The sequence below is a fragment of the Arcicella aurantiaca genome (genome assembly GCF_003148625.1).
Taxonomy (GTDB): domain Bacteria; phylum Bacteroidota; class Bacteroidia; order Cytophagales; family Spirosomataceae; genus Arcicella; species Arcicella aurantiaca.
Genome location: NZ_QGGO01000005.1, coordinates 106,043 through 155,480, shown reverse-complemented (window position 1 = coordinate 155,480; position 49,438 = coordinate 106,043). Strand labels below are relative to the sequence as shown.

The 49,438-nt window shown below is 35.7% G+C and carries 41 protein-coding genes; 19 read left to right on the top strand and 22 right to left on the bottom strand.

Features of this window, described 5'->3' with window-relative positions; genetic code table 11:
* The 3 genes from LV89_RS25550 to ruvX all read right to left on the bottom strand — a co-directional run.
* On the bottom strand, positions 1-211 hold a 211-nt coding region (locus LV89_RS25550; RefSeq protein ID WP_211321161.1), incomplete at its 3' end, for a hypothetical protein.
* A 9-nt stretch (positions 212-220) separates the two neighbouring features.
* Positions 221-967: a shikimate dehydrogenase family protein gene (locus LV89_RS06475; protein WP_109742054.1), complete on the bottom strand. Its 747-nt coding sequence runs from the start codon at positions 965-967 to the stop codon at positions 221-223.
* Positions 968-1,082: 115 nt separating this feature from the next.
* A complete protein-coding gene (ruvX, locus tag LV89_RS06470) occupies positions 1,083-1,499 on the bottom strand; it encodes a Holliday junction resolvase RuvX (protein WP_109742053.1) in 417 nt (138 codons plus the stop codon).
* A gap of 206 nt (positions 1,500-1,705) precedes the next feature.
* Between ruvX and LV89_RS06465 the strand changes: the two genes are divergently transcribed.
* A complete protein-coding gene (locus tag LV89_RS06465; RefSeq protein ID WP_109742052.1) occupies positions 1,706-3,403 on the top strand; it encodes a S41 family peptidase in 1,698 nt (565 codons plus the stop codon).
* A 247-nt stretch (positions 3,404-3,650) separates the two neighbouring features.
* Here LV89_RS06465 and LV89_RS06460 read toward each other — a convergent pair whose 3' ends face one another.
* Positions 3,651-4,211 (bottom strand): YcxB family protein, encoded by a 561-nt coding sequence (locus tag LV89_RS06460; protein ID WP_310588767.1) that lies wholly within the window; start codon positions 4,209-4,211, stop codon positions 3,651-3,653.
* A gap of 250 nt (positions 4,212-4,461) precedes the next feature.
* Between LV89_RS06460 and LV89_RS06455 the strand changes: the two genes are divergently transcribed.
* Positions 4,462-4,974 carry a phosphoribosyltransferase family protein gene (locus LV89_RS06455; protein WP_109742051.1) on the top strand — a complete coding sequence of 171 codons (513 nt, stop codon included), beginning with the start codon at positions 4,462-4,464 and terminating at the stop codon, positions 4,972-4,974.
* 170 nt (positions 4,975-5,144) lie between these two features.
* On the opposite strand, the gene LV89_RS06450 is transcribed toward LV89_RS06455, so the two are convergent.
* On the bottom strand, positions 5,145-6,641 hold the full coding sequence (locus LV89_RS06450) for an NADH-quinone oxidoreductase subunit N (protein WP_109742050.1): 1,497 nt from the start codon (positions 6,639-6,641) through the stop codon (positions 5,145-5,147).
* A 73-nt stretch (positions 6,642-6,714) separates the two neighbouring features.
* Between LV89_RS06450 and LV89_RS06445 the strand changes: the two genes are divergently transcribed.
* On the top strand, positions 6,715-7,731 hold the full coding sequence (locus LV89_RS06445; RefSeq protein WP_109742049.1) for a sensor histidine kinase: 1,017 nt from the start codon (positions 6,715-6,717) through the stop codon (positions 7,729-7,731).
* 2 nt (positions 7,732-7,733) lie between these two features.
* On the opposite strand, the gene LV89_RS06440 is transcribed toward LV89_RS06445, so the two are convergent.
* The 6 genes from LV89_RS06440 to rhaM all read right to left on the bottom strand — a co-directional run bounded on the left by LV89_RS06440 (position 7,734) and on the right by rhaM (position 15,346).
* Positions 7,734-9,389, bottom strand: a complete 1,656-nt coding sequence (locus tag LV89_RS06440; RefSeq protein ID WP_109742048.1) for a complex I subunit 4 family protein — start codon at positions 9,387-9,389, stop codon at positions 7,734-7,736.
* A gap of 69 nt (positions 9,390-9,458) precedes the next feature.
* Complete coding sequence (gene nuoL / locus LV89_RS06435; RefSeq protein WP_109742047.1) at positions 9,459-11,327, bottom strand: NADH-quinone oxidoreductase subunit L; 1,869 nt, start codon at positions 11,325-11,327, stop codon at positions 9,459-9,461.
* A gap of 216 nt (positions 11,328-11,543) precedes the next feature.
* Positions 11,544-12,083 (bottom strand): RBBP9/YdeN family alpha/beta hydrolase, encoded by a 540-nt coding sequence (locus tag LV89_RS06430; RefSeq protein ID WP_109742046.1) that lies wholly within the window; start codon positions 12,081-12,083, stop codon positions 11,544-11,546.
* Positions 12,084-12,321: 238 nt separating this feature from the next.
* Complete coding sequence (locus LV89_RS06425) at positions 12,322-13,692, bottom strand: FGGY-family carbohydrate kinase (protein ID WP_211321160.1); 1,371 nt, start codon at positions 13,690-13,692, stop codon at positions 12,322-12,324.
* A gap of 17 nt (positions 13,693-13,709) precedes the next feature.
* Positions 13,710-14,984: a sugar isomerase gene (locus LV89_RS06420; protein WP_109742045.1), complete on the bottom strand. Its 1,275-nt coding sequence runs from the start codon at positions 14,982-14,984 to the stop codon at positions 13,710-13,712.
* A 47-nt stretch (positions 14,985-15,031) separates the two neighbouring features.
* A complete protein-coding gene (gene rhaM, locus LV89_RS06415) occupies positions 15,032-15,346 on the bottom strand; it encodes an L-rhamnose mutarotase (protein ID WP_109742044.1) in 315 nt (104 codons plus the stop codon).
* On the opposite strand from rhaM, the gene LV89_RS06410 reads away from it, so the two are divergent.
* Positions 15,345-15,836: a DUF6934 family protein gene (locus LV89_RS06410; RefSeq protein ID WP_109742043.1), complete on the top strand. Its 492-nt coding sequence runs from the start codon at positions 15,345-15,347 to the stop codon at positions 15,834-15,836. The genes rhaM and LV89_RS06410 overlap by 2 nt on opposite strands.
* A complete protein-coding gene (locus LV89_RS25075; protein WP_158279528.1) occupies positions 15,826-15,990 on the top strand; it encodes a hypothetical protein in 165 nt (54 codons plus the stop codon). Before LV89_RS06410 ends, LV89_RS25075 begins: the two co-directional genes overlap by 11 nt.
* Positions 15,991-16,012: 22 nt before the next feature.
* On the opposite strand, the gene LV89_RS06405 is transcribed toward LV89_RS25075, so the two are convergent.
* Positions 16,013-18,103, bottom strand: a complete 2,091-nt coding sequence (locus LV89_RS06405; protein ID WP_109742042.1) for a bifunctional aldolase/short-chain dehydrogenase — start codon at positions 18,101-18,103, stop codon at positions 16,013-16,015.
* Positions 18,104-18,312: 209 nt separating this feature from the next.
* On the opposite strand from LV89_RS06405, the gene LV89_RS06400 reads away from it, so the two are divergent.
* Positions 18,313-18,666 (top strand): hypothetical protein, encoded by a 354-nt coding sequence (locus tag LV89_RS06400; protein WP_146199094.1) that lies wholly within the window; start codon positions 18,313-18,315, stop codon positions 18,664-18,666.
* A 433-nt stretch (positions 18,667-19,099) separates the two neighbouring features.
* On the opposite strand, the gene LV89_RS06395 is transcribed toward LV89_RS06400, so the two are convergent.
* Entirely contained in the window at positions 19,100-20,611 is a 1,512-nt protein-coding gene (locus LV89_RS06395) for a serine hydrolase (RefSeq protein ID WP_109742040.1), read from the bottom strand.
* 214 nt (positions 20,612-20,825) lie between these two features.
* Here LV89_RS06395 and LV89_RS06390 point away from each other — a divergent pair, with 214 nt between their 5' ends.
* The 7 genes from LV89_RS06390 to LV89_RS06360 all read left to right on the top strand — a co-directional run bounded on the left by LV89_RS06390 (position 20,826) and on the right by LV89_RS06360 (position 29,965).
* The gene (locus LV89_RS06390) at positions 20,826-21,356 is read left to right on the top strand and encodes a gluconate 2-dehydrogenase subunit 3 family protein (protein ID WP_109742039.1); all 531 of its coding nucleotides are present in this window, start codon (positions 20,826-20,828) and stop codon (positions 21,354-21,356) included.
* 121 nt (positions 21,357-21,477) lie between these two features.
* Entirely contained in the window at positions 21,478-23,190 is a 1,713-nt protein-coding gene (locus LV89_RS06385; protein ID WP_109742038.1) for a GMC oxidoreductase, read from the top strand.
* 128 nt (positions 23,191-23,318) lie between these two features.
* Positions 23,319-23,846 (top strand): hypothetical protein, encoded by a 528-nt coding sequence (locus tag LV89_RS06380; protein WP_109742037.1) that lies wholly within the window; start codon positions 23,319-23,321, stop codon positions 23,844-23,846.
* A gap of 519 nt (positions 23,847-24,365) precedes the next feature.
* Positions 24,366-25,043, top strand: coding sequence for a hypothetical protein (locus tag LV89_RS06375; RefSeq protein ID WP_109742036.1), 678 nt, complete (start codon positions 24,366-24,368; stop codon positions 25,041-25,043).
* 82 nt (positions 25,044-25,125) lie between these two features.
* Positions 25,126-27,474 carry a hypothetical protein gene (locus LV89_RS06370; protein ID WP_109742035.1) on the top strand — a complete coding sequence of 783 codons (2,349 nt, stop codon included), beginning with the start codon at positions 25,126-25,128 and terminating at the stop codon, positions 27,472-27,474.
* 214 nt (positions 27,475-27,688) lie between these two features.
* Positions 27,689-29,017, top strand: a complete 1,329-nt coding sequence (locus LV89_RS06365; protein WP_109742034.1) for a rhamnogalacturonidase — start codon at positions 27,689-27,691, stop codon at positions 29,015-29,017.
* 147 nt (positions 29,018-29,164) lie between these two features.
* Complete coding sequence (locus LV89_RS06360) at positions 29,165-29,965, top strand: alpha/beta fold hydrolase (protein WP_109742033.1); 801 nt, start codon at positions 29,165-29,167, stop codon at positions 29,963-29,965.
* An 83-nt stretch (positions 29,966-30,048) separates the two neighbouring features.
* Here LV89_RS06360 and LV89_RS06355 read toward each other — a convergent pair whose 3' ends face one another.
* The 4 genes from LV89_RS06355 to LV89_RS06340 are packed head-to-tail and all read right to left on the bottom strand — an operon-like array spanning position 30,049 to position 33,006.
* Positions 30,049-30,384, bottom strand: a complete 336-nt coding sequence (locus LV89_RS06355; RefSeq protein WP_109742032.1) for a LytR/AlgR family response regulator transcription factor — start codon at positions 30,382-30,384, stop codon at positions 30,049-30,051.
* Between the two features lie 7 nt (positions 30,385-30,391).
* On the bottom strand, positions 30,392-31,990 hold the full coding sequence (locus tag LV89_RS06350) for a phage tail-like protein (protein ID WP_109742031.1): 1,599 nt from the start codon (positions 31,988-31,990) through the stop codon (positions 30,392-30,394).
* A complete protein-coding gene (locus tag LV89_RS06345) occupies positions 31,987-32,523 on the bottom strand; it encodes a hypothetical protein (protein WP_109742030.1) in 537 nt (178 codons plus the stop codon). Before LV89_RS06345 ends, LV89_RS06350 begins: the two co-directional genes overlap by 4 nt.
* Before the next feature lie 12 nt (positions 32,524-32,535).
* Positions 32,536-33,006, bottom strand: coding sequence for a hypothetical protein (locus tag LV89_RS06340; RefSeq protein ID WP_109742029.1), 471 nt, complete (start codon positions 33,004-33,006; stop codon positions 32,536-32,538).
* 66 nt (positions 33,007-33,072) lie between these two features.
* Between LV89_RS06340 and LV89_RS25545 the strand changes: the two genes are divergently transcribed.
* Positions 33,073-33,255, top strand: coding sequence for a hypothetical protein (locus tag LV89_RS25545; RefSeq protein ID WP_211321159.1), 183 nt, complete (start codon positions 33,073-33,075; stop codon positions 33,253-33,255).
* 54 nt (positions 33,256-33,309) lie between these two features.
* Here the strand turns inward: LV89_RS25545 and LV89_RS25490 are convergent, their stop codons facing one another.
* From LV89_RS25490 to LV89_RS06320, 4 genes are all read right to left on the bottom strand, one after another.
* Positions 33,310-33,462 carry a hypothetical protein gene (locus LV89_RS25490; RefSeq protein WP_170117752.1) on the bottom strand — a complete coding sequence of 51 codons (153 nt, stop codon included), beginning with the start codon at positions 33,460-33,462 and terminating at the stop codon, positions 33,310-33,312.
* Positions 33,463-33,476: 14 nt separating this feature from the next.
* Complete coding sequence (locus LV89_RS06330) at positions 33,477-34,100, bottom strand: response regulator (protein ID WP_109742028.1); 624 nt, start codon at positions 34,098-34,100, stop codon at positions 33,477-33,479.
* A 200-nt stretch (positions 34,101-34,300) separates the two neighbouring features.
* Positions 34,301-37,234 carry a sensor histidine kinase gene (locus LV89_RS06325; protein ID WP_109742027.1) on the bottom strand — a complete coding sequence of 978 codons (2,934 nt, stop codon included), beginning with the start codon at positions 37,232-37,234 and terminating at the stop codon, positions 34,301-34,303.
* A 389-nt stretch (positions 37,235-37,623) separates the two neighbouring features.
* Entirely contained in the window at positions 37,624-38,946 is a 1,323-nt protein-coding gene (locus LV89_RS06320; protein ID WP_109742026.1) for a DEAD/DEAH box helicase, read from the bottom strand.
* Positions 38,947-39,327: 381 nt separating this feature from the next.
* Here LV89_RS06320 and murD point away from each other — a divergent pair, with 381 nt between their 5' ends.
* The gene (gene murD, locus LV89_RS06315) at positions 39,328-40,671 is read left to right on the top strand and encodes a UDP-N-acetylmuramoyl-L-alanine--D-glutamate ligase (RefSeq protein WP_109742025.1); all 1,344 of its coding nucleotides are present in this window, start codon (positions 39,328-39,330) and stop codon (positions 40,669-40,671) included.
* Between the two features lie 29 nt (positions 40,672-40,700).
* Positions 40,701-41,522, top strand: a complete 822-nt coding sequence (locus tag LV89_RS06310) for an SGNH/GDSL hydrolase family protein (RefSeq protein WP_109742024.1) — start codon at positions 40,701-40,703, stop codon at positions 41,520-41,522.
* Between the two features lie 242 nt (positions 41,523-41,764).
* Here LV89_RS06310 and LV89_RS06305 read toward each other — a convergent pair whose 3' ends face one another.
* Entirely contained in the window at positions 41,765-43,006 is a 1,242-nt protein-coding gene (locus LV89_RS06305) for an acyl-CoA dehydrogenase family protein (RefSeq protein ID WP_109742023.1), read from the bottom strand.
* A gap of 439 nt (positions 43,007-43,445) precedes the next feature.
* On the opposite strand from LV89_RS06305, the gene LV89_RS06300 reads away from it, so the two are divergent.
* From LV89_RS06300 to LV89_RS06290, 3 genes are all read left to right on the top strand, one after another.
* Positions 43,446-44,015: an adenylate kinase gene (locus LV89_RS06300; RefSeq protein ID WP_109742022.1), complete on the top strand. Its 570-nt coding sequence runs from the start codon at positions 43,446-43,448 to the stop codon at positions 44,013-44,015.
* A gap of 90 nt (positions 44,016-44,105) precedes the next feature.
* Entirely contained in the window at positions 44,106-45,143 is a 1,038-nt protein-coding gene (gene obgE, locus LV89_RS06295; RefSeq protein WP_109742021.1) for a GTPase ObgE, read from the top strand.
* Between the two features lie 290 nt (positions 45,144-45,433).
* Positions 45,434-49,330 (top strand): Ig-like domain-containing protein, encoded by a 3,897-nt coding sequence (locus LV89_RS06290; RefSeq protein ID WP_109742020.1) that lies wholly within the window; start codon positions 45,434-45,436, stop codon positions 49,328-49,330.
* Positions 49,331-49,438 lie beyond the last annotated feature (108 nt).

Below are 49,438 nucleotides of genomic sequence, written 5' to 3'. Positions count from 1 at the left end.
TGGTAATCGGGGATTGGTTATTGGTAATCGGGGATTGGTTATTGGTAATCCAGTTAGTGAATACTCTTATACTACCAATTTTCAATAACCAATAACGAGTAACCAATTCCCAATAACCAATTCCCAATAACCAATAACAAGTAACCAATAACGAGTAACCAATTCCCAATAACCAATTCCCAATAACCAATAACAAGTAACCAATCCCCAATAACCAAACTCAACTTTGCCAAATTTCCCAAGCTTTTTCAGCTTGTCCGTGTAGCATTTCCAAACCAAAATGTACACCTTTTGCTCCGTGTTCTAAGCCTTTTTTCAAGAAAACAGTTTCTAATGGGTTATACACAATGTCGTACAATAAATGTTTATCGGTCAGTAATTGATAAGGAATTTCTGGAAAAGTATCCACTTTCGGGAACATTCCCAAAGGCGTGGTATTTACGATAAAAAGATGTTCTTGCATGACAGTTTCCGTCAATTCGTCGTAAGTAATAGTATCTTCTTCTTTTCTACGAGAAACGTATTGTGTTTCTAATCCTAAGTCTTGCAAGGCTTGAATAATAGCTTTTGCCGCTCCACCTTTTCCTAAAATCAGAGCTTTTTTAGGTTTGATTTCTTGAAAATCACTCCATTTTTCTAAAGTCCAACGAAAACCCCAATAATCAGTATTAAAACCCTTTGTCGAACCATCAGGCATAATTTTGATAGTATTGACAGCCCCGATTTTCAAAGCAGCTTCATCAACAGCATCTAAAAAAGGAAATACATTTTGTTTGTGTGGAATGGTAACGTTCAATCCTTTCAAGTCAGGATTTTGTAGTAAAGCAGGTAAGTCGTTGATATTTTCTATCTCAAATTTCTCATACACGTTGGCATCTGAGATACCCATATTTGAAAACTTCTCTGTAAAATATCCTTTTGAAAAGGAATGCCCAAGCGGATAACCAATTAAACCGTAAATATTCATTTGTTTGATTTCGGATTTTCGATTGAAGATTTCGGATTTTGGGTCGCAAATTTATCTTAAAATTTCATGAATTTTAGGATAAAATCCGCAATCGTAAATCCAAAATCTCAAACAATTAAATTCCCTCTTTTTCCATGAAGGATTGTAAAATTATTACTGCTGAAATTTTGTCAATATTTCCTTTTTCACGACGGTCTTTTTTTGAGAAACCTCCCGTAATCATAGCTTGAAGAGCCATTGATGACGTAAACCGTTCGTCGTGCAAATGTACAGGAATGTCAGGGAATGTTTTTTTCAAAGTCTTCACAAAACCTTTTACATGAGGCGTGTTGTTGGTATCTTCTCCGTCCAAATTTACGGGCATACCCACTACAAAAGCCTCAACTTCTTCTTTTTCAACGTACTCTTTCAAATAATTAAGTACATCTTTGCTATGAATGGTATCCAGAGCTGATGCTATAATTTTTAAAGGGTCGGTAACGGCTAAACCTACTCGCTTCGTCCCGTAATCTATGGCTAATATTCTGGACATTTTATTAGGGTTTGGGGGTTGGGAATTAGGATTTAGGGCTTTAAAAAACGAGAAGTGTTTGACTCTTTCTAAAGTGTTTTTTGACTTAATTCCTAAATCCTAACCCCTAATACCTAATAAAAAAACAAAGTTACACCAAAAACATTGGCAAGATTTCAGTTTTTCGTAACTTTAATATCAGTTTCTAAAAATTAGGATTAAGCAATATGCAAAAAGGACAAGAACCCATCAAGAATAATTCAACCATCGTGAAAATACCCATTTGGATAGCCATCGCATTAGTGGGAGGGATTTTGTTGGGTGCAAATTTCTTTGGTGGACAAACCCGAATGAATAACGTTTTAAAGGGTTTTAATAAATATCGTGAGGTATTGTCATTGATTGAAAATAGTTACGTCGATTCTGTCAATACAGATTCATTGGTAGAATTTTCAATCAGAAAAACGTTGGAAAAACTTGACCCTCATACTTCGTATTTTTCAACCGATGAAGTGGCTTCGGCTCGTTCTCAATTAGAATCTGGTTTTGATGGGATTGGAGTTGAATTTAATATTTTCAGTGATACCGTTTATGTGGTAAATGCTATGGCGGGTGGTCCTTCTGAGTCAGTAGGTATTAAAAGTGGCGACCGTTTGATTAAAGCGGACGGCATTTCATTAACAGGTCCAAAAGTTACACAAAGCCTTATTTTTAGTAAACTTCGTGGTACAAGAGGAACAGAAGTTCAGTTGGAGATTTTACGTAATGGTGAAAAAGGAATTAAGAAGTTTACTGTTATTCGTGACAGAATACCATCTTATTCGGTGACGGCTGGTTATATGGTTGACCCACAAACAGGATATATCAAAGTGGATAGATTTACAGAATCTACCTTCGATGAATTTAGAAATATTTTGACGACCCTAAAAGGACAAGGCTTAAAGCGTTTGATGCTTGATTTGCGTGGAAACCCAGGAGGATATAAAGACCGTGCGGAAAAAATGGTTGATGAACTTTTGGCAGGTGAACGTATGATTGTTTACACGGACGGAAAAGGCTCAAAATACGATACTCAAACTTTTACCAAAAAAGATGGTATTTTTGAGAAGGGAGCAGTGATGGTAATTGTGGACGAAAATAGTGCCTCTGCTGCTGAAATTGTAGCGGGTGCTTTACAAGATAATGACCGTGCATTAATCGTGGGAAGACGCTCATTTGGAAAAGGGTTAGTACAAATGCCTGTAAGTTTGCAAGATGGTTCAGAATTGCGATTGACCATTTCAAGATATTATACGCCAAGTGGACGTAGTATTCAAAAACCTTATGTTTTGGGGCGTGAAGAAGATTACGAAAAAGACTATGAAAAACGCTTGAAAAGTGGTGAGTTCTTTAATGCAGATAGTATCAAATTTAATGATAAATTGAAATATAAAACACTTGGTGGCAGAACAGTTTATGGTGGTGGTGGTATCACGCCAGATGTTTTTGTGGCACGTGACACTACTTATTTTACCAAATATCTAAGTGATTTATGGGGGAAAAATATCATTCGTGAATTTGCCTTAAACTATGCCAATGACAACATGAAATCTTTAGAGAAACTTACTTTTAAAGATTTTAATAAGTTTTTTGTAGTCAATGATGCCATGTTGATAGATATGCAAAGATTGGCTAAACAAGCCAATGTAAAAATGCGTGCGAGAGATTACGAGCGTTCAATGCCATATATTAAGGCTCAAATTAAAGCGTACATTGCTCGTAGCGTTTGGCAACGTAAAGTTAACGATGGATTAAACAATGAGTATTTTCAGATAATGTCACCGTTTGACGATACTTTCCAAAAATCATTAAAACATTTTGACAAAGCAGAAAGAATGGCTCGTGGAGAATTGGTAGAAACAATTTCTCACTCGATTAAGAAGTAACTTCTTACATAATACTTAGTTCTACTTTGGCACTTTAAAAATAAGAATGGAAATTTGGATGTTTGGGGTTTAACTTCCCGAAAGTTCAAAACTTTCGGGAAGTTCCTCCAAAGAGTAATACTAATTTAAAAAGGAATTCCGTAAAGTACGCATCAAATCTTTAAAATTGGTATAAGGTTAGTACTTGAAACTAACATAAAAAAGCCTCTCAATCAAATTGAGAGGCTTTTTTTATAAGTTCTGAAAATTATTCAGCAGCAATAAATCCTTTATCTTTCAAGATTCTGTCCATCAATTTCTTATCATTATCATTATTGAAAACCGTAAATGGTAGATAAATAAATTGATACGAACCCATGTCTAAAATATAAGCTTCTTTGTCTTTACGAGCAGTTTTAATCATGTCCCACTTGATAACGCCACCTTCTGTATCTGAAATTTTCATCAAAATCTGACGGCTATCAATTTCGTAACGATATTTTTGGAATAATTGCTTGTATTGCTCTAATTGCGTAACTCCCGTAAATTGAACTGCCCAAAAAGCGATATATAAAATGGCTCCCAAGACTGTAATTACATAAATCCAATAGTTAGGATATACTTTTGAAATATTTAAACCTGCGTTAATTAAAATCAAAGCCAAAGGTACAAAACCCCAATACCATTGATTTCTAATTAATTGCATCATATTTAAGCCAATAAATTTATTTTTTTCTAATGCAAATTTCTTGGTTTTAATCGCCAACGGATTGCTTGGTACTGCTTGTTGTACTCGTCTCTGTTGTCCTTGTGAGAATCCTTTTGCCATTTTTTAATGATATTTTTTGATAAATTGGACTGCAAAGGTAAAGAATTGTTCATAATTAATAGTTAAGAGATAATAATTTATAGTTTTGGAGGTCATTTTTTACATTCTTAATCTATAAATCACTGCAATTTGGAACTCATTTTTTAGAATTTATTTCATAAATCGCCACAGAATCATTTTTTTTGATTCTGAATACTTAATTTTACAGAAAGTACAACAAGCAAAATATCTTGTAATAAAATCAATTTCCATGACTCAATTGACCGATAACCAAATACTCAACCATCATCAAGTTTTACAGAAAATCAGAAGAATTGCTTTCGAGATTTATGAAAATAACTTTGAAGAAACAGAAATTGTTATTGCTGGAATAAAAGGGCAAGGACATTCCTTGGCTAAAAAATTGGCGATTACATTAAATGAAATTTCCAGTATCGAAGCAACCGCTGTTTTAATTGACGTGGACAAAGACGTAACTTATGAAAGTCCAGTAGAATTTGATTGTGACGAACGTTTTCTGGAACGTAAAACCATCGTTGTTGTAGATGACGTACTAAACACAGGAAGAACTTTTGCTTATAGCCTTTCTCCGTTTTTGAGTATTCCTGTAAAAAGAATTCAAGTAGCAGTTATGGTAGATAGAAATTTTCGCAGATTTCCGATTTTAGCGGATTATGTAGGGTACCAACTCTCAACAACGCTTAACGACTATGTTTCTGTGGTACTTGACGATGAAGAAACAATGGGCGTTTATTTGAGGTAAATTGGAGGTATTAATGGTTAGGTTTTAGGTTTTAGAATATCTTTCATAATTATTTGTATTTATAATTACGATTAAAAGTCACAATTGTAATGAGTACACTTCTTGTCTAAGTCAATAATCTTTGTGTACAAATAACTAACCCCTAAAGCCTAACCCCTAAAACCTATTTCCTATAAAAAACTCACAATTTCCATTAACCAATCTGCTTTGAAGAATAAAATCAGAATGGGTAAAATCAATATAATTGCCAAAAAATATTGTTTAGGATTTAACTCAAATGTTTGGTTTTCAGTCGATTCTTTAAAAAACATAAAGAATGGAATCTTCAAATAGAAGAAAAGAGCAATAGCCGTATTCATTAATCCGAAAATGAATAACCAAAGCAAAATCGGTTTATTGGTTGACTGATATGTTTCCCAAAGTGCCGAGAATATATTTAACTTCGCAAAGAAACCAGCCATAGGAGGCAACCCTGCCAAAGAAATCATCACAATCAACATCATGATGCCATAAAAAGGATTGACTCTCCCAAGTCCTTTCAAGTTTTCTATATTGACCGATTGATGTTTACTTTCATAAAAATCAATCAAAAGAAATGCCGCCAAATTGGTAAAAAGTACCGTTACCAAATAAAAAACAAGACTTGTTAATCCTAATTGAGACATTGTTACCAAGCCAATCAACATAAAACCAGCATGGGCAATGGTTGAATACGCCAATAATCTTTTAGCATTATTTTGCCAAAGTGCAGAGAAATTTCCGAAAGTAATACTTGCTATCGACAACACTGCCGTAATTGTTTGGAGGTTGTTTGGAATGGCTGAATAAAAACGAATTGCTACTAAAAAACCTGCAATTTTAGGAGCAACCGAGAAGAAAGCCACAATCGGTGTCGGGGCTGATTCATAAATATCGGGCGTCCAAATATGGAATGGTGTTGCAGAAATTTTAAAAAGAAATCCACTGATTGTCAATACAATAGCAACCGTTGAAGCAACTTCGTCAATTTGTGAGATTCCTCTTGAAAAATCAGGTGAAGCAATGTCAAGCGTTCCTGTCATACCATATAATAATGACATTCCATAAAGCATAATTGCCGAAGACGTTGCCCCAAAAAGTACATATTTTAAACTTCCTTCAATCCCTTTTCGGTTTTTATCAATAGCCGTGAGCATATAAGAAGCAATAGAAACCATTTCGATGGAAAGGTAAATCATTAATAGATTTACGGACATGGTCATTAGGCAAAGTCCGACCACCATACTGATTAAAATAGGGTAAAATTCGCCGATAAAATCTTTTTTTGTGACAATGACATGAAAAAGCACGAAAATTGCTGATAGAATAATTAAGAATTTGAATAAGATTGCTTTTGAGTCTAAAATTAGCGTCTTCCCAAATAAGAATGAATCATTTGTGGTGTAAAATTGCTCTACAATTTGATTCAAGACAATGAGTAGAGTAATTACAGAAATACCAAGCAATACATGATTTGCCTGCTGTGTATTTGACACTAATTGTTGCTTATTTTTTAAATCTTGATGCAAGAATAAATCAATCAAAATCATTATTAAAAATGATAATGACAGAAATACTTCGGGTGAAAGTGCTTGAAGACTATCGAGTATTTGAGCGAGTTGGTCGGGTAGTGATAAAAAATTAGTCATTATTTTTCTGCATAAACTTACTGCATTCTACTTTTATTAGTATTTTTGAACTATCCTTTTACAAAACAACACGATGCTTAAAAAGAATATACTGTTTTGGTTGGCACAACTTTGCTGCTGGACTTTAATAGCCTACACTGCTTTATCTTATTGTCCACTCCATGAAAATGACGTTACTGGACGTTTAATTTTCTTCTTGTCATACCTTTTTGTCGGTTTTTTAGTTGGCTATATTTATTCTTATATTTTAGAAGATATTAAGCCTGACGATTTTAAAACGGTTCAATTCCTTATATATCCATTACTTGGTAGTTGTTCTATTGGGTTAATGTTTACTGGCATTGACTACTTTTTGGGTGGTATTGGTTTCCCTGAAACATTATTTAATATTTTATCACTTTACATTCAAAATGTTTGGTTGGTTGTACCTTGTTTCTTCTTCTATCATCTTTATCATTTTTCGATTATTTATCAGGATAAACAACAACAGACCCTTAAAGCGGAAAATCTCCTGCAAATATCTGAATTAGAAAACCTCAAAAAACAATTAAACCCTCATTTTCTTTTTAATGCCTTAAATAGTATCAAAGCATTAACCATTTCTGATGGAAAATTGGCTCGTGAGTCAATCATTCAGCTATCTGATTTATTGCGACTTTCGCTTAATTTAGGCGAGCAACAGCGTGCAACACTCAGAGAAGAAATTAGATTAGCACAGAATTATTTATCTCTTGAAAAATTACGCTTTGACCACCGTCTCAATTATACTTTTAATATTCAGAAAGACTTAGAAAATGTGTTAATTATGCCAATGTCGTTAAATACATTGCTTGAAAATGCGGTTAAACACGGAATCGGTCAATTAAAATCAGGTGGTGAAATTATTATATCGGCTCATGCTGAAAAAAATATAATTTCTTTGTCGGTTGAAAATTCTGGTACTTATGACCCCAAGCCAAAGAGCGATGAAGGAGGAATTGGCTTAGATAATCTTCAAAAAAGACTTGAGTTACAATACGGTGACAGAGCTTCATTTTTTATTACCAATGAAAATAAAAAGGTAATAGCCGTTGTAAAAATGCCTTATTAATCCTAAAATAATTTCAGTAATTCGGATAATGATTGATGTGTAACATCAAAAATCAGATTTGGGAAGATTCCGAAAATCAATGCCATAAGTGCCAACGGATAAAGCATAATTTTTTCACGGAATGATAAATCTGATAGAGATTCTTCCGTGTATCTTACCCAAAAATTACCAAAGAACATTCTTTGCAAAGTCCATAAAAAGTAGGCTGCTCCAAGCACCAAACCAAAGGCAGCTAAAGCGGCTAACCATCTCGGAATCAATGTACTATTGAATCCGCCCATCAATGTGAAAATCTCACCAATAAATCCTGAAAATGCAGGCAGACCCAATGAGGCAAAGAATGCAATTGCCGTCATGGCTGTGAATAAGGGTAATTTACTGGCTAAACCTTGATAAGAATCTATTCGGCGGTCGTGTGTTCTTGAGTACAAAACACCGACCAATAAAAACAACATTGCCGATAAAATTCCATGAGAGAACATTTGATAAACTGCTCCGTTAAATCCTTCGCTGGTTAATGAGCCAATTCCTACTAAAATAAAGCCCATGTGCGAAACCGAAGAATAGGCAATCATTTTCTTTAAGTCGTTCATCGCCAAAGCATTGAATGCTCCATAAATGATTGATAATACACCAAAGCCAACTATCCAAACGGCATATTCATGAGCAATCTCTGGGAAAATTGGATAAGCAATCCTCAAAAATCCATAACCTCCAATTTTCAATAAAATCCCTGCTAAAACCACAGAAACAGGCGTTGGAGCTTCTACGTGTGCATCTGGCAACCATGTATGTACAGGCACGGCTGGTAATTTTATCCCAAAACCTATCATTAAGAAAATGAAAGACAAAGCTCGGAAAGAAAGACCTCCAATATGATTTTCAGAGAAAACATTTAACCATGAACCCGAAACATAATTGCCTTGGTCGGGCATAAAACGGAGGTCAAAAGTATGAACAATTTGCTGAGCAGGTAATTCTCCTTCCGCTAATAAACTCTGAATTTGGGTAATAATTTGTGGCGTAACGTCTGAAGCTGAATTAATTAATCCCATTTGTACTGCCGTTTCCACAGGGTCAATTACTGAAAGGTAAAGTCCAATCATTACAATTAAGATAAAAATCGAACCAACCAATGTATAAATAAAGAACTTAATTGAAGCATATTCTCTACGTGGACCTCCCCAAAGCCCAATCAGGAAGTACATCGGTAAAAGCATAAATTCAAAGAATAGATAAAATAAAAACATATCTAAAGCAATGAAACACCCGATGATAGACCCCGTTAAAAGTAAATAAAGTGAATAATAACCACGTTCTTTGGTACCAATTTCGAAAGAAGAAATCGCTCCAATAAACATCACGATACCTGTTAATAAAACCATGGGCATACTGATACCGTCCACACCCAAAAGATAATCTATTGAGCCAACGCCTAAGTTGCCAAGTGGCAAGGTAATCCAATCGTATTGTTCAAGGAATTGATAATCAGCTACTTGTTTGTCGAATTGTAAATATACAAAAGTACATAGACCTAATTCTACACCCGTAACAATTAGTGTGACCCATTTGAAATAAGGAACAAAACGCTCAGGCGTGAAAGCCAAAACAAGCGATGCAACGATGGGTAAAAATATGAGTAATGATAAAATTGACATTTTTGAAATATGCGTAACACAGACTTCAGTCTGTTCGTCATATAGACAGACTGAAGTCTGTGTTACGGATTAAAGAACAATAAAAAGAACTAAACCAATTAAGCCTAAAAAGGCGATGCCAATGTACAGTTGCACTTTTCCGCCTTGTGCTGAACGAGTAATTCGCCCAACAATTCCAGAAGAATAAGCCAAACCATTTGGAACTCCGTCAATAATTTTAGCATCAAACCAACCGATAAGTTTGGCGATATGTACCTGTAAATTAGCCAAGAAATTCACAATAGCATCTACAAACTGTTGGTCGAAAATTTGTAAATAACTTGATAATTTAACCGTAGGATTCACAAATAGTTTTTGGTAAAAAGCATCAAAAGTTGGTAAACCTGAGAATGTTTTATTTCGAGTTAAATATCCCGTCGTAACTCCGATTAAGGCAAATATGGTTGAAACAATAGCTACTAAATGATTTTCTTCGATTTTGTCACTATTCATAAAACTGATAAACCAACCATGTTCGGCACTTAGAGGATTGAGACTAAATACAAAACCTGTGGAAAAAATAGTTAAAATACCAATTGGCATTTTTATTTTCCAAGAGCCTTCATGAATGTTGTCAGGATTTACATTTTCATTTCTAAATTCTCCAAAGAAAACCATCCAAACTTGACGAGTCATGTAAAAGGCGGTTAGAATTATGCCTAAAAGAATTGCTCCCAAAAATAACTGTCTGAAAATAATAGGATTGTGTTCATCAAACCAAAGGCTCAGAATACCGTCTTTGGATAGAAAACCCGAAAACAAAGGTAAACCCATCAATGCCATCGAACATACCAAATAACAGATAAAAGTAAAGGGTATTCGCTTTCTCAATCCACCCATTAAACGCATATCTTGGGCATCAAAATCGTGTCCTGCATGGTGTAAGGCATGAATAATTGCTCCTGCGGATAGAAAAAGTCCCGCTTTGAAAAATGCGTGGGTTAATAAGTGAAAAGTTGAAAAATCGGTTCCAAGTCCTAAAACCATTAACCCCAATTGCGAAACCGTAGAATAAGCCAAAGTCTTTTTAATATCTGTTTGGAAAATGGCATAAACAGAGCCTAAAAGCATAGTTATTGCCCCAATACCAGCAATGATAGTTAGAGCATCAACGCTAAACATGGGCTGAACACGAATGAACAAATAAATCCCTGCAACCACCATCGTAGCGGCGTGAATGAGAGCCGAAACTGGTGTTGGTCCTTCCATCGCATCGGGTAGCCACGTATGCAAAGGAAACTGTGCTGACTTACCAATACAACCACAAAAAAGTAAAATACAATAAATCGTTGGTAATTGACTTTGTGATAAAGTTGTTAAATCAAGTGATTGATTATTATAAAAATACACCGCAAAAATCCCAATCAAAAAGCCTGCATCGCCAATTCTGTTCATCAAAAAGGCTTTTTTAGAGGCTTGGACGGCTTCTGGTTTTTTATACCAAAATCCAATCAGTAAATAAGAACTCAAACCCACCAATTCCCAAAAGGCATACATCACAAATAAATTATCCGTCAAAACAATGCCTAACATCGAAAATACAAAAAGACTCAAAAAACCAAAATAGCGGTATTGGTCGGGTTCGTCGTGCATATATTCAAGCGAGAAAATTTCCACTAAAAGAGCAATGAAGTTCACTAAAACCAACATCATTAAAGTTAGTGAATCAAACAAGAAACCAAATTTGTAGGCTTTATCGTTGATAGAAAACCAATCAAAAACAAGATGATTTTGAGGATTATGAAGGTTTTGAAGAAGGAAGTAGGCTGAAAAAGCAAGATTCAAGCCCGTCAGTCCGACAGTTATCCAACCTGCTAATGTATTATTTTTTTTACCCAAAATCATTGGCAAAATAAAGCCAAGAAGCGGAGTAAATAATATAAACCAAATGATGGGCATTTTTTAGAGAATAGTTGAAATGTTATTTTAAACTTTCTATAAAAAATCCTTAAATACGAAGAGATTTCTTATAAAAGTTCAATTTTGGTGTAAAGATACGACTGAAAATGCAATTCGTACTCATGGATAATTGATAAAGTCTATTAAAATTATGGAGTAATATTTTACAAGTAGTTCGGAGCTATTATGCTGAAAACAAAAACTGAGGTCTATATTTTAATCCAATTCTTTCAAAAGCGACAAACCAAAATCCCAATTACCCAAATTAGAATCGCCGTTGATATGTCCTAAATTATTGAGAACAACCAATTTACTATTCCATTTTTCAGCGAAGAATTCTGCTCGTTCAAGTGAAACATAAAAATCGTCGTCAGACGTTACTGTAATGGTTTTGAAGGGTAGGGGAGCAGTTGGCATTGGCGAAAAACCTGTTGTGCCACTTGGGTAAGAATCAGCTTCAGTATCGCTTGGTGCTACTAATAAAGCACCTTTAATAGATGTTTTATATTTTGCAAACCAGTATCCAATTGTTGAACAAGCTAAGCTATGACCCACTAAAATAACATTCTCTGCACCAATTTTTTGAATTTTTTTTTCAATATTCTTTATCCAATCTTCACAAATAGGCGTTTCCCAATCGACTTGATTTACTCGAATAAATGACGGAAAAAGCTGTTCCCAAGCCGTTTGCCAATGTTTTTCACCTGAATCGCCAAGTCCGGGAAGGATAAGAATTTGAGAGTTGAAAGTGTACATAATTTTTTAAGTAAATTTACTTAGTTTGTTTTGTAAGTATTTATTACTATATTTGTAAACGATTTCACAAATTTAGTGATTGAATTGTGAATTTAACAGAGCAAAGTGATTAAACGCCCCCAACTTCGTTTAATCACTTTTTTATTTTAATCGCTACAAAAGAGAAAAAACCCTCCTCATAGAATTTCTATAAGGAGGGTTTTCTTTTGAAAATGGATGTCTTCGTTAAAGTAAACTCCTACACCACAAAATGTTTCAATTCAATAAGATTTTGCGGTAAAGCCTTTGTGTTCCAATCTTGATGAATTGATAGAGCCGCTCCCAAAGAAGTTGCCTGAGCGACAGAAGCCGCATAAACTTCCATTTCTGGGAATGCTTTTGCCAACAAATTCATGAAAATTTCATTCTTTCCAAAACCACCATCAACAAATAATTTATTGACTGGAGCATTATGCAAAACCAATTCTGTTGAAAGCAATTGTTGAGAAACAATGTCTAAAATTAATTGGTGATAAGCTTCTTCGTAAGTCTCAAAAACACTCAAATCACGTTGTCCAAACAAAGATTCTTGCATTGGAGGTCTTCTTGCACCTCTGAGCGATTCTCCCGTATTAAGATTCTCATGTTGTAATTTTTCAATTAATTCAACTTGATATTTTACCGTTTTGAAATAATCGTTCGGTTTCTCAAAATGCGGAGCTAATCGCTTTGTTTGTTGCTCATGTTCATTTCCTGCAAATAAACGTGAAGCCTTCACGGGTTTTCCTGTGTATTGCATATAAGCGAGACAATCGTACTGTAATTCCTCTGTGGTGAGTGGAATATGATTGAATGGATTTAAGCTAATACACCAAGTTCCCGTCGAAATCAAAACGAAAGGTTCTTTGAAAGTTTCCAAATATGGAATCAGGGCAGATGAACTATCATGTAAACCTGTTCCTACTTGCAAAGCATGATTTGAAGTAATGGTTTGTGTTTTAGAATCAATCGGGGCTAATTTTTCTAAGATTTCTTCTTTTTCAAGCCATTCGTGATATTGATTTTTTTCAAAATCCCACAAATTGGTATGACAGCCAATACTGGTAATATCGCTAAAATATTTACCTGTAAAAAGGAAATGCAAAAACTGTGGTAAATGCAAAGAATGGTGAATTTGAGCGTATAAAGCTGGTTTTTCGTATTTCAAACGATATAAAACCATACCCGAATTAAGATTTCCTAAAACTGGAGATGCCGTTTGTTGTGCAAAGCGTAATTCTCCACCATAAGTATCATAAAACTGCTTTTGGAGCGTCTCTGAATATGGTTTTAGGTAATTATAAAGTGGGGCAATAACTTCTCCTTCTGAATTAAGATGCACAAAACTTGCTCCATAAGTAGAGAAGTTGAGTGCTTTTATTTCATATTGCTCAAGTTCTGCAACTTCCTTGAATGAAGATGTAACCCAAGATTTTAACAAATCGACATCTTCGCAAGGGTCGCCGTCTTCATCTTGGGTTTCAGTAAATTGCATTGATTTCTCGAAAACTATCTCGTAATTTTCGTTGAAAAAGAATAATTTTTTATTGGTTTTGCCAATGTCAAAAATGGCACATACGGGAATTTTCATTTTATAAACAAAGGATTTTACAATCCCGTAGCAATCGTTTTGAAACCTCTTTCTTTGATTAGATTTTCTCTAACTTTCAGATTTCTAAATAATCCGATTGGGTTTAATGCACCACCCGCACGTAAGCTTGCTTCTGCCACCAATGCTCTAACATCTGTACGGAAAGCATTTTGTAAAATCTCTTGACAACGAACTGTATCGTTTTCATTCTGAGCAATTTCCAAAGCTTGTCTGTCCACAGAAAGAGCTTGTGCATACGCCATCATGATAGCCTCAACAGATTGTAAAAGGTCTTCTAATGGGTCTTTCACATTGTGCGATGCGTCAATCATCCAACCTAAATCTTTGGCATGATTCATATTTCTTGCGTTCATTCCTTCCACTAATTCATTGAAAATCAAGAATAATTGGTAAGGTTTTAATGCACCTGCCGTTAAATCGTCATCACCATATTTAGAGTCGTTGAAGTGGAAACCTCCTAATTTACCTTCCATCAACAATAAAGAAACGATTTGTTCAATATTGGCATTTGGTAAATGGTGTCCTAAATCAACTAATGTATAAGCTTTCTCGCCTAATTTGCTTGCGTATAAAAGTGATTGTCCCCAGTCTCCAACTGTTGTTGAGTAGAAGTTTGGTTCTGCACATTTATATTCAACAAACATTTTCCAATTTGAAGGTAAAGCTGCATAAATTTCTTGCAAACCTTCTAATGTATTTTGGAATGCTTTTCTGAAATTTAATTGACCTGGAAAACAAGAACCGTCTGACAACCAAACTGTTAATGAGTCTGAGCCTAATTCGATACCATGTTTGATAACTTCAATGTTGTGGTCAACCGCTTGTTTGCGGATAGCTTTATTAACATTTTGTAAAGAACCAAATTTATAGCTTAACGCTTGGTCGGCTTGGTCTTGGAAAGTATTTGAGTTTACAGCGTCAAATTTCAAACCGTGTTGAGCTGCCAAATTTCTGATAGCATTTGCGTCAGTTGGTATATCCCAAGGAATGTGTAAAGAAATTGCTCCTGATGCTTGGTTTAAAGCGTGTAATAAACCAACATCTTCAATTTTTTCTTCCAATGAACGAGGTTCTCCGCCACCAGGGAAGCGACCAAAACGAGTTCCGCCCGTACCCAAAGCCCATGAAGGAATGGCAATTTGGAAATCAACTAATTGTTTGATAATTGCCTCACTATTTTCAATTTCAGAAGTGCTGAAATCTAATTTACGTTGGTGAGCTTTTAGATTATCGTCGTTATATTGTTCTATGAAAGATTTTGAGATTTGCATTTTTTTGTTAGTTTTTAGCCGAAAGCTGATAGCTGACAGCCAACGTTTTAAGCTAAATAAAATACCTCTTTTAATGGAATACTGACAGGGGAATTGTCAGGATTTGAGTCCATGATGTCGCCCATGTATGCCCACCAACGTTGCATCACTGGATGCTTGGGAAGTTCGTCCAAAGCAGCAGGATTTTCGATGGTGAGTACACCAAATAAAGCGTAAGTTTCTTCATCTAAAAAGATAGAATAATCTTGAACGCCAGTGGTTTTTAACAATTCCGTGAGTTCGGGCCACAATTCATCATGCCGACGTTTATATTCGTCTGCCTGACCTCGATGGAGTTGCATTTTAAAGGATACTTTGGGCATGATTGAAATTTTATTATTTTTGTTTATGGAAAAACCAGTATATCCAATTTATTTTGCACCAGATGAATATTGGTACGAATTTGATAGTGTAAGCGAAAATAAAATAATTAGGAAAGTTGTATTTTATACTTTGTTCGATGAAATGCCAGATGTTTTGCCTGACACTTATCAATTAGTTTTTGGAAATCTTTTACCTGACAATAGAATTGATACAGTTGATAAAAGTAATAATAAGGATATGAAAGTAGTCTTAGCAACTGTAATTCAAACCTTAATGTATTTCCTTGAACTAAATCCACAATTTTCTGTTATTTTTACAGGAAGTACACAATCACGTACCAGACTTTACAGGGCTACAATTTCAAAGCTCTTTGCCAGCCTTGATGATTCATATATTATTGAAGGACTAACATTCGATTTAGAAAAAGAGTTATTTAGTCCAAATAAGCACTATTTTGCATATTTAATTTCAAAAAAACATGGAAACTAAAATCAAATCTTTATTCCAGTTAGACCGTTCAAATTTCACGCTTGACCCATCATTAAGCGGTAAATATGAAAAAGCCTTAAACTCTCCCGACGTAATTAGAATGAGAGAAGAGCTTCGTGTTATCACAAGTAAAGTAAAAGGTTTTCCGAAATGATATTTGGAAAACCTTTTTATTTTTATCTCACAAAAGCCATCGCCACACCACCGTCAACGTTCAATACGTTTCCTGTTGATTTTCCTAAAAGTCCACCTACAAAGGCAAAACAAGCATTAGCAATATCGTCTGGTAAAATCGCTTCGTTCAATAACGTTCTTTTTGCGTAATATGCTGGCAATTCTTCAACGGTTATTCCGTAAGCTTTTGCACGTCCTTCAGCCCAACCGCCTGCCCAAATATTTGAGTCAGCAATTACAGCATCTGGGTTTACAGTATTTACTCTGATTTTATCACCACCCAATTCAGCAGCATTCAGTCTTGAAAGGTGCAATTGAGCCGCTTTTGCTGAACCATAACCTGCGTTATTTGGACCAGAAACCAAAGCATTTTTACTTACAATATTCACAACGTCTCCGCCAATTCCTTGCTTACGCATTACTGCTACGGCAGCTTGTGTTACGAAGAATTGTCCTTTTACCAAGATGTCGTACAATTTATCCCAATCTTCAAGTGTATGGCTTTCAATTGGTTTTGAGGTACTAATTCCTGCATTGTTTACAATAATATCTACTCCTCCGAATGCCAAAGAAGCGGCATCCATAGCAGAAGCAATACTTGCATTATCAGTTACGTTCAACAAAGTTGTAGCAACTGAATCTTTACCAAATTTCTTGATAAATTCTTCTTTTGCACCTGCTAAACGTTCTTCATTAATGTCATTTAAAATTACACAAGCACCTTCTTCTGCGAATTTCTTGGCAATTGCTTTTCCAATTCCACCCGCTGAACCTGTTACCATTGCAATTCTTCCTGAAAGAGCTTTTGGTTTAGGCATACGTTGTAATTTTGCTTCTTCCAACAACCAATATTCAATATCGAATGCCTCTTGGTGAGGTAAAGATGTGTATTCAGAAATGGCTTCAGCTCCTTTCATTACATTGATGGCATTAATGTAATATTCAGAAGCCAAACGTGCCATTGTCTTATCTTTTGCAAACGTGAACATACCAACGCCTGGGTATAAAATTACCACTGGGTTAGGGTCACGCATGGCAGGAGAATTTGATTTTTTACAAGCTTCATAATAAGCCTTATAACCTTCTCTGTATTCAGCAAAAACGCTATCCAAATATGCTGAATCTCCAACTTGTGCTGGGTCTAAAACCAAAGGAGCGATTTTAGTACGCAAGAAGTGGTCAGGACAAGATGTTCCGAGTGGAGCAAGTTTTGCTAAGTCGTTAGAATTGATGAATTCTAAAACACGTGCATCATCTGTAAAGTGACCAATCATTTTACGTTCTGATGAACAATATCCTCTCAACGTTGGAGCAATGCTTGCTGCTTTTTGTGTTCTATCTTCCACAGAAAGAGAGTCAATTTTTTGTCCTCCAAAAACATTTTTGTAATTAGATTCTAAATATTCAGCACATTTTTCAATTACATCAAGCGTGTTGATATAACTGTCGTAAGCAGTATCTCCCCAAGTGAAAAGTCCGTGAGAACCCAACATGATACCTTTTAATTTGATACCTTTTGCAGCCGCTTCGTTAAGGCAAGAACGTAATTGTAAGCCTAAGTCGAAACCTGGACGTTGCCAGCCTACCCAACCGATTTCTCCGTTAAATAATTCTTCCGTGATTTTTGCACCGTCTTTTGCTGCTGCAATAGCAATAGCTGCATCAGGGTGAAGGTGGTCAATGTGTTGGAATGGAAGAAATCCGTGCAAAGGCGTGTCAATAGAAGGAGCTTTTGACGCCAAATCAAAGATACAGTGGTTGAATAATTCCACCATTTTATCTTCTTTTTCGATGCCTTCATAAACATTCTCTAAAGCCAAAAGCCTTTCCATGTACAAAGCAGCACAGCCCGATTTGGTTAAAGTACCAATATCGCCACCAGAGCCTTTAATCCACATCACATCAACGTTGTTTCCCGTGAGTGGGTCTTTGTCTATAATTTTCACGGAAGTGTTGCCTCCGCCGTAATTTGTCAATCTTAAATCTGCCCCTAATAAGTTAGAGCGATAGATAAATAATGCCACTTCGTCGCCCGCTAATTCGGCCGCTTTGGCTTCGTCCCAAAGGTAAGAGACGTGTTTGTAGGTTTTCATGATTTTCTATAATTGAATTGATACAAAACTATAATTATGCCCAATTTTAACCGTCCTGTACTATCATGTGGGAATATTATGGGAATCTTTCCTATGAAAAAAACGCACTGTTTACGATAAGTTTTCTTGTGGTACAGGCTCCGAAATTTGGAACTGTCTTTGCGAAAGACTTGATAAAACCTTACCTTGTATGCAAACTCAATCAAACCATGAAAAAAGGACTTATTATACTATTATTGGTAATTTGCTACCAAACAAAAGCACAACAAATTTTTGTGAATGGACAAAGTTTGGCAACGCTCAAAAATGTTAATTATATCACGGTAAAAGCTCAAAAAACTTGGATGGCAACTCGCCTTTCGGCTTTCTTAGATTATGGACAAGGAACGTCGGAACGAGAACAGGAAATTACCGATGCTAATAAAAAATCTATGTTTTTTAAAAGTAAGGTAGAAGTTTTTAACCTACTCGACCGCAACGGTTGGGAATTGGTTGATAATTACGAAGAAACCAAAGATGGGAAAACGTATATTTTACATATTTTTCGGAGGAAGAAAATTTAATAGATGTGATGGAACACGGATTGAACGGATTAGACACGGATTTCTTTCTGGTTCAAGTGTCCTTCTTTCTGGTTCAAGCGTCCACGCTTGAACCACTCGTGCGTATGCAATGGAAAGGGGCAAGGATTAGTTAATTACAAGGGTTCAAACTCTGTCTGGTTCAAGTGTCCTCGCTTGAACCACTCGTGCGTATGCAATGGAAAGGGGCAAGGATTAGTTCATTACAGGGGTTCAAGCGAGGACGCTTGAACCAGAAAGGTAAATACAAGGGTTCAAGCGAGGACGCTTGAACCAGAGAGGTAATTACAAGGGTTCAAGCGAGGACGCTTGAACCAGACAGAGAGAGAGGAATCGTTAATTACAAGGGTTCAAGCGAGGACGCTTGAACCAGACAGAGAGATCATCTGTTCTCTAACCTCTATCATCTAACAATTTATTTTCGCTTAAATTCCACATCTCCCGCATTTGGGAAGGTGGCTATAATTTTATCAATATCTCCTTTGGGGTTAGTCTGGAAACTAAACGTAATACCATCTAAGAAATCTGTTCCTTCAAAATAATCATAGTGAAAATGAGTCAGTTCAACTTGTTTGTTGTGATAAAATGCTCGTAAACCTTTATCCGTCTTGAAAATTTGTAATGTTCCATACGCAGGATGCTCGTAAACGCCCGCATAATAATCAATTGGGTGCGACATCATTGCCCCCATTTTTCTACTGGCATTATATTCTTTCTTCTTCTTTTCTTCCTCAAATTTGGCATCATCACGGTCTTTTTTCAAACGAGAATTCCAGTCTATGGTATTCAGATTCAATAAATTATCCGAAATATAATTGGTGATGATATTAACAAAATTATAATCTACCGCACCTGTATTAGTAGTGATGAAAATACCTAAATTATTGTTCGGAAAAACGGTCATTTGCGAGCGAAAACCTTCAATTGAACCATTGTGTTGGCGACGTTGATTTCCACGATAAACATTCATATTCCAACCCATCCCGTAAGAAGAAAAACCTAATTCGGGGTACTTCGCTTCGGCTGGATATACTACTTGGATTGGCGTATGATTTTCACGAAGATTCTTTTCGGATACAATCTGTTTATCGTTAAATTTCCCGTTTTTCAATTGCATCAAAAGCCAATTTGTCATGTCGGTAGCCGTTGATTTTATTGAACCCGCCGAGCCAATGGCATCCACATTACTCCCAAAACCTGCTTCAATTAATTGGTCATTTTCTAATTTATACGACATCGCATAATCTGGACTTCTAAACATTTCTGGATAAGTCAAAACGGTATTTTTCATTTCTAAAGGAATTAAGATTTTTTCCTTAATAAACGACTCCCAAGTTTTCCCAGAAATGCGTTCAACCAACACGCCCGCCACCATGTACATGAGGTTATTGTATTGATATTGAGCGTATAAAGGCTTTGAAGGTTTTAGATATTTTAGATTTTTGAAGATGGTTTCTCTGTCATTATTCGCAAAAAGCCAAACAAAATCATGGCGTGGTAAGCCTGTTCTATGCGAAAGTATGTCCCGTGCCGTTATGTTTTTGGTTGCTTCGTCATCGTACAACTGAAAATCGGGCATATATTCTTTGATAGGTTTGTTCCAATCCAATTTTCCTTCATCCGCTAAAATTGCCAATGCTGTTGCCGTAAAAGACTTAGTACACGAAGCAATTGGGAATAAAGTATTGACGGTATTGGGTTGATTTTTCTGCGTGTTTTTCAAACCAAAAGCAAAAGTATAATAAGGTTTTCCGTCTTTTACGATGGTAATTGAAGTGGCTGGAATTTTCCATTCCGTCATCATTTGTAACACAAAATTGTTAATATTATTGAGTGTATCCGCTTGGGTTGGAGTCCCTTTTCTTTGGGCAAAATTGGAATTGAATGTAAGTAAGAAAATAGCAAAAAGTAGTAGTTTTAATTTCATAAAAACTTATTGTTATGATATGGGTTTAATAATAGCATTAGGTGAAAATTTATTAAGATAACAGCTTTTAACCATTCTATTAATATCACAAAGTTAGTTTAAGAAGCATGATTTAGTAAAATTCTTTCTTGAAAACCTACAAAACATACGGAATATTTAACAAATATAATTTACTTTTGAACCAAGGAATTTTAACATCTTTTCAAGACAAAACATGAATCGTAGAGAAGCCGTACAAAGAGTTGCCCTCATGATGGGAGGGGTACTCGCAGCCCCACTAATGGCGGGCGTAATGGGGCAGGTAACAAATACTGGTACAAGTGTAGCCGTTACAGCCGAACAAGAAGCACTTTTGGCAGAAGTTGCCGATATTATCATTCCAACTACTGATACTCCAGGAGCAAAAGCAGCTGGCGTTGAAAAATTTATCGTGCGTGTAATGCGTGATTGTTACAAAAAAGAAGACCAAGATAAGTTTTATGCAGGTTTGGCAAAATTAGACGCTGATAGCCAAACAAAATTTGGGAAAGGTTTTATCGCTTTAGATACTGCTCAGAAAAATGAAATGGTAAAACTTTCAACAACGGAAGACAAACCTTTCTTCTTGAGAATGAAAGAATTAACAGTTACAGGATATTTTACTTCTGAAATTGGAGCAACAAAAGCTTTAGCATATTTACCAATTCCAGGAAAATTTGAAGGTTGTATTCCTTTGAAACCAAAACAAAAAGCGTGGGCTCTTTAAATAATGATGAATTATGAGTTATAAATTATGAATTACTGTTCGCCTTGTTACTTGGCTATATTCATATATAATTTAAACTCACAACTCATAATTCATATCTCATAATTTATAACTTAAGAAAATGAACTTAAATATAGATGCCGTAAAGGCAATGACTTATGATGCCATCGTGATTGGCTCGGGTATATCAGGTGGTTTTGCTGCCAAAGAATTAACTGAAAAGGGTTTACGTGTTTTAATGCTCGAAAAAGGAAAGCAACTCGAACACGTAACAGGCTATGAAAACGCCATGAAAGACCCTTGGGAAATGAAATACAATGGTCGTTTGACGATTGAACAAAAAGAAACTCACCCAAAATTGGCTCGTGATTATCCGTACAACGAAATGACGGAAAAATATTGGATGAAAGATACTGACTCTTTGTATAAAGAAGATAAACGTTTCGACTGGTATCGTCCAAACATCGTGGGAGGGAAATCTATCATGTGGGGTCGTCAGTCGTATCGTTTGAGTGATATTGACTTTGAAGCAAACCTTAAAGATGGTATCGCTATCGACTGGCCAATTCGTTATAAAGATATTTCTCCGTGGTATTCTTACGTAGAGAAAATTGTCGGTATTTCTGGTGAAAAATTAGGATTGCCACAATTACCAGACGGCGAGTTTTTACCAGCAATGGAAATGTATTGTGTTGAGAAAGAAGTTAAACAACGTATGGAGAAAAATTTCCCTGGACGTAATTTAACAATGGGACGTGTTGCTAACCTTTCTGCTGCTCAAAAAGCACAAACAGACGTTGGTCGTGGAGCTTGTCAATACCGTAATAAATGTTCATTGGGTTGTCCTTATGGAGCATATTTCAGTACCCAATCTTGTACATTACCTTACGCAGCTAAAACAGGAAGATTGACGTTAAGACCTGATTCGGTAGTAACAGAAATTTTGTACGACGAGAAAAAACAAAAAGCTACGGGTGTACGTGTGCGTGATGCCGTAACGATGCAAGACCGTGAGTATTTTGCCAAAATCATTTTCGTTTGTGGTAGTGCATTAGGTTCTACGGCATTGTTGTTGAACTCAACATCACACCGTTTCCCGAATGGATTTGGTAACGATTCTGAGCAATTAGGACATAACTTAATGGACCACCACTTCCGTACAGGTGCATCAGGCGTTTGGGAAGGAGATTTGGATAAATATTATTCTGGTCGTCGTGCAAACGGTATTTATGTGCCACGTTACAGAAATATTGGTAATGATAAACGTGATTATTTACGTGGATTTGGTTATCAGGGTGGCGGTAGCCGTCAGGGCTGGCAACGTAATATTGCAGAATTGAGTTTCGGTGCTGACTACAAAAACGAAGTAACAGAACCAGGAGCTTGGACAATGGGTTTTGGTGGTTTTGGAGAAACTCTACCTTACTACGAAAACCGTATGTATCTTCACAAAACTGAAAAAGATAAGTGGGGAATGCCAATCGTGGTATTTGATGCAGAATTGAGAGAAAACGAAAAGAAAATGCGTATTGATATGCAAAATGATGCCAAAGAAATGTTGGAAGCATCAGGCTTGAAAAACGTAAGAGGATATGACAACGGTTCGTATTTAGGAATGGCAATTCACGAAATGGGAACGGCTCGTATGGGACGTGACCCTAAAACATCAGTAGTGAATGGCAACAACCAAGTACACGCTGCGAAAAACGTATTCATGACCGATGGTGCTTGTATGACTTCGGCATCATGCGTGAATCCATCATTAACTTATATGGCATTGACGGCTCGTGCAGCAGATTTTGCGGTGAAAGAGTTGAAGAAACAGAATTTGTAGGATAAACAAAATCTCATAAAAAATCCCCTTGGAGTTTTCTGAGGGGATTTTTTTATAATTATTAAGTTTTTATAGTATGAATCTCTATTTTTCCTATCTTGTATTAAAATATCTAAAATTTTTCAAATATGAGTGCTCTTCTCCAATCTCCTGAAGAAATTGAAATCGATAATCAGAAAATAATGAATATTATTGAAGGCTTAGAGCATTTTAAAAGCAGAATGCCCACTCTCAGTATATATAATAGCATAAATTTGCAAAATGCACTTACAGAGGTTACAAATCAAAGGAAAGTAATATCAAATCAAATTATAGTTTGTGGTATAATAGGATTATGCATATTTGGGTCTGGTATATATGTATTGTACAAAATAGTAAATAAAATATCAATACTAAGCCCAGACTTAGAAATACCATTAATCATAATTACTTCATTAATAATTGTCGTACTCAGTATTCTTGCTTCTTTTATATACAAACTAAATAAAATTGGCGAATCACTTGCGAATAAACATCTCGCATTAAGTACATTTAACAAGATGCAACCGTTATTACAAAATACAAATAACGATACAAGTTATGAATATAGAGATGTTGTAAAACGAATTTTGGATAGCCTTAATAATATGATAGATAATACTCAAAATATAATATAGAATTGAGTATTATGTACTATTTTATGTACAAATTTATATTCAAAAAGTGCAATTTTATTTGATTTTTAATTTAAAAACACTAAATTTGATAGTGTTTTTCATAATGTTTCTAATCATAATTATTTCCTAATCCTTTAATCATGAACTATGTATTCTAATACATTCTCTTACGAAGCAAATGAACAACTGAGGTGGAATCCTCCGTTGAGTTCACCAAAGTCATTTATAACTCTAAAACTAAAACTTACTCACTTATTTTTAATCTCTTTTCAACATCCACCTTCCCCGTAAAACCTTCTGTAAGTAGCACAGTTTTTGCTACACAATCATTGTCCATAGAATTTGTTTAAATTATCTATTTAATGGTTAAGTAATTTAGCGTAATTCATTGATAGCTATGTATTTATCTATGAGCTCCTCTATGGAAAAATATTTTATGTCCACTCGTGTAAAAATTAGCCTAAAGTTCTGATTTTAATCAAATTTTAGTTAATTTTGCACTCCCATTTTAAAATAACGATGAATAATAATCAAACATATTACGATAGAAAAGGAATATTATTAACGTTGTCATCAGAATCAATTGATTTAATTAAAGATGCAACGAATGATTATTTGTTATACTTAACGATTGATTGGTTTTTAGAGAAAAATAATCTTTCTTTATCCTCTTCCATGGGAGCTGAGGGTGAGTATTTAGTGCCAAAATTTAATCCAATTGGGATTCTTTTTTATCCATTATATTTCTCGACTGCTAATGGACACTCAAAAAATTTATTCAAAACACTAAGTCCAATTAAAGAATTTCCTTTTGGGTTATATTCTGAAAACATTATGCTTCGTGTTTTTCATTCTGCTGTAAGAGATAATATAAGAGATAATATAAGCAAGTATTTCATTGCACGAGATGGACAATTTTATGTAAAGTCTTCAAGTATAGCGAATATAGAATCGCTGATTGAATCTGAACCTATCGATTTAAAGACTGACTTGAAGTTTGAAGATGTTTATATTGAAAAAGATGATACAACTTCGGATAATAAATATTCTTCGCTCATTGATGCCCTAAAATCTGCGAGAAAATCTCTGGATATAGCAGACGGAAGACGATTTTTTAATTATGGTCTAAATGATTTTAAGAAAAAATATAATGAACATAAGAATAAGATTTCTAACAAAGAACTAACTTCGCTTTGACAGATTACGATTTTTTACTAAATTTGAATATTAGCTCCTTATCAGGGAGCTTTTTTTGTATCTACTATAATCATTTTTAGCTATGTCAATTGTAGTAACTAATAATCCCATAAAGACTCTCAATAATAAAATTTCACAATTAGAGGCTTCATCAGACGATTATCACCCTTTATTTATAGAAATATTGGTTTATCTAAATGATTTGATTTTGAGCGGTGATTATTATTTTAAAAATGATTCTTTAAACATTGATAAAATAAAAACTATTAATCAGGCTGAAATGATAAAAACTGCTCCAGTGGAGATTGAACAATCCAATGAAGCGAAGGCAATTGATAGTGATAACGATGCAATTAAAATAATTAATTATGTTTCATTAATAGCGGTTGTAGAAAAAATACAGGATGAATTTATTGAAAAAAGGAAAGAATATTTAAGAAGTGGGATTCTTGGAAAAGAAGTTAAAAAAGATTTAGATAATGGGCTATTTTCTTTTACATTACCAGAGTTTATCAATAGAGGCTTACCTGAGTTTAAAGAAAGTAAAGCAACAGCCAACAATCTTGACATTAAAAAATTAAATGCCCTTACCGTATTGCTATATTTCAATATGGCAATTGTGGAAGAGGACGAAAATTTAGCATGTAATGCCTTTCAAATTGATAAATTAACAAGAATAAGTAAATATTTAGACGAAGGAGCTAACGAAAGCAGTAGTTTGGATCTCAAACATCAACACTTCAAAACTATTCTCTTAGACAAAATAATATTTCTAAAAAAGAAGGTAGAATTACGATTAAGAATCAGTGAAGAAGATGATTTAAATCTTACAGAAATGGATGAACTCAAAAAGATAGATAAGAGTTCATCAGATGATAATGTTTCAAACATATATACTGAATTATACGAAAAGTGTATTGATTTTTATGTTTATAAAAAAAGACCATATCAAAAAAGCCCCATTGAACGAAACACAGTTTTTGGTGCAAACGGAAATAGAATATATTTTCAAAGTGATAAAGAATTTGTTTTATCATCGTGTGAAGATGTATGGAAATGGAGTCGTCATTTACGGAAAAGATTAAAAGATGAGTCGTTGCCACACAATGAAGCCCTTGCAGAAATTGAATTAGTATTAGATACTATCAAAAAACGAATAAATTCTTTTCGGAATAATAGTAATATAGAAGATAATTTTCAGTCCTTTACTTACAGTTCTGCTTATAATTTATTATTCAATACGTACATCAAAGTTTTATTAAAAAAAGAAACCGTAGATAAGTTTAAAAATTGTTTGGCAGATGCGAGTAAAGATAATCTTGATGATATTAATTTCATCAGGGATATTTTTAATAAAATTAAGGATAAACAGGACGATACTGGTATTTACGACTATCACCCTTACCAAACACTACTCAATTTTTTTAGAAATTTTACAGCAAGTGTAAGAGAAGACATTTTTTGTCTTGGAATTGACAAAGAAAATCTGGAAGAAAAGAATGAAACCGCAACCATAAAAAAAATAGAAACAAAAATTGTTCTTATCAGCGGTTTATATGAAGATGCTATTAGGCTATTTAACAAAAATCTAAAATGGTGCAAAAGTAAACATTGGAATCCTATTTATCTTGAACTACTAAGTTGTACTATTGAAAATGAATCTGAGGGTGTTAAAAGAAACCTTTTTATTGATTCTTCATTTGTATTGCCAGATAATTTCGATAAAATACAGGAAAAATGGTATGCGGAAAGTCAATATAGAATGGTAACAATGCGTTCAACCAAAAATAGAGCTCAATTTGAAATCCATAGAATTATAACTGAAAATAGTGTAGATAGAAAAAAAGAAGAATTTGAGAAAAAAGTAAAAGAAAATGAATTTAAAGCAGTTCAAATAATTGCTATGTTCATAACGATTTCTACCTTCGTTTTGACAAATGTTAAAGCATTTGAGAATAAATCGTTATCTGCGAGTTTAGCGGTAATGTTTGCTTTTGCAGCTTGTATGCTATTATTTAATGCATTTTTTAAATGGCTAATTAGAGATTCTATTCTTGTTAATTTAGATATGCTACGGTCTGGGAAAACTCGAAAAGAAAAAAAGAATCTAATTGAACAACTTACAAGCTTTTTTACAGATTATAAATATAGTTTCTCTGATGTGATTCTCCTTTCTTTAATTTTAGGATGTGGGTTACTGTCAGGATATTATAGAAGTATTGCGGATTCCCAACAAACTAAAGACAAAGAAAAACACCAAGAGGTTATTTTAGGTTATAAGGGAGAAGTGGTTGAAGCCTATTCTGATACGCTGAAGAAAATACATACATCCTACGATAAGTCATATAAACGAGATTCATTACGTTATAGTAGAGAAGACAGTATAAGAAAATACATAGAGAAATATGTTAAACCTAATGCCATGAGATAGTTTATCTCTTACATATGATTAACTGCTCAAGTTGCTGACTTTGTAGTGAAAAAATGGAAAAACAAAATTTATAGGTTTCTAAATTAAAAAATCCTCTTAGAAAACTCTAAGGGGATTTTTTGCCTTATTTCCTCTCCAAAACAAGTAAGTTCTCCCTCAAAACTGCTTACTAAGCATAATCTCTTCATTCCTAAAAATATTCCCAAATTCAATAATGAAAAAAGTAATTATTATTTTAAGTTATTTGCTGATGGTTTCTTGGCAAATGATTGCTCAAAAATCTGCTCAAAATACGTTTCCTGATGGGACAAAAATACCTGCTTGGTTTTCGGATTCTGCTAAAATTCAGTTGAAAAAATTGGGTAAACAATTTGTCATTACGCAGTTTGGGGCGGTAAATGATAGTACGCTCGTGCAAACGGAGGCAATTCAAAAAACGATTGATGAAGCTGCTAAACAAGGTGGAGGCGTTATCGTTATTCCCAAAGGTACTTTCATGAGTGGGGCTTTGTTTTTTAAACCCAAAACGCATTTGTACGTGTCGGAAGGGGCAATTTTGAAAGGTTCTGATAATATTGCGGATTATCCAAAAATGCCTTCTCGCATGGAAGGACAAAGCTTAGATTATTTCACGGCTTTGGTAAATGCCTACCGTGTGGATGGTTTTACGATTTCGGGAAAAGGAACAATCGACGGCAACGGATTGCATTATTGGGAAGCCTTTTGGGTGAGACGTAAAGAAAATCCAAACTGTACAAATTTAGAAGTTTCTCGTCCACGTTTAGTGTTTGTTTGGGGCTGTAAAAACGTACAAGTGCAAGATGTGAAATTGCATAATTCGGGATTTTGGACGAGTCATTATTATCAATGTCAAAACGTAAAAATTTTGAATGTACATATTTATTCGCCTTATCAACCCGTGAAAGCCCCAAGTACCGATGCCATCGACTTAGACGTTTGCACGAATGTCTTGATAAAAGGTTGTTATATGTCGGTAAATGATGATGCCATTGCTTTGAAAGGTGGAAAAGGACCTTACGCTGACAAAGTGCCAAACAACGGAGAAAACACCAATATCATCATCGAAAACTGCGAATTTGGATTTTGTCACTCGGCTTTGACTTGTGGAAGTGAGGCAATTCATAATAAAAATATCGTAATGCGTAATTGTTATGTCAATGAAGCGAGTAGAGTTTTATGGTTGAAAATGCGTCCAGATACGCCTCAATTATACGAATTTATCAGCGTTGAAAATGTAAAAGGACAAGCAAAAAGTATGATTTACGTAAAACCTTGGACACAATTTTTCGATTTGCAAGGTCGTAAAGATGCCCCAGTTTCGTATTGCGACCATATTAATTTGAAAAATATTGACCTAAAATGTGACGTATTTTTCGACGTTGCGATTTCCAAACAAAGCGTTTTATCAAATTTCAATTTTGATAATCTGAACATTGAAACTAAAAATGGAAAAATCGACAAAAGCGTAGTGAATGGATTTATTTTGAAGAAAGTAAACATCAATAAAGCATTGGTAGAGTAAGTAGCACAGGTTTCCAACCTGTCAAAAAGTCCCCGCAGATTGATTTCTGTGGGGATTTTTTATGAATAACCTGTAAAACCTCACATTATTCTTGGGTAAATCAGCTTATCTTCAATCTTCATTTTCATCTAATTCCCAATAAACCTCATGAAATCCGTTCAAAAAATAGCCATTTTAATTCTGTGTTGTATTTATTCTTTCTCAGGAAATGCACAAACCATTAAATACTATCAATCGTTTGATAATCAAAGGATTGCTTTTGAAGATACAGGAAAAGGAAAGCCTGTTTTACTCTTACACGGCTTCATTAACACAGGACAAAATTGGCGAAGAACTCAGTTGTATAAAAATTTAATTGCGAAAGGTTTTCGAGTAATTGTGCCTGATATGCGTGGTAACGGGAAATCAGACAAACCGCATGAAGATAAATTTTATCAGCATGAAGCGGAGGTTAAGGATTTAATGGGATTAATGAAATCTTTGAAAATTAAAGAGTATTCTTTGGTCGGATACTCAAGAGGTGCAATCGTTGGTGCAAAATTACTGACTAAAGATAAAGCTATCACAAAAGTAGTTTTAGGTGGAATTGGTCAGCATTTTACCAATCCGAATTGGGATAGACGTCTAATGTTTGCGGACGCTTTTAGCGGAAAAGCCCATTTGCACCCCGAAACCGCAGGAGCAGTAAAATACGCAAAGTCAATCAATGCTGACACCATTGCTTTGGGCTTTTTACAGAAATATCAGCCCGTAACTTCTCCGCAAGATTTAGGGAAATATAATCATCCTGTTATGATACTTTGCGGAGATGAAGATTTAGACAATGGCGACCCCAAAGTATTACAAACCTATTTCAAAAATGCGATTTTCAAAACCGTCAAAGGCAATCACAACAATACCTACGGAACGCAAGCTTTTGCCGATGAAGTGATTGGGTTTTTGGAGTGATAATTAGGAGTTGGGATTAGTATTTAGTATTGCCATTAGCTTGAAAATCAAGATTATGGAACACCCAGCCCCTAATGACTTATTCAGAAAACTTCAGTACGAAGATTGACTTTCTTTCTACGTGAAACGACAACTTTTAAATCATATTTCATCGAGATTAAACTACTCCCTTCGTCATAGTCAACCATATAGTCGGGGTTAATGATATAACCCCGATGTACACGTAAAAATCCTTCACTCCGAAGAGGTTCTTCAAAAGTATTGATGCACTTGGCGTACAAGTGTTTTTTCTGATTACGAATATGGAAAATGGTATAATTCCCTGATGCTTCAAGCATGATGATGTTTTCCATTGGGATTCTAATTTTTTTCCTGTAATTAACAGTTAAAAATTTAATGGGAGATAATTTATTTTCCATGATTTTATCATTTAGGAGAATTACTCAAAGAAGCTTTTATCATTTCTATTTCAACTTTTAGGCTTTTCAATTGCTCTGATTCTTGCTTCTTGGCATTCAGTAACATAGCCCGCAAAGTCTCATTTTCATCTCTCAATTCTTGAATGGCTTTAAGGGCTACCACACTTAAACCACCATAATTCACACCATAATATTGTCCGTTTTGGGTTACAAATTCAGGGAATAGGGGTAGAACTTCCTGAGCAATCAAACCCATTTGTTGATTAATGTGTAGTGTATCTGTTTTGTAGAAATATCTTGCAACTTTCAATTGAGTAACTTTTTCAAGGACAGATTCTACGGGTTTTATTTGTTCCTTCAAACGAATATCCGACGACTGTACCCATGCTCCATCTGTTTGGCGGACATACGCCTTGAATGCTCCCGATGCCCCATAATGAAAATCAAGGTTTTCGTTGCTTGGATGTGATATTGTCCAAAATTGATTACCTGTGGCAACATCCCGTTTGATTCTAAGACCAAAACGGTCTGGGTTATCTTGTGTAGGAGTATAGTGATTAATTTGGACTGTCCCTGTTTGGCGAACTTCAAAACAGTTACGACGGTTAACTGCATCACCATTCCCGATTGTTAGAAGAAAACGGTTTACACTTGACGGACTTACAAAAAAAGGGTCATAATTATAATAGCCAATTGCTAATGTCCCGTTTGAATAGGCTTGGTTTCCGACACCCAATGAAGTTGAACTCGTTCCATTAGCAGTAGTGTAAGAACCCATTGCTACGCTACTCTCTCCAGAGGCGGTCGTATTTGAACCCATTGCCAAACTATATATTCCAGAAGCGACTGTACCATAGCCCATTGCCACACTGTTGTATCCCGAAGCAGTGGATCCCTCTCCCATTGCGGTGCTGGAATATCCCCCTGCAAAGGTGTTGCTCCCCATCGCTGTACTTCTATCTCCAAATGCCGTGGTATTTACTCCGATAGCAGTACTGATTTGTCCAGAAGCGATAGTATTGGCTCCTAAAGCACTACTTACAATTCCTGAAGCATTCGCATTGAACCCGAATGCTACTGAGTAAAGACCAATATTGGCTGCATCCCAATCAGTTGCATGGTCACCTGTGACAGTTCCACTTCTGAACGCACTTCTGGATGGTATCCACATCAAACGAGTTCCTGCTCCACTCACAGGAGCAGTCGGAGGATTGGAAGTATCATTACTGGGTTGCTGTAATCCCACAGGATTTGCCGACCAAAAACCGCCTGAATTAGTATTTTGTATTTCATTCCCACCTGCTCCCGATAAACTCCAATAATTGGACGTACTACCTGCTTTGGGAAGTTCCGTCCAAGTTCCCGATTGCCTAAACCAATAGCTTTGGGTATTGGTGTCAAAGACTAATAAACCATCAGCAGGATTAGCAATGGCGTTTTTCTGAGCGGAGGTCATACGGGGTGGCAATAAACCTTTTGTCGTGCTACTCACATCCAACATTGCAGATGAATTTGGTGCTGTACCTGTGGAATTAATGCCCATTTGAGCATTTGAAATATTGATTAGAGATAAACAGGAAAGGATAAATAATATTAGCTTTTTCATTGACGAGTATAAGTTAGGGTTAAGTCATACGTTTGTAAATCCTTTATTGACGTTGAACCACTGGCAATTACCGATGCTACAAAGTCAGATTGATTTTGAGTGATAATTAATTGATTACCAGATATTTTGTATTGTCCGAAAAATTTGAAGACTTTGCCATTCGGTAAGGCTACATTGCCAGAAGGATAATTATTAAGTGTTAAACTCAAACTTCCACCACCACCTAATTCATATTTTCCTGAGCCAACTATTAATACAGGATTCATAAACCCTGTAACAAACGAACCACCGCTAAAAACTAATTTTAAACCCTGCGAAACATCTTCAGCAGTCATTCCATCGTAATAAGTGGTGTAAGTTGTGCCTTTTTTTGAGTCGGTAAGAATGGTTTGTTGCCCGTTTACTTTGGTTAATTTCCAAGTGCCATCAATGCCACTTTGGGGCGTTGGGTCACCGTTGTTACTACCACAACCTGCCGAAGAGCCGAAGATGAAAACCCAAGCGAGACAGATATATAAATACGTTTTGTTCATGATTTTGGTGGGTTATTGATTGACGATTAAACCGCTTAATGTGCCTGAGATATTTCCACTTGAAGTAGGCGAAGTTTTTCCTTTCGAGTTTATTTCAAAAAGTGTCCCTGATACTGTTCCAGAGGCTTGGTTTCCAGAGCTTTTCAAATCAAGAAATCCTTTGATTATATAGATTTTGTCATGAATACCAATGACGTTTTTGTCGCTATTGAGTTCGTGTTTTCCAGAAGTAAATGTTTGGAATAGAATCGTTAGAGGTCTTGTACTTTCCATTAAATCACCAATGATGCCATAGCTTTTTTCAGATTTAATGACATTGACTTTTTCGGTAAATTTTTGCCCATTTACAGTAAATAAAAACTGCCCAGATTTAGCTTGTTTTTGTTGTTTGATAAGTGCATCAACTCGTGCATTGCCAGAAGTTTGAGAGAAAGCAATACCAATATTTGAAATAATAAAGAGGAAGATGAGAATGGGTTTCATGATTTCTTGAGTTTTTAAAGCTCAGCAAAGTTCATGAATTAAAAACCGTTTGTAAATGGCACTTTTGTGGGATATTTTGTATTGGTTGACTGGTTATTGGTTGATTGGTTATTGGTTGATTGGTTATTGGTTTATTGGTTATTGGTTTATTGGTTATTGGTTTATTGGTTGATTGGTTATTGGTTGATTGGTTATTGGTTTATTGGTGGATTAGTTTATTGGTTATTACTGATAATCAACTTGATATAAAAAACATCAAATCTCTAAATTGGGTACTATTTAGTCAACTTACCAATAACCAATCTACCAGTTACTGATAACCAATCCACCAATAACCAATCTACCAGTCACTGATAACCAATCCACCAATAACCAATCAACCAATAACCAATAAACCAATAACCAATAAACCAATAACCAATCAACCAATCCACCAGTCACTGATAACCAATCCACCAATAACCAATCAACTACTTAACCAAACGCTCACGTAAAGCCTTAGCAACGGCTTCTGGGGCTGATTGTACTTGTAATTTTAGATAAATATTTTGCAAATGACGACGTACAGTATCGGTAGAAATAAAACATTCTGCCGCAATCATTTTGTAGGAATTTCCGTGCGTTAGTAATTCTAAAATCTCTTTTTCACGTTCGGTAAGATGATATTCATTTGCGATGGGCTGACGAAACGCCTTTAAAACCAAAGTAGCAATTTCGGGGGACATAGGGGCTCCGCCATTCATTAAATCTCGGATAGCAGAAACTAACATAGTAGAAGAATCTTTTTTCAGAATATAGCCATCTGCACCATGACGGAGACATTCAAACAGACGTTCATCGTTAAAAACCGTGTGCATCAAAACTTTCACTTCTGATTTTACCCTTTTTACAGCTAAAACACCCTCAATTCCATTAGAATTAGGCATATCAATATCCATTACAATGACGTCGGGTTTTTCAATTGTCATTTCTTCAACCACTTTCGTACAATCTGTATGAATCCCCACAACCTGAAATCCTTCGGTATTTTCTAATAACAACATGAGCAAATCGCTGAGTCGTTGATTGTCTTCATAAATAGATACGTTAATCATGTGCGGTGGAATAATGGGTTTTCAATAGATTTGAGATGACAAAACAAGCTTAAATCTGAAAATTTTGCAATGGTATTTTTGTGTGATTTTAGCGAACGGTAAATTGTTTAGAGTCCAAAGTCTTATGTATTAAGTCGTAAGTCCGAAGTATTAAGTCTTGAGTGTATTCTTAATACTTTGGACTTAATACTTAATACATTCTACAAAGGAATTTCCAATTGAATATCAGTTCCTTTCTCTTTCTCTGAAATAATATTAATTTTTCCGCCCAAGTTTTCAGTTCTGCTTCTCATATTTCTTATTCCGTTGCGTTCTGTCAGTTGATTTGGATTAAAACCAATTCCGTTATCTTTTATCTGCATGAAAAGCGAGTGTTTTTGAATCTCAATTTTGATTTTCACTTCCGAACATTGAGCGTATTTTGTCAAATTGTTGACGGCTTCTTTAAAAATCAAGTAAATATCATAACGTTCGTCCATGCTCAATTTTATATGCTCGGTAGATTCTGGCAAATCAAACTGATAACGAATATCTTCGGCATCAAAAAGGTCAGATGCAAAACGCTTCATTCTGATAAGTAGTTGGTCGAGTTGGTCGTTTTGCGGTTTCACACTCCACACAATATCGTCCAAAGTATCACCAACTCTTTTAGAATCTTCCACGATTCTATCCGTAAAGTTTTTAATTTGTGGATTATCAGGCATTTTTTGCTGAATGATTGCTCCCAAAATACTAATTCCACTCATGGTAGAACCCACTTCATCATGTAAATCTTTTGATATTTTTTCTCTAACGTGTTGTAATTTAAGTAATTGCTGATAACGAAAACGATATAAAGCGTAGAAAAAACCAGCCATTAAAAGAATAATGAAAATATAAAAAGCAGTTGTTTCATAAAATGCTTTTTTTAAATAAATGGTCATTTTGAAGGAATCTGCTTGCCAATTTCCGCTATTATCTCCCGCTTGAACTTCTAAAAAATATTGATTTGGCGTTAAATTATCAAATCTGATTTCGGGTTTATTGCCCAATTCCACCCAAGAACTTTCTCCAAGACGATATCGATAATTATTGGTAGAATTAAAAATATAATCCAACGTTGAAAAATCAAGACTGATATTAGTTTGGTTTCTTTCAAGTTCCAAAACATGATTTTCTGGAATGGTAGTTTCTTGATTTAAAACTTTTAAGTTGCTTAAAATCAAGTTGTTGAATATTTTTTTAGGATTGGTGAAGTCGTTTGGAATAACATTAAATCCATTGACCGCCCCAATCATGACGGCATTGTTGGGAGTTACTAAAAATCCGTGTTTTATATCATTTGAAATTAATCCTTCCGACGTTTTAAGTTTCAAAATCTTCTTGCCACCATTTATATAAGCGTATAGACCTTCGCTTGTGCCTATCCAAACGGTGCCTTTGGCATCTTCGCCAATGCGTGTCCAAGTGATGCTTTCAAAAATGGACGACCAATCATCACAATGAACTTTTTGAATAACTTTTCCCGAAAAATCTAAACGATTAAAACCTCCTGCAACTACCAAAATGCTCTGTTTTTGTCCCATCACACCATGATAAAAATAGTCGCTGACCGTTTTATCTTGTTGCTGAAAAAGCCCCGTTGTTTCTACGAATTTATGTTGTTTTTTATCAAAATAATTAATGCCATAAGCTTTTGGCATCCAACCGATTAGCCAAATTTTTCCATCTGGAGAAAGTAAAAAATTATGCCATTCATTTTCGGTGAAATAGTTTTTGTAGGCATTTTTATTCCACAACGAAATGGGTTGTAAAGTCGGAAATTTGAAAACTTCAATCGCTGAATTTTGAGGCATTACCCAAAGGTTTTGCTCCTTGTCCAAAATAATGTCATTGATAGGTTTTCGCTTGATTCCAGTTAATTTAACTATTTGTAGAGAACCATTTTTTAACTGAGAAACACCTTCGGAAGAACTCGTCCAAATTTGATTCTTGGGCAAAATATGAACAGCATTTGTGCTAATTTCTGGATTCGCATATTTGAAAATTTGGAACGAATTATCGGATTTTTTCCATCGAACAATTCCCGTGTGCGAAAGTCCCAACCAAAAAGTATTACTATCTTCAGACATAATGGAATTAACCGTTACGGGATGTTTTACCAAAGATTCGGGAATGATGATTCTCTCAATCTGATTCTGCTCCGTACTCCACTGAAAAATGCCCTCATTGCTACAAAACCAAAGTTTTTGCTCTTTTTTATTCTCAATAATGGCATTGATATTTACGCCATTTTTCTGAATTTCTGGAAGATTGATGAGCTTGTTTTGCTCTGGTAAGAATAAGGTTAATCCGTTTTTTTGCCCAATCCAAATGGCATTTTGTTGTTGATATTTTGTGAAGGATAAACTTGAAACATCTCGTAAATGAATTGGAAAATGTTGTAGAATTGTAGCATTTAGAGGGGCAAATTTGATTAATTCTCCATCCGTTTTGATTGCCCAAAAGAAACCGTTTTCATCACGGGTTACGGCAGAAAATGAAGTCTGCAATATTTTGATTAATTGCTTACTTTGAACAGATTTCTTATAAACACCATTTTCACCAAATACCCAAATCGAATGTTGATTGTCTTCGATAAAATGTCCTAAAAGTTCGGCTCCCAAAAACTCATTGGTCATTTTATAGACCATTTTTTTAGCCTTTTTCAAGTCTAAACATTGAACCGTTTGAGCGGTACTCCACCATAATTTTTGCTGACTATCTAAAAATAAATTTCGGTATTTATCGTCGTTTGGGGAAGTATTATTGAAGTTGTTTTTTTGTAAAGTATCAATTTGATAGGTTTTTGTATTGACCCGCATCAATCCTGTATTTTCAAAAAAAGCGTATAAATATGGTTTTGAAGCGGTATTTGTGACAATACTCGAAACTCTTTCGGTAGATTTATGGATAAAAAAGAAACGATGTCCGTCATACCGAACCAAGCCTCTTTCGGTAGCAAACCACGTAAAACCATCCGCATCTGTGGCAGCATCCCAAACTAAATTTGAAGACAATCCATCTTTTGTATCAAGGTGATGTAACACAGGTATTTTTATCTGTGCTTTCGCTTGGAAAATACAAAGAAAGATAAGTAGCAAAAATTGCTTCATTGTTTTGGATTAATAGTGGTTTTGTTTTTTGGCACGCTGATGACGCAGATATACTAACGCAGATTTTATAGATTTTTTTAATTTAAGTATTTGGAATAGATTGATGAGAGTATCGCTAAGGAATTTATCCGCTTAACGCAGGCAGGGTTCAAAAACCCTGCCTGCGTTGAAACTGGAATAATCTAAATTTTGGAATAATTTAAAAACTTAAGTTGACATTATTGGTATCGCATACGCCCCTACGATATGACGACATATTTATAATATCAATTAATTTGTTCTTCTTATCTTATACGTGGACAATTAATTGTACCTTTATTTTCTATAAATATCTGATTATCAGCGTGCCATATTAATTACAAAAGGTCTAAAATCTAACCCCTGAAAACCTACCTCGCCACTTCCACTTTATATTTCTTTCCTTTGATTTTTTCGTCTTTTGTTTTCGTCAAAAGTGTTTTGAAAATTGTACGTTTTACCGCTACAAACGACATGAAATCTTTTACCTCAATCAAGCCTAAATCGCCTTTTTCGAGTTCTCCTTTTTTAGAGAAAAACCCAACAATATCAACTTTGTTTAACTTATTTTTCTTGCCTCCGCTAATATAAATCGTAACAAATTCGGGAGGATTAGGTAGTGTGTTTTTCTCAGGAAGTTCTAAAATTTCTAAAGATTCATCAATGTATTTTGGACGAAATTCATTCCTGTGAAAAATCATGTAAGCCGTTCCAGAGGCGTGCATACGTGCAGTACGACCGTTTCTGTGCGTAAATTCATGTTCTTGCAAAGGCAAATGATAATGAATTACGTGTTTCATTTCTGGAATATCCAAACCTCGGGCTGCCAAGTCGGTCGTAACCAAATAATTAACGCTTCCATTTCTAAATAAAATCAAAGCACGCTCACGGTCGTCTTGGTCCATTCCACCGTGGTAAAAAGTAGTGTAAACTCCCATTTCATTGAGCAATTCGGCAGTACGTTCGGCGGCATCACGGTGATTACAGAAAATCAGGGCAGATTCCGAATTTAACGAACAAATCAAATCGAATAAAGCATCAATTTTATCTTTTTCTTCCGAAATAACAACTTTCATCGAAAGTGCTTTTTTCTCTTCATTTTCGGGCGTGAAATTTAACGTTTTGGGAGACGTAAAACCCACAAATTCTGGAATTTTGATACCATACGTTGCCGATACCAAAACCCTTTTGTTGAGTTTGGGCAAGTTTCCAATGATGTATGACATTTGGTCGTGAAATCCTAAATCCAACGATTTATCAAACTCATCTAAAATCAAAGTTTTGATATGATAAGTATCAAAAGTTCTACGAGTAATATGGTCGAAAACCCTTCCCGGTGTTCCCACCAAAAGAGCAGGAGGATTGCTTAAATTCTGAATTTCGGTTGCCATAGAATGTCCTCCATAACAGACATTGATTTTCATACCCGTTCCCATATTTTTCCAAACCTGCTCAATTTGCATGGCTAATTCACGAGAAGGCGTAAGGATTAAGGCTTGAACCGCATTTTTATTGGGGTCTAACAACTGCAATAAAGGCAAAAGAAAAGCTAAGGTTTTCCCAGAACCTGTTGGCGAAATAAGGAACGTTGTTTTTTCTTGTAAAATAGACTCGTAAGCCTCTTTCTGCATTGGGTTGAGGGCTTCGATTCCTAATTTGCTAAGGACTGGAGCGATATGTTGATGATTTTCCATGATGCAAAGGTACTTAATAATTTTTGTCTGTTTAGCGTTCTGTAAATCAGTTTCTTGAAAAGCTTATGTGGTTTGAAATCAGGCGGTTATGTATTTTAAGTAAAATTACGCTATTTTACAAAACAGGTATTTTTACTCTTTTAAACATTATTTTACTCTTTTAAATTTGCAAAACTAATTTTTAAATCTATTGTGATAAAAGAAATATTCTGTCACAACAAAATATACAAAGACGCTTGTTGAACCAATTAGTACCCCAAAAACAGATTAATTAACCTCCATTTATACTGTGAAAAATTAAAGCCCTAATCTGAAAGGAAAAGGGCTTTTTGTTGTTAATTGATTTATGTTTAATTTTCGGTTGGAAATAAAATATATACAATGAAGAAAATAGTAATCTTAGGTGGAGGAGAAAGTGGCGTTGGAGCAGCGTTATTGGCGAAAGCAAAGGGTTTTAAAGTTTTTTTGTCGGACAAAGGATTATTGTCGGATAAATACAAAGAAATTTTAGCTCAAAACGACATACCTTTTGAAGAAGGCGAACACACTGAAAATCAAATTTTAGATGCCGATGAAGTTATCAAAAGCCCAGGGATTCCCGATAAAGTGGAATTAATCAAGAAATTACATTCTTTACGGATTCCTGTAATTTCTGAAATTGAGTTTGCTTCACGTTATACCAAAGCGAAGATTGTAGCCATCACGGGTAGTAATGGTAAAACAACCACTACGCTTTTGACTTACCATATCTTGAAAAATGCAGGACTTAACGTTGGACTTGCAGGTAACGTGGGAGAGAGTTTTGCGAAGCAAGTAATTGAAGATACTTTCGATTATTTTGTCTTAGAACTCAGCAGTTTTCAATTAGATAATTGTTTTGATTTTAAGGCTGATGTTGCCATTTTATTAAACATCACGCCCGACCATTTGGATAGATATAATTATGAATTTCAGAATTATATCGAGTCTAAATTTAGGATAACTCAAAACATGACAAAGACCGATAATTTTATTTATTATCAGGAAAGTGAAGCCTTGGCGGGAGAGTTAGTTAAGCGTAATGATTTGTCTGTCAATCGTTTGCCGATTTCTTTAATTGGAGAAGTTGCACAAGGTGGATATTTAGCAAATGAGATTTTGAAGGTAAATTACAACAATGAAATTTTTGAATTTCCACAGGCTGAATTACCCATTAAAGGCTCGCATAATGTGATAAATTCATTAGCAGCCATTTTAGTTTCTAAATCTTTAGGACTTGAAAATGGGCAAATTACTGATGGTTTAAAGTCGTTCCAAAGTGTAGAACATCGTCTTGAACCTTGCGGGGAAATCAAAGGTGTAAAATACGTAAACGACTCAAAAGCAACCAATGTCGATTCTGTTTTTTATGCTTTGGGGAGTTTCACTGAACCAATCATTTTAATAATGGGTGGCGTTGATAAAGGAAACGATTACCGCCAAATTGAGCAATTGATAGAAGAAAAAGTAAAGGCTCTCATTTGTATGGGAACGGACAACGCTAAATTATTAGAATTTTTTGGAAAGAAAGTTCCTATGATTTTCTCGGTAGATAGTTTACAAAAAGCCGTGAACCTATCCGCCGATTTAGGAACAGAAGGTGATGTAGTGTTGCTTTCGCCTGCCTGTGCAAGTTTTGATTTATTCAAAAATTATGAAGATAGAGGACGACAGTTTAAAGCGGCGGTAGCGGCTTTGGGGGAGTAGATGTGAAGTTTTGAAAACAAAATAACCAAATGAAAAAAATCTTACTCTCTTTCTTTATTTTAGTCGTTACTTGTTCGATGAAGCCCCAAAAAATCACTTGGACTGCCATCGGAGATTCTATCACGTATCTCAACGACCACCAAGACCAAACGGGTAACAGAATCACCAAAGGTTACATGACTCGTGTGGTTGAAAAATTACCAGACATTGAGTTTGTCAATCAAGGACATAATGGCTGGACTGCCTGTAAAATTGCTGAAAAAATAGAAACGCTCAATTTGCAAAAAGCGGATATTTATTCCGTGTTTTTAGGAACGAACGACTGGTGGGGAGGCAAGCCCCTTGGCGTTTTTGCAGACTACGAAAACAACACAGGTTTTAATACGGTTTTTGGGGCTTATCGCATCATTATTGATAAACTGAAAACGTTGAATCCTGATGCAAAAATCATCTTGATTACGCCCATGCAAAGAGTTGATTTTGTCTATATCGCCAATATGAAAAACAATGCTTATGGTTCTTACAAAGAGAAAAAAGGGCAGTATTTATCGCAATTTGCAGAGGCGATAAGTGCTATTGGAAAACATGAGCATTTTGAAGTGGTAGATTTGTACAATAACAAAAAGTTATCACATAAGAAACTCGTAAAATTTAAGCGATTGAAAGACCCACAAACAGGTAATTACAAAGACTACAAATATCCATCGTTTATAGATATTCCTTTTAATCCAGAAACGGACGAATATCCTTATCCCTTAGAAGCCATCAACATGACTTACGACGGACTTCATCCTTCTGATAAAGGCTATGAAGTGATTACAAAAGAGTTGCTTGGGGTGATGAGGAAGTGAGGTTTGAATTCCCTTGATTTGCAATCAGGGGGCGTTTTGTTTGGGTGTCTTTGACCTCTCTGGTTCAAGTGTCCTCGTTTCTGGTTCAAGCGTCCTCGTTTCTGGTTCAAGCGTCCTCGTTTCTGGTTCAAGCGTCCTCGCTTGAACCAGTGGAACATCTTGCCTATTAAATTTACCCCATCGGCTGGAAGCCTGTAAATAGTCGTCACTCGCAAGATGCGAGCGACTGACTTTGTAAAAAACTACCTACTAAATGCCACCTGTGGCACTTTTTTCTTCATCTCTAAACCATAGCCTGCCAAAATTGACCTTGCCAAAGCGGATTTGTGTACTTCGTCGGCTCCGTCGTAAATTCTTGCACCTCTTTCGTGGCGATACCAAAATGATAATAATAAATCGTCGGTAATGCCATACGCTCCGTGTATTTGAATAGCGTGGTCAATTACTTTTAGCATGACATTGGCACAGAAAAATTTGATTTCCGAAATCTGATTTCTTACTGCTGATGCTCCAAATTTATCAATATTATCTGCCGTTCGTAAAACCATCAAACGAGCTGCATTGATGTTGGCACGACTTTCAGCAATCCAAAATTGTACGGCTTGTTTTTCACCCAACATCGTGCCATCGCCCATATCACGAGTCGCAGCACGTTTGCACATAAGGTCAAAACAACGTTCCGAAATCCCAATCCAACGCATACAGTGGTGGATTCTTCCCGGTCCAAGTCGTTCTTGAGCCAACATAAATCCCATGCCTTCGGCGGCAATCAAATTACTCACGGGTACACGTACATCCGTGTATGTTACCTCCGCATGGCTCGCCCAATGGTCAGCTTCGTGGTCGCCCATGATGCTGATATTTCTTTCCAATTTAAAACCTTTTGTATCAGTCGGCACAATAATTTGGCTCGCTCTTTTATGTGGTGTTGCGTCAGGATTTGTTACCGCCATTACCACCGCAAAAGCCGCTCCATCTGCCGAAGAGGTAAACCATTTTCTACCATTAATTACGTATTCGTCGCCATCACGGACGGCGGTTGTACCCATATTTACAGGGTTCGAACCTGCATAATCGGGTTCAGTCATAGAAAAACACGAACGGATTTTTCCTTCAACCAAAGGGTGTAAATATTTATCTTTAATTTCCTGAGAGGCATATTTCCCAATCAATTCCATATTGCCAATATCGGGAGCTTGGCAATTGAAAGTATAATGCCCGAAAGGAGTGGTAGCTAAAACTTCCGAAACTTGTCCAAATTCACAAAGCGTTAAGCCCAAACCACCTTCCTCAACGGTATGTTGTAATCCCCAAAGTCCTAATTGTTTAACTAATTCACGTTTTTCATCTAAAATTTTGGCAACTTTAGAAAAACGACCTGTTAGGTTTTGGGCAGTTTCGAGTGGATATATTTCTTTTACCAAAAACGCTTTGATTTTTGGTAAAATGTCTCTGGTTTTATCGGTTGCAAATAGCTCTTCCATGTTTTTAGTTGTGATTTGTTTAATTGTGAGTTGTGAATTAGTGATTTAGTGAATTATTGTTTTGCACTAAGATTTGTCAGATTTATAGATTTTTGGATTTTTCAAATTAGGAAGTTGTGAATTAGTGAGTTATTGTTTTGCACTAAGATTTGTCAGATTTATAGATTTTTGGATTCTTCTTATGGATAATCTTATAATCCCTAAATCTAACGAATCATAGTTCAGACAAATAATTCACTAAATCATAACTCACCAATTCACAATTGAAACCTTTGAATTGTCTTGTTTTTTGTAAATTTAATACAAAATAGTATGCGTGCATAATGCTTATAGATATTTTGGTTTAGCATAATTCTCTATTTATTTTCAAGTGCTTATTGTAACTTTGTGGTTCTTAGAACAAAACATTAATTGTTATTTTAAAATAATCGTAAAACGAATGTTAAATCTCGTCTTGTTTGGACCTCCAGGGGCAGGTAAAGGAACGCAATCAGCTAAATTGATTGAAAAGTATCAGTTAGTACATATTTCTACGGGTGATTTATTCCGTATGCACATTTCAAATGATACTGAACTCGGAAAGCGAGTAAAGCAAATTTTAGCAGATGGAATGTTAGTGCCAGATTCTATCACCATTGATATGTTGGAAGAGGAAGTAAAGAAAAATCCAGATGCAAAAGGGTTTATTTTTGACGGTTTTCCTCGCACAGTTGCACAGGCAGAAGCATTGGATGTTTATTTAGAAAAGAACGGACAAACGATAAATGGTGTTGTTCAATTGGAAGTAAACGAAGACGAAATCAAAACTCGTATCGCAGAACGTCAGAAAGTATCTGGACGTGCTGATGACGATGCGGATAAATTATTAAAAAGAATTGACGAATATTTCTCGAAAACGGTTCATGTTTTACCTTATTACGAAGCACAAGGTAAAGTTTCAAAAGTGAATGGTATCGGAAATATCGAAGAGATTTTCTCAAATATTTGCACAGCGATAGACGCATTATAAGGAGGTATGAGGTATGAGATATGAGGTATGGGTATTGTTGTAACGATACCTCATACCTCATACTTCATACCTTATACCTATATTAAAAACATGACTTCAAATTTCATTGATTACGTTAAAATAAATGTCCGTTCTGGTCATGGAGGTAGTGGTTCAAGTCACTTTCGCCGTGAAAAACACGTGCCTAAGGGTGGTCCCGATGGTGGCGATGGCGGACGTGGCGGTCACGTAGTTCTTAGAGGAACCACAGACCACTGGACATTATTACACCTTAAATATCAAAAACACATTTTTGCCAAAGACGGAAATGGTGGCGAAGGACAAAGACGTTCTGGCTCGCAAGGAGCAGATGCCATTATTGAGGTGCCTTTGGGAACAATTGTAAGAGACCCAGAAACGGGAGATTTTTTAGCCGAAGTTACCAAACAAGATGAAGAAGTTATCTTGTTGCGTGGTGGACGTGGCGGTTTAGGGAATTACAACTTCAAATCATCAACAAATCAATCGCCACATTATGCTCAACCTGGTGAAATAGGGGAGGATAAATGGGTGATTTTAGAATTAAAAGTATTAGCAGATGTTGGTTTGGTAGGTTTTCCGAATGCAGGGAAATCAACGCTTTTGTCGGTTATGTCGGCAGCTAAACCAGAAATTGCAGATTATCCATTTACGACAATCGTTCCAAATTTAGGGGTTGTATCTTATCGTGGATTTCGTTCATTTGTAATGGCGGATATTCCCGGAATTATTGAAGGTGCAGCAGAAGGAAAAGGCTTAGGAACAAGATTTTTACGTCATATTGAGCGAAATTCAATTCTTCTCTTCTTAGTGCCTGCTTCCGCAGAAGACATCAATGAAGAATACCACGTATTATTGAATGAGCTAAAACAATATAATCCTGCGTTGTTAGACAAGGAAAGAATTTTGGCAATTTCTAAAATGGATTTGGTAGAGACAGAAGAGCATCGTGAGCGAATTTTGAGCCAAATTCCAGAAGGATTATCACATATTTTCTTCTCGTCAATTATGGAGCAAGGACTTGTAGAGTTGAAGGATTTATTATGGAGTACATTACAAAATGCACAACCACCTGTTCAAGAAATTGAGGCAGGAAATGATGAAGCCTAACAATTTTAAGGAAAGAGATATGAATAAAAGGGTTGTGTAATGAGTCCGAAGTATTAATTTTTAAGAAAATCAGACCGAATAAAGTTGAGATACTTTAATCTGAATGGTTACATTGATTTTGTGGAAAATTCTTAGGACTTAATACATAATACTTTTTACACAACCCTTTTTTGGGTGACGGTCATGATAAATGAAGATGAAAATTTACCGTTATAAAATTCGTTAATAAAGCAAGAGATTCTGAAACTAATAAAAAATATCCCGCCAACTATTTTTTAGCATACCTTATTATGATGAACATTTTCAAAAAAATACTTCTATTAACCTGCTTCGCTTTATTAGCGACACAATTTTCATGGTCGCAGTCTATCGTAGGCGGTGCTTATACTTGTACAGGTAGTGGTACTCAAACATTATCAGTTTCTCCAACAACGGGTATTACGGCATATAGTTGGAGAAATGCAGCAGGTACTTTTACCGCATCTACTGCTTCGATAACCCAACCGAGTGGTTCATATTCTGTGGTTATTACGAAAGCTACGGGTACAACTTCATTGAGTACTACAATTCCGAGTAATATTGTTCCTGCCACTCCTACTATCTCACCATCGTCGGTAGCAAGCCCTATTTGTGGTTCAGCTACACAAACGTTGACCTCTTCAAGTGCTTCTAATTATACATGGAAAAGAGACGGAACTACCATTAGTGGTTCTACCATTTCAATTTCAGTGGCAGGTTCAGATGTAGGCACACCAGGAAGTTATAGTTATACAGTTAGTACTACTAATGCTACTTCTGGTTGTACTGCTTCGAGTAATCCAGTTGTTTTAAGTATGTCGCCAACATTGGCTGCTCCCACAGTTTCAGCAGCAGATGCCAATACGTTAATTTGTGGTACTTCTACCCAAACTTTATCGGCAAGTGGAGGAGGAGCGTCTTATGTTTGGAAACGTGGTACAACAACCTTATCAAATACCGCAAATAGTTTGTTGGTTACAGGAACAGATGCAACAGGAACATTCAGCTATACTGCAGCTTTAGCTAATGCCGCAGGTTGTCCTTTAGTATTTTCAACAACAGGTGTTTCATTAACGTTGTCGCCAGCAGCAACTACACCAACGATTTCACCAGCAACGGTTTCTTCACCGATTTGTGGAACAGCAACGCAAGTTTTAACGGCTACGGCTGGAGCAACTTCATATACTTGGAGACGTTCTGGTACGACTATCACAGGTTCAACCAATTCTATTACAGTTACGGGTACAGATGTAACCATTCCAAATACCTATAATTATACAGTAACGTCTCAAAACGCTGTTGGTTGTGTTTCGGCAGAATCAACTCCCGTAGCTTTGAAAGTTTCTCCAAAACCTGCAACGCCTACCATTTCGCCAGCAAGTTTTTCTCCTAATATTATTTGTGGTACAGATTTTAAAACACTTACGGCAACAAGCGGAGGAGCAAAATATAATTGGAAGCGTGATAATGTTCTTGTGACAAGTTCAACAACTTCTAATTTGTTAGATGTAATTGGAACAGATGTAACGGCTGGTGGAACTTATTCCTACACCGTTTCTTATGATAATTCAGTGGGTTGTTCATCCGATTATTCAACAACGCCTGTGGTATTACAACTATTTCCAACAGTTCCTGCCAAACCAACAATTACGGCAGGCGGAGCAACTATTTTTTGTGAAGGAAATTCGGTAAGATTAACGTCAAGTTATACTGCCAATAAAAACGTTTGGAGTAGAAGTACAGGTGATACCACAACTACGGGAGCTGATGGAATTATTGTAAGAAGTACTAACACTTACACTGTTAAAGCTTTAGATGCCAATGGTTGTAACTCGGTAGCTTCAAATCCATTGACAATAACGGTTAATTTAAGACCTGCCATTCCAATTATTGATAAAGGAACTGCTTACCGTATTTGCGAACTTGACAGTGTTGTCTTGAGTTCAAATAATAAAGGAAATGGAACATATTTATGGAGTAATGGAAAAAATACTCAAAATATCACGGTATATGGAGCAGGCAGTTTTAGCTTAACTTATACAGATACGCAAACGCCTGCGTGTACTTCGTTGCCGTCTTTAATAACGGTTGTTGCAGTTGACCCTCTTCCTGCAAAACCAATTATTACAGCATTGCGTCCGACGGAGTTTTGTTTTAAAGACTTTACAACTTTAAGAGCATCTTCAACGACTGCGGGAACTACTTTTGAATGGGATTATAATAATGCAAAGGATGCTCAAGTTGATGTAGCCCTTACTACCAGAAGTACAAAAACAGAGTTTATAAAAGTGAGTGTAAAGTCTGTTTCTACTTTCCCTAATAATTTTAAAGCTTGTAAATCAAAAGATGCTTCTGACGTTACAACCGTTACGATAAATCCACTTCCAACAACACCAACCATTACAGGAAACGGTCCATTTACTTTTTGTCCAGATTCAACGGTAACGCTTACTTCGACAGATTCTCCCAATGGTGTGTATAAATGGATTAACACGAAGAATAACACGGAGTTTAGCAATAAAAAATCTGTTCTGATTGATACCACAAGTCAATATTTTACCACAACCTCTTTGGGAAAAGTTGGTAAATTTTATGTACGTACCATCAGTGATAAAAGTTGTTTGTCTGATACGTCTAAAAATGTGGTTGTAACAGTCCGTGAAGCTCCACAAGCAGCGAGTATTTTGCCATTTCCTATTACGGCAACCGTTTGTGAAGGAGGTAGAGTGACGATGAAAGCTTTAGTAGCCAATGGTAATGTATCTAAATATACTTGGAGAGATGAGAGTACCCAAAAAGAAGTATCAACAGAACCCGAAGTTTTTACAAGTACCTCTGGTTCATTTAGCGTAAAAGTTCGAGATGTTTTTGGTTGTTTTGCTCCTTATTCAAAACCATTGAAAGTAACGGTTAATGCTTTGCCAACTAAGCCAAGTGTGTCAATTGTCAAATCAAAAATCTTTTGTGAGGGCGACAGTACCATTGTACAATCAAGTACGCCAAGTACAACACCGAATGGAACGAAAAACTTTTATCGTTGGATAGTTGATGGAGAAACTATCGTAGAGTCGATGTCTCGTCAATTTGCGTGGACAAAAGCCAGTTCAATTGCCGTTGCAGTTACAGATACTAATGGTTGTAAAGCCGTTGCCGTATCAGATACCATAAGAACAACAGTTAATCCATTGCCAGAATCTCCGACCATTACGATACGTGGAGCTATTCCATTTTGTGCCGATAAAAACGTTACATTAAGTGCTGTTGGAGGAAATAACCTTTCCTTCAAATGGAGTACAGGAGCGACAACGCCCAATGTTGTCATCAATATTGCGGGTAATGTTACGGTACAATCAATCAATAGTTTTGGGTGTTTGTCTAAGCCATCACAGGCAGTTCAAGTGCGTGTGAATCCATTACCAACAACACCAATATTAACGCCCAATGGGGCAACTACTTTTTGTGATGGTTCGAGGGTGAGATTAGTTTCTTCAAGTCCTTTTAAAGCATTTTGGTGGCGAACTACAACCGATTCTTTAGGAAATGGGGAAGACCAAACGTCTATTTTTGCTTCAAAAACAGGAAATTATTTTGCAAAAGTTCAAGATGGAAATGGATGTATTTCATTAGCATCTGCTCCGATTGCGGTTGATTCAAGGGCAAATCCAACGCCAACAATTATTAAGCAAGCAGGGACATTCTCATTAGATGCCCAAGGAGTAGGAGATGAAGAAGGTTACATTTGGAGATACAATGGTGATTTACAAGCGGATTTGAAGACCCGAATTATTAAAGCCAAAAAAGACGGAGACTATCAAGTACAAGCAAGTATCACTTATATAAATGTTCCAGCGTCAATTGGGAAATTAGTATGTTATTCTAATAATTCTGCGGTCTTGAAATATGTAAGAGACCAGAGTTTTGATGGAATGAGTATATTCCCTAACCCAAGTGCTGACGGCGTTATTAATGTAGAAGTTCTTGAAGATTTAATCGGAGCAACTATCACGATTTATGACCTTTACGGAAGACTAATTTCAGAATATAAAGTCGATAAATTTACCACATTCAAAAAGGTTCAATTGCCTGATTATCATGGTGATACTTATGTTGTAAGAATTTCGACAGATGGATTTGAAAAAACCAGAAAAGTAATAACGCTTAGAAAGTAAACGGGGTTTCAGTGAGCAGTTAACAGTTATCAGTAAACAGTTATCAATAACCGAAAATAAAAAGTATCAAAAAAAAGCCAGTTTAGGGAACTAACATTTCCAAAACTG

Coding starts and splice junctions, on each gene's coding strand:
- LV89_RS06475 (WP_109742054.1), bottom strand. CDS start 967: ATGAATATTTACGGTTTAATTGGTTATCCGCTTGGGCATTCCTTTTCA.
- ruvX (WP_109742053.1), bottom strand. CDS start 1,499: ATGTCCAGAATATTAGCCATAGATTACGGGACGAAGCGAGTAGGTTTA.
- LV89_RS06465 (WP_109742052.1), top strand. CDS start 1,706: ATGCAAAAAGGACAAGAACCCATCAAGAATAATTCAACCATCGTGAAA.
- LV89_RS06460 (WP_310588767.1), bottom strand. CDS start 4,211: ATGGCAAAAGGATTCTCACAAGGACAACAGAGACGAGTACAACAAGCA.
- LV89_RS06455 (WP_109742051.1), top strand. CDS start 4,462: ATGACTCAATTGACCGATAACCAAATACTCAACCATCATCAAGTTTTA.
- LV89_RS06450 (WP_109742050.1), bottom strand. CDS start 6,641: ATGACTAATTTTTTATCACTACCCGACCAACTCGCTCAAATACTCGAT.
- LV89_RS06445 (WP_109742049.1), top strand. CDS start 6,715: ATGCTTAAAAAGAATATACTGTTTTGGTTGGCACAACTTTGCTGCTGG.
- LV89_RS06440 (WP_109742048.1), bottom strand. CDS start 9,389: ATGTCAATTTTATCATTACTCATATTTTTACCCATCGTTGCATCGCTT.
- nuoL (WP_109742047.1), bottom strand. CDS start 11,327: ATGCCCATCATTTGGTTTATATTATTTACTCCGCTTCTTGGCTTTATT.
- LV89_RS06430 (WP_109742046.1), bottom strand. CDS start 12,083: ATGTACACTTTCAACTCTCAAATTCTTATCCTTCCCGGACTTGGCGAT.
- LV89_RS06425 (WP_211321160.1), bottom strand. CDS start 13,692: ATGAAAATTCCCGTATGTGCCATTTTTGACATTGGCAAAACCAATAAA.
- LV89_RS06420 (WP_109742045.1), bottom strand. CDS start 14,984: ATGCAAATCTCAAAATCTTTCATAGAACAATATAACGACGATAATCTA.
- LV89_RS06410 (WP_109742043.1), top strand. CDS start 15,345: ATGATTGAAATTTTATTATTTTTGTTTATGGAAAAACCAGTATATCCA.
- rhaM (WP_109742044.1), bottom strand. CDS start 15,346: ATGCCCAAAGTATCCTTTAAAATGCAACTCCATCGAGGTCAGGCAGAC.
- LV89_RS25075 (WP_158279528.1), top strand. CDS start 15,826: ATGGAAACTAAAATCAAATCTTTATTCCAGTTAGACCGTTCAAATTTC.
- LV89_RS06405 (WP_109742042.1), bottom strand. CDS start 18,103: ATGAAAACCTACAAACACGTCTCTTACCTTTGGGACGAAGCCAAAGCG.
- LV89_RS06400 (WP_146199094.1), top strand. CDS start 18,313: ATGAAAAAAGGACTTATTATACTATTATTGGTAATTTGCTACCAAACA.
- LV89_RS06395 (WP_109742040.1), bottom strand. CDS start 20,611: ATGAAATTAAAACTACTACTTTTTGCTATTTTCTTACTTACATTCAAT.
- LV89_RS06390 (WP_109742039.1), top strand. CDS start 20,826: ATGAATCGTAGAGAAGCCGTACAAAGAGTTGCCCTCATGATGGGAGGG.
- LV89_RS06385 (WP_109742038.1), top strand. CDS start 21,478: ATGAACTTAAATATAGATGCCGTAAAGGCAATGACTTATGATGCCATC.
- LV89_RS06380 (WP_109742037.1), top strand. CDS start 23,319: ATGAGTGCTCTTCTCCAATCTCCTGAAGAAATTGAAATCGATAATCAG.
- LV89_RS06375 (WP_109742036.1), top strand. CDS start 24,366: ATGAATAATAATCAAACATATTACGATAGAAAAGGAATATTATTAACG.
- LV89_RS06370 (WP_109742035.1), top strand. CDS start 25,126: ATGTCAATTGTAGTAACTAATAATCCCATAAAGACTCTCAATAATAAA.
- LV89_RS06365 (WP_109742034.1), top strand. CDS start 27,689: ATGAAAAAAGTAATTATTATTTTAAGTTATTTGCTGATGGTTTCTTGG.
- LV89_RS06360 (WP_109742033.1), top strand. CDS start 29,165: ATGAAATCCGTTCAAAAAATAGCCATTTTAATTCTGTGTTGTATTTAT.
- LV89_RS06355 (WP_109742032.1), bottom strand. CDS start 30,384: ATGGAAAATAAATTATCTCCCATTAAATTTTTAACTGTTAATTACAGG.
- LV89_RS06350 (WP_109742031.1), bottom strand. CDS start 31,990: ATGAAAAAGCTAATATTATTTATCCTTTCCTGTTTATCTCTAATCAAT.
- LV89_RS06345 (WP_109742030.1), bottom strand. CDS start 32,523: ATGAACAAAACGTATTTATATATCTGTCTCGCTTGGGTTTTCATCTTC.
- LV89_RS06340 (WP_109742029.1), bottom strand. CDS start 33,006: ATGAAACCCATTCTCATCTTCCTCTTTATTATTTCAAATATTGGTATT.
- LV89_RS06330 (WP_109742028.1), bottom strand. CDS start 34,100: ATGATTAACGTATCTATTTATGAAGACAATCAACGACTCAGCGATTTG.
- LV89_RS06325 (WP_109742027.1), bottom strand. CDS start 37,234: ATGAAGCAATTTTTGCTACTTATCTTTCTTTGTATTTTCCAAGCGAAA.
- LV89_RS06320 (WP_109742026.1), bottom strand. CDS start 38,946: ATGGAAAATCATCAACATATCGCTCCAGTCCTTAGCAAATTAGGAATC.
- murD (WP_109742025.1), top strand. CDS start 39,328: ATGAAGAAAATAGTAATCTTAGGTGGAGGAGAAAGTGGCGTTGGAGCA.
- LV89_RS06310 (WP_109742024.1), top strand. CDS start 40,701: ATGAAAAAAATCTTACTCTCTTTCTTTATTTTAGTCGTTACTTGTTCG.
- LV89_RS06305 (WP_109742023.1), bottom strand. CDS start 43,006: ATGGAAGAGCTATTTGCAACCGATAAAACCAGAGACATTTTACCAAAA.
- LV89_RS06300 (WP_109742022.1), top strand. CDS start 43,446: ATGTTAAATCTCGTCTTGTTTGGACCTCCAGGGGCAGGTAAAGGAACG.
- obgE (WP_109742021.1), top strand. CDS start 44,106: ATGACTTCAAATTTCATTGATTACGTTAAAATAAATGTCCGTTCTGGT.
- LV89_RS06290 (WP_109742020.1), top strand. CDS start 45,434: ATGATGAACATTTTCAAAAAAATACTTCTATTAACCTGCTTCGCTTTA.